The following is a 57,671-nucleotide window of genomic DNA, read 5'->3' as shown; positions in this document are numbered from 1 at the left end:
GCGGGGCGGACGCCGTCGAGGCGGCGATCCGGTAGTCCCGTGGCGCCATCTTGACCGCGATCACGTTGGGGCCGACGCGGTCTCGGGAGGAAGGCTCGACGGCGGCCATCGGAGTGACCGCCGAGTCCCGCGTCGGGGTCGCGTCGGGTGCGGAGGCGCCGACGGCGCCGACGAGGATGACCGGTACCAGCACGGCGATACCGAACGCGGGCGAGCCCAAGGCCCGCCCTGCGTGACGTCGCGCGGCCGCGACGGCCGCCCCTCCCCCTATGCGCACTCAACCGTCCTCGGTCCGCGGTGACGTGTGAACCAGGTCACCATACCCATCTCTTGTTACGCGTGTTATCGCATTGGTCCACTGAGGCGTTAACTGGACCGCTTGGCCCGTCGTTCGCTCCCATCGGGCCTCGCGTCCTTGGCCGAGGCGTCCCCGGCCGTTTCGAGCGCGGCGATCATCTCGCGGATCTCCTCCAGTTCGCGCCTCATGTAATCACGGGTGGCCACCTCGCCCACGGCCAGCCGCAGCGCTGCGAGCTCACGGGCGAGGTACTCGGTGTCCGCCTTGGTCTGGGTGGCCCTGCGACGGTCCTCTTCGAGCGACACCCGGTCCCGGTTCTCCTGCCGGTTCTGCGCCAGCAGGATCAGCGGCGCGGCGTATGCAGCCTGGGTCGAGAACGCCAGGTTGAGCAGGATGAACGGGTAAGGGTCCCACCGCAGGCCGACCGCGAAGAGATTCAGCGCGATCCAGATGATCACGATGAGCGTCTGGACGGCCAGATAGCGGCCGGTGCCGAGGAAGCGGGCCAGCTTCTCGCCGTACTGGCCCACGACTTCGCGGTCGAAGTTGAAGGTGAACCGTCGCCGCGACGACCGCGGGGTGTCCAGCCGGCCGCGCGCCGACGAGTCGCTCATGCGGTTCCCTCGGTGCCGGAGAGCTCCGGTTCGTCGGCACGCTCGCGCCAGTCGTCGGGCAGCAGGTGGTCGAGCACGTCGTCGACCGACACCGCGCCGACCAGATGGTTCTCCTCGTCGACCACCGGCCCGCAGACCAGGTTGTAGGCGGCGAAGTAGCGGGTGACCGCCGCGAGGGAGTCCTCGGGGGCCAGGCTCGGCAGGTCGGAGTCGAGGATGCCGCTGACGAGCGCGGCCGGCGGCTCCCGCAGCAGCCGCTGCAGATGCACGCAGCCCAGGTAGTGGCCGGTCGGAGTGGCGGTCGGCGGCCGGGCGACGAACGCCAGTGACGCCACAGCGGGCGTCAGGTCGGGGTCGCGGACCCGGGCGAGGGCCTCGGCGACGGTGTTGTCGGGCGCCAGCACCACCGGTTCGGAGGTCATCAGACCGCCCGCGGTGTCGGGTGAGTGGCTGAGCAGGCGCCGCACGTCCTCGGAATCCTCGGGATCCATCCGCCGCAGCAGCGCCTCCGCGTCGGCCGGCGCCATGGTGCCGAGCAGATCGGCTGCGTCGTCGGGATCCATCGCCTCGAGCACGTCGGCGGCGCGGTCGGTCTTCAGGTGGTTGAGCACGTCGGCCTGGTCGTCCTCGGGCAGCTCCTGCAACACGTCGGCCAGGCGTTCGTCGTCGAGCGCCGCGACGAGTTCGTAGCGCCGCTTGGCGGGCAGCTCGCGGATCGCGTCGGCCACCTCGATGGGCCGCTGGCCCTCGAACTGTTCGAGCAGCGACGCCACGCCCTGGTCGGGCATGGCCAACCCGGACGGCGTCAACCCGTGCACGTTCTGCCAGTCGACGATGTGGATGTTGCTGCGCCGGCCCAGCCTTCGCTGCGGGCGCACCGCGACGCGCGTCACCTTCCAGTCCCTGGTCCTGGTCTGCTCGATTCCCAGATCGACCACCACGACGTCGATCCCGGCGAGTTGCGGCAGATCGGGATCGTCGACGCGGACCCGGGTCTCGAGCACCTGTCCGAGCACCAGCACCTCGCCCGGGCGCTGTGAGAACTTCCGCAACGACACGTTCCCCGTGTTCAGCGTCGCCGCGCTCGGCTCGATCGCCGTCACCCGCAGGATCGGGACGAAAATCCTTCTGCGGGTGAGCAATTCGACGACCAGGCCCAGTACGCGGGGCTGATGCCGGACGATGCTGATGCTGATCACGACGTCGCGCACCCGGCCGATGGACTCGCCGTCGGGACCGAGCACGGCCATGCCCGCCAGCCGTGCCGCATAGACCCTGCTCACTGACGCCATGCCACAAAGGGTAAAGAGTGGACCCGTGCACAACGCATATCGACCCCGCCGAACCTGCCTGTCCGTTCCCGGCAGCAGCGCCAAGATGATCGACAAAGCCAAGGGGCTGCCCGCCGACGAGGTGTTCCTCGACCTGGAGGACGCCGTGGCCGCGGACGCCAAAGCCGACGCCCGGCGGCAGGTGGCGGCCGCCCTGGCAGAGCCGGGATGGTCCGGTCAGCTGCGCGGTGTCCGCGTCAACGACTGGACCACGCCGTGGACCCATGCCGATGTGATCGAGGTGGTGACCGCTGTCGCCGAAGCCGGCGCGACGCTCGATCTCATCGTGCTGCCGAAGGTCACCGACGTGTCGCACGTCCACGCGCTCGACCTGCTGCTGACCCAACTGGAGACCTTGCACGGACTGGACATCGGCGGTATCGGCGTCGAGCCGCAGATCGAGAACGCCCAGGGATTGACGAACATCGACGCGATCGCCGCCGGGCCGCGGGTGCAGGCGCTCGTGCTCGGGCCCGCCGACATGATGGCGAGCCTCAACATGCGCACGCTGGTGGTCGGCGAGCAGCCCGAGGGTTACGACGTGGGCGACGCGTATCACCATGTGTTGATGCGCATCCTGATCGCCGCGCGCACGCAGGGGGTCGCGGCGATCGACGGCCCGTTCCTCAAGGTGCGCGACGTCGATGCGTTCCGCCGGGTGGCCGGCCGGTCGGCGGCGCTGGGCTATGACGGCAAGTGGGTGCTGCACCCCGATCAGATCGCGGCGGGCAACGAGATCTTCAGCCCGCGGCAGGCCGACTACGACCACGCCGAGCTGATCCTCGAGGCCTACGAGTGGCACACGTCGCGCGCCGGCGGGGCCCGCGGTGCGGTGATGCTCGGCGAGGAGATGCTCGACGAGGCGAGCCGGAAGATGGCGCTGGTGGTCGCCGCGAAGGGCCGTGCCGCCGGGATGGCCCGCACCGGCGCGCGGTTCGAGCCGCCCGCTCAGGCCGGAAGCGCTACGGCGCCCACTGCGGGCTCATGATCACCAGGCCCGCGACGACGATGACGTAGATCGCGTAGAACGCCAGAACCAGGGCGCCGAGGATGACCGCCGTCAGCGCAAGGCCGTGGCCGTCCTGGCCGGTGCGGCGGGTGTCGCGCATCGCGATGACGCCGAGGACCACTCCGACGATCGCCGGTGCGCCGCACAGCACCAGGCCCGCCGCCGACGCGATCACCGCGATGATCGCGTTGGTGTTCGTGCCCCGCGGAGCGCCGTACCCGCCGGGCGGGGGATACGCGCCGTAGCCCGGATAGCCGGGATAGCCCGAATAGCCGGGATGCGGCGGCTGGTGGTTGGGCGTGCCGGCCCACTGCGCGTCCGGTGGCGGCGGGGAGTTCTCCAGCGACGGGTACTCGACGCCGCGCGGATACGGTTGCGGGTCGCCGGTCACGCCGAACTCATCATCGCGCCCCAGACGATCAGACTCAGGAACAGCGTGACTCCGCCGACCGCGATGCCCGCGATGGCGAGCCCCTGGCCGCCCTCCTGGTTCTGCTTGGTCTGGTTCAGCGCGACGATGCCGAGCACGATGCCGATGATCGACCCGACGAAGCAGAGCAACCCGACTGCCGAGGCCACCAGGGAGCCGATGGCCAACCCGTTCGTCTTGCCCGCAGGGGCGCCGTAGCCGCCGTAGTAGTCGCCGCCGGGGTAGCCGGTCGGCGCGCCGTAGCCGGCGGGCGGCGGGTAGCCGGGCTGCGCCGGATACCCGGGCTGAGCCGGATAACCGGCGGGCGGCGGGTAGCCCCCCGGCGGGGCGTAGCCAGGCGGGGGATAACCCGCGGGCGGCGGATAGTCGCCAGGCCCACTGAAACCGGCACCGGGCGCGGAGTAGCCGCCGGCCCCGTACGGCGGTGGCGGGTAGCCGCCCTGACCCTGGTACGACGGATCGGGGTAGGAGGGCGGCGGGTAGGAGGAACCCGGATAGGCCGGCGGCGGCTGGTCCGGCGGCGAGAAGCCCGGCGGCGGATAGCTCGGGGGAGCGGCGTACGCCGGCGGCAGGTCGGTGGGCTCGGTCGAGGACGGCGCCACGTCGGCCTGCGGGGACTGCTCGATCGGTGGCGCCTCGTAACCGCTGGTCCCGGGCGCCTCGTAGCCGCTCGAAGCCGGCTCGGCGGACCCGGATGGTGACGTCTCGCCTGGGTTCCCGTCCGGATTGGTCATGGCATTCAACCTAGCGCAACACGACCTCCGTTCGTGATCATGTGCGCGGCGGGCACCAAGTCGGCCACCGGGGCGTTGAACCGTTGTGAGAAGGCTGCGATGGAGGCCTTCATAGAGGAGAATGACCACCGATGACGAGCCCATTTTCAGCCGGTCAGACACCCGGCGCGACGCCTGCCAATCCTTCGCCGGTGCGCGGCGGGCCGGCCGCGCTGCCCACCCCTCCGAAGGGCTGGCCGATCGGTTCGTACCCCACATACGCCGAGGCGCAGCGGGCCGTCGACTATCTGTCCGACCAGTCGTTCCCGGTGCAGCAGGTGACCATCGTCGGGGTCGACCTGATGCAGGTGGAGCGTGTCACCGGCCGGCTCAGCTGGCCGAAGGTTCTCGGCGGCGGGGTGCTCTCCGGCGCCTGGCTGGGCCTGTTCATCGGTCTGATCCTCGGCTTCTTCAGCCCCAGCCCCTGGAGCGCGCTGCTCACAGGTCTGATCGCCGGCGTGTTCTTCGGCCTGATCACCTCGGCCATCCCGTACGCGATGGCTCGCGGCACAAGGGATTTCAGTTCGACGATGCAGCTCGTGGCCGGACGCTACGACGTGCTGTGCGATCCGCAGGGCGCCGAGCGGGGTCGGGATTTGTTGGCCCGCTTGACCATCTGACGCCGGTCCCGGAGCCGCCCGCGAGGGGGCGCCGCAGGTCACGATTACCCGTCGATATCCCGGCACGCGCCGAAAGTGTTGCACATCACGCGCGACTCGCTCTACGGTTTGCGCGCGGGAGGTTCCCGCACCGGAGCCGCCTCGGCGGCGACATCGGATGTGGACGGGAGAGCCGGTGGTGCGCGCTCGGCGGCTATGTGCTGCAGCAGTCGCCGCGCTGTCGACGGCGTCGGTGGTGTCGGCGTGCGGATCGGACGGCGGCGGCAACGTCATCAATCTCTACACGTCGGCTAACGAGCTCGCGACATTCTCGGCGCTGGCCAAGCGGTGCGAGGCGCAGCTGGACAACGGCTTCTCGATCCGGCAGATCAGTTTGCCGAAGAGCGCTGACGAGCAGCGGCTGCAACTGGCCCGGCGGTTGACGGGCAACGACAAGACGCTCGACCTGATGGCCATGGACGTGGTCTGGACGCCCGAGTTCGCCGAGGCCGGCTGGATCGTCCCACTCGCCGATGATCCCGCCGGGCTGGCGGAGACCGATGCCACCACCGACACGCTGCCCGGCCCCCTCGAGACGGCGACGTGGGAGGACAAGCTGTACGCGTCGCCGGTCACCACGAACACTCAGGTGCTCTGGTATCGCGCCGATCTCATGCCCGAGCCACCGGCAACATGGGACGCGATGGTGGCCGAGGCGGGCCGGCTGAAGGCGGCCGGTCAGCCGAGCTGGATTGCCGTGCAGGGCAAGCAGTACGAAGGCCTGGTGGTGTGGTTCAACACGCTGTTGGAAAGCGCGGGCGGACAGGTTCTTTCCGAAGACGGCAAGACGGTCACGCTCACCGACACGCCGGAGCACCGAGCCGCGACCGTCAAGGCGTTGCAGACCATCAAGTCGGTTGCCACAGCACCGGGGGCCGATCCGTCGATCACCCAGACCGACGAGAGCACCGCCCGACTGGCCCTCGAGCAAGGCAAAGCCGCACTGGAGGTGAACTGGCCCTTCGTGCTTCCGTCGATGTTGGAGAACGCGGTCAAGGGCGGCGTCGGTTTCCTGCCGCTGAACAAGCGACCGGACCTGACGAGCGCCATCAACGACGAAGGGACGTTCTCGCCCAGCGACGAACAATTCCGCACCGCCTATGACGCCAGCCGCGAGGTGTTCGGGTTCGCGCCCTTCCCGAGGGTCGACCCGAGTATCCCCGCGAAGGTGACCCTCGGCGGGCTCAACCTCGCCGTCGCCAAGACCAGCCAGCACGAGGCCGAGGCGTTCGAAGTGGTCCGCTGCCTGCGCAACCCGGAGAACCAGCGTTACACCTCGGTCGAGGGCGGACTGCCCGCGGTCCGCGCCTCGCTGTACGACGACCCGGCGTTCCAGGCCCGCTACCCGCAGTACGAGATCATCCGTCAACAGCTCATCGACGCCGCGGTGCGACCGGCGAGCCCGCAGTACCAGGCGGTGTCCACCCGGATCTCGGTAACTTTGGCGCCGATCACCGAGATCGATCCGGAACGCACGGCCGACGAACTCGCCGAACAGGTCCAGAAGGCCATCGACGGGAAGGGGCTCATCCCGTGACGGCCGGAGTGGATTCCGTGGCGACAGCCGACACCGACGACACGAGGTCGGAGCGTCGACTCGCCTTCCTGCTGATCGCTCCCGCGGTGATTCTGATGCTCGCCGTGACCGCCTACCCGATCGGCTACGCGGTGTGGCTGAGCCTGCAGCGCTACAACCTCGCCACCCCCGACGACACCGAGTTCGTCGGCATCGACAACTACGTCACCGTGCTCACTGACGGCTACTGGTGGACGGCGCTGCTGGTGACCCTGGCGATCACCGTGGTGTCGGTGGCGATCGAGTTCGTACTCGGGATGGCGCTCGCCCTGGTCATGCACCGCACCATCTTCGGCAAGGGCGTGGTGCGCACGGCGGTCCTCGTCCCGTACGGCATCGTCACCGTCGCGGCGTCCTACAGCTGGTACTACGCATGGACGCCTGGCACCGGCTATCTGGCGAACCTGTTGCCGGAGGGCAGCGCGCCGCTGACCGAACAACTGCCCTCACTGGCGATCGTGGTGCTCGCCGAGGTGTGGAAGACCACGCCGTTCATGGCCCTGCTGCTGCTGGCCGGGTTGGCGCTGGTGCCTCAGGATCTGCTCAACGCCGCGCAGATGGACGGTGCGGGCGCCTGGAAGCGGTTGCTCAAAGTGATTCTGCCGCTGATCAAACCGGCGATCCTGGTGGCCCTGCTGTTCCGCACGCTCGATGCGTTCCGGATCTTCGACAACATCTACGTGCTGACCCAGGGCGCCAACAACACCGGTTCGGTGTCGATCCTCGGCTACGACAATCTGTTCAAGGCATTCAACATCGGGCTCGGTTCGGCGATCAGTGTGCTGATCTTCCTGTGCGTCGCGCTGATCGCGTTCATCTACATCAAGCTCTTCGGGGCGTCCGCGCCCGGATCCGACGAGGAGAGGCGCTGACGTGGCCGAGCGGGTGGGTGCCGGACGGGGCGCCGGGTGGGCTGTCGCGAACGTCCTCGTGGTGATCTACGCCCTGGTGCCGGTGTTGTGGATCTTGAGCCTGTCATTGAAGCCGACATCGACCGTCAAGGACGGCAAACTGATCCCGTCTGAGGTCACCTTCGAGAACTACAAGGGCATCTTCTCCGGCGACGCGTTCTCCTCGGCACTGATCAACTCGATCGGCATCGGCCTGATCACCACGGCCATCGCGGTGCTCGTCGGAGGCATGGCGGCCTATGCCGTGGCGCGCCTGGTGTTCCCGGGCAAGAAGCTGCTCGTCGGCGTCGCGCTGCTGATCGCGATGTTCCCTCAGATCTCGCTGGTGACCCCGCTGTTCAACATCGAACGCCGCATCGGCTTGTTCGACACCTGGCCCGGACTGATCATCCCCTACATCACCTTCGCGCTGCCGCTGGCGATCTACACGCTGTCGGCGTTCTTCCGGGAGATCCCCTGGGACCTGGAGAAGGCGGCGAAGATGGACGGCGCCACCCCCGCGCAGGCGTTCCGCAAGGTGATCGCGCCCCTGGCGGCGCCGGGCATCGTCACCGCCGCGATACTGGTGTTCATCTTCGCCTGGAACGACCTGCTGCTCGCGTTGTCGCTGACCGCCACCCAGCGGGCGATCACCGCGCCGGTGGCCATCGCCAACTTCACCGGCAGCTCGCAGTTCGAGGAGCCCACCGGGTCGATCGCGGCGGGGGCGATGGTGATCACCATCCCGATCATTATCTTTGTTCTCATCTTCCAGCGGCGGATCGTCGCTGGGCTGACGTCCGGTGCGGTGAAGGGGTAGTCGATGGCCGAAATAGTGTTGGACGGGGTGACGAAGAGTTACCCGAACGGCGCGACGGCGGTCAAGGACCTGTCGATCTCCATCGCCGACGGCGAGTTCATCATCCTGGTCGGTCCCTCCGGGTGCGGGAAGTCCACCACGCTCAACATGATCGCCGGGCTGGAGGACATCTCGTCGGGTGAGCTGCGTATCGGCGGCGAGCGGGTCAACGAGAAGGCGCCCAAGGACCGCGACATCGCGATGGTGTTCCAGTCCTATGCGCTGTACCCGCACATGACGGTGCGGCAGAACATCGCCTTCCCGCTGACATTGGCGAAGGTCAAGAAGGACGAGATCGCCTCGAAGGTCGACGAGACCGCGAAGATCCTCGACCTCACCGAGCTGCTGGACCGCAAGCCGGGTCAGCTGTCGGGCGGGCAACGCCAGCGGGTGGCGATGGGCCGCGCGATCGTGCGCGACCCCAAGGCATTCCTGATGGACGAGCCGCTGAGTAACCTCGACGCCAAACTGCGGGTGCAGATGCGCTCGGAGATCTCGCGGCTGCAGCACCGGCTGGGCACCACCACGGTCTACGTCACCCACGACCAGACGGAGGCGATGACCCTCGGTGACCGGGTGGTGGTGATGCTGGCAGGGGTGGCCCAGCAGATCGGCACCCCCGAGGAGCTCTACAACAGGCCCGCCAACCTGTTCGTCGCGGGCTTCATCGGCTCGCCGGCGATGAACTTCTTCCCGGCGACGCTGACCGACGTCGGGGTGCGGTTGCCGTTCGGCGATATCACCCTGACCCAGCACGTGCACGACATGCTCGCCCGCCACCGCAAGCCTGCCAACATCATCGTGGGTATCCGCCCCGAACACATCGAGGACGCCGCCCTGATGGACGGCTACGCCCGCATCCGCGCGCTGACGTTCGACGTCGAGGCCGACATCGTCGAATCGCTGGGCGCCGACAAGTACGTGCACTTCAGGCTCGAGGGCGAAGGCGCCCGGTCGGCGCAGCTGCAGGAGCTGGCCGCCGAGTCCGGTGCGGGCGAGAACGAGTTCGTGGCAAGGGTTTCCACGGAGTCGAAGGTTGCGGCGGGCCAGACGCTGCAGCTGGCCTTCGATACCTCGAAGCTGGTCATCTTCGACGCGGACACCGGTGCCAACCTCACCATCCCGCCTGCGGGGGAGAGCGCCGAACCGGCGGCTGCCGCCGAGAAGCCTGCCACCGAGAAGCCTGCGGCCGAGAAGCCTGCCGAAGCGCCCGCCTCGGACGCGACTACCGACGAGGCGCCCACCGACGCCGCAAAGAAGTCCGACGCCGACCAGCCGACCAAACCGCCTGCCGAGTGACCGACGTCCTGGCCGAGGTGCGCGCCCGGCTGGGTGAGCACTTCGCCCGGGCCGGGATCGTCGCGGACCCCGCCGCCGCCAGCATCACCTTCCTCGGCACCGAACGCATCGACGTCCTGCGCTTCGGGCCGGATGGCCGGCCGGGTATGGAAGGCGTCAATCATTTCGTCTCTCTTGGCTGTTCGCGGCACCCGATGTTCGATCCGACCGAGCTGGTGACCGACGCCATCCACGGCCCGCGCGCCGAGGTGACCGTCGCACTGCGCGGCGCCACCCCGAAGGGCCTGGCCCGTTCGGTGGCGGTGCTGGCCGCCGCACCCGCTGTCGAGGGGCTGGTGCTCGAGCCGGGCGCACTCGTCGACCTCGGCGAACCGTTGTTCGACCGGGCCCCGTTCACCGCGTTCCTGTTGAGCGACAGCGAGATCGGTGAGATCGCGCTGCCGGGGCCGATCGCCCCGGTCACCGTGCTGACCGCGACGCCGATCACTCCCACCGAAGCGGCGTGGGTGCGTCTGAAGGGCGCCGACGCGATGCGGGAGGCCTGGACGGCCGACGGAGTGGATGTGCTCGATCCGGACAGGCCTGCGGCGCGGCCCAATTAGAGCCAGTGGTTGCGGCGGAACGTCCGGTACAGCAGGAAGCACACCGTGAACATCACCAGGAGCACCGCGGGATACCCGTAGGTCCACCGCAGTTCCGGCATGTTGTCGAAGTTCATCCCGTAGATGCCCGCCATCGCGGTCGGCACCGCGGCGATCGCGACGTACGCCGAGATCTTGCGCATGTCGGTGTTCTGCTGCATCGAGATCTTGCCGACGGCCGCCTGCACCAGCGAGCTGAGCACCTCGTCGTAGCTGGCGATCCGGTCGGCGGCCTGGGTGTTGTGGTCGAGCACGTCGCGCATGTAGCGCCGGACCTCCTTGGAGATGAGGTCGTTGTGATCGGCGCCGATGCGCTGCAACGCCAGGGTGAGCGGGGTGACCGCCCGGCGCATCTCGACCACTTCGCGCTTGAGCAGGTAGATGTGCTCGATGTCGGTGGTGCTGGCGGGGGAGAAGATGTTCTCCTCCATCGCGTCGATGTCGGTCTCCACGAGATCGGTGACGTCGAGGTAGCCGTCGACCACGTGGTCGGCGATCGCGTGCATCACCGCGTAGGGACCCAGCGCGCAGTTGGTGGGGTTGGCGTCCATCCGCTTGCGGACCCCGGCCAGCCCGCTGAAGTCGCCGTGGCGGACCGTCACCACGAAGTCCGCGCCGACGAACACCATGATCTCGCCGGTCTCGACGATCTCCCGGGCGTTGTCGATCGACGAGTGCTCGACGTAGTTGATGGTCTTCAGCACCAGGAACAGGGTGTCGTCGTAGCGCTCCAGCTTCGGTCGCTGGTGGGCGTGCACCGCGTCCTCGACGGCCAGTTCGTGCAGGCCGAAAACCTCGGCGACGGCCTGCATCTGGTGCTCGTCGGGCTCGTGCAGCCCGATCCACACGAACGCCGGACGGCCGTCGGCCTCGAGCTCGCGCACCCGGGCGAGTGCCGCGGCGTGGGTGAACTTGCCCGGCAGCCGCCTGCCCTCGCAGTACACGCCGCAGTCCACCATCGCCCGCGCGACGGGGACGTGGATGCTTGACGCGTCGGGACCCATCGACCTGTTGCGGGTGGAGGTCCGGACCATTGACGGCGGCAGGGCGCGGAACGACGGCATGGGCCCTCCTCCTGCGGCGCGATCGAAACCCCTGTTCGGGCCGTACAGATGCTACGCGCCGAATCTGGGGGCCACCTGCGCGCCGCGGGGTACTCACGCGGGGGGAATGGGGCACTGTGAGAATTCGCGGTCCGATACCCTTGCGCAGTGTCGGAAAGTACCGTGACCTCCTCGCCCGAGAGCGAGTCGCAGGCGCGCACCCCCCAGGTCGTCATCGATGACGCCGAGATCTTCGCGGCGCACGAAGGCGGGAAACTCTCGGTCGGCATGAATTCGCCGCTGGACACCCAGCGCGCGTTGTCGATCGCCTACACCCCAGGGGTGGCTCAGGTGAGCCGGGCGATCGCCGCCGACCACACCCTGGCCGCGAAGTACACCTGGGCCAGCCGGCTGGTCGCCGTCGTCAGCGACGGCAGCGCGGTGCTCGGCCTCGGCGACATCGGCCCCGCCGCGTCGCTTCCGGTGATGGAGGGCAAGAGCGCGCTGTTCAAGACGTTCGGCGGGCTGGACTCGATCCCGATCGTGCTCGACACCAAGGATCCCGACGAGATCGTCGAGACCCTGATCCGGCTGCGCCCGACATTCGGTGCGGTCAACCTCGAGGACATCTCCGCCCCGCGCTGCTTCGAGATCGAGCGCCGGGTGATCGAGGCGCTGGACTGCCCGGTGATGCACGACGACCAGCACGGCACCGCCATCGTCGTGCTGGGTGCGCTCTTCGGTGCCGTCGAGGTGCTCGGCCGCGATATGCACGCCCTCAAGGTGGTCATCTCCGGCGCCGGCGCCGCGGGGGTGGCCTGCGCGAACATCCTGATCGCCGCGGGCATCCGCGACATCGTCGTGCTGGACTCCAAGGGCATCGTGCACAGCGGGCGCGAGGACCTCAACACGTTCAAGGCCGAACTCGCCGCGAGCACCAATCCGCGGAACCTGACCGGCGGCATCGCCGAGGCCGTCAACGGGGCCGACATGTTCCTCGGCCTGTCCGCGGGCGTGGTGCCCGAGGAGATCATCGCCACGATGGCGCCCAAGGGCATCGTGTTCGCCCTGTCGAATCCGGATCCGGAGATCCACCCCGACGCCGCCCGCAAGCACGCGGCGGTGGTGGCCACCGGACGCAGCGACTTCCCGAACCAGATCAACAACGTGCTGGCATTCCCCGGGGTGTTCCGCGGTGCGCTCGACGCCGGCGCCCGCCGCATCACCGAGAAGATGAAGGTCGCCGCGGCCGAGGCCATCTTCTCCGTGGTCGGCGACGACCTTGCCGTCGACCACATCGTCCCGAGCGCGCTCGACCCCCGGGTCGGACCCGCGGTGGCCGAAGCGGTGGCCGCGGCGTCGCAGGTCTGAGCCGACGATGCGCCGGCTGGCGTTGGCGCTCGTCGCACTCGTGCTCAGCGGCTGCGGCGGTCCGCCCGCCCCGCCGCTGGTCACCATCGGCGCCCACACCGACACCGAGTCGGTGGTGATCGCACACCTGTATGCGGCAGCGCTGCGCAACTACGGCACGGCCACCGTGGTGCTGCCGTCGGACGACCCACTGACCGCGCTCGACGCCGGCGAGGTTCGGGTGGTGCCCGGACTGACCGGCCGGCTGCTGCAGCGCTTCGAGCCCGGCGCCACCGCCCGGGCGGGCGAGCAGGTGTACCGCGAGCTGCTGGCGGCGCTGCCCGAGGGAGTGGCCGCCGGCGACTACGCGATGTCGGCGCAGGACCGGCCGGCGCTCGCCGTCACCGAAGCCACCGCCGAGGCGCGCGGCGAACGGCTGTCGGCGTTGACCGGCCGCTGCGCCGAGGTCCGCCCGGGGAAGGTGGCCGGGGTCCAGACACCGTCGGTCGTCGGCACCTGCCGGCTGCCCGCGCCCCGCGAATTCCCCGACGAGTCCGCACTGTGGGCCGCGCTGCGGGGCGGCCGGGTGAACGCCGCGTGGACCACCACCGCCGCGCCCGCGATCCCGGACGACGTCGTGGTGCTGGCGGACCGCTCGGCGCTGATCCGTGCCGAGAACGTGGTGCCCCTGTACCGGCGCAACGAACTCGACGAGTCACAGGTGCTGGCGCTCAACGAGGTCGCCGGAGTGCTCGACACCGCGGCGATCGCGGAGATGCAGCAGGCGGTGGACGACGGAGCCGACCCGGCGCGGGTGGCCGACGACTGGCTGTCCGCCCACCCGCTGCGCGACTGAGATCCTGCGCGAGCCGGGCGTGCGTTACTTCGGCGGTGGCATCATCCGCGACGTGAACGCCGCGAACAGCCGCTGATAGTGCGGCCCGGTGATGCGCACGAGTGCGTCGAGCACCTTGGCGTCGTTGCCGATGAGGACGCGGGCCTTGTTCTTGCGCACGCCGTCGAGGATGACCACGGCGGCACGGCGCGGCGACATGGACGCCAGCTTCTTGTCGAACACGTTGGCCAGCTGCTCGGCGTCGAGCCCTTCGGCCGCGGTGGCGTTGCGCGCGATCGCGGTCTTGATGCCGCCGGGGTGCACGGTCGTCACCTTCACCGGATGCTGGGCCAGGATCATCTCCTGCCGCAGCGCCTCGGTGAATCCCCGCACGGCGAACTTGGCCGCGTTGTAGGCGGCCTGGCCGGGCACGGAGAACAGCCCGAACACGCTCGACACGTTGATCACGTGGCCGTCGCCGGACTCGATGAGGTGTGGAAGGAACGCCTTGGTGCCGTTGACGACGCCCCAGAAATCGACGTCCATCACCCGCTCGATGTCCTTGTACTGGCTGATCTCGACGTCGCCGGTGAACGCGATCCCGGCGTTGTTGTAGATCTGGTTGACCTTGCCGAAGTGATTCTTGACCTCGTCGGCGTAGAGGTGGAACGCCTCGCGCTCGGTGACGTTCAGGCGGTCGGCCTTCACCGGCGCCCCGATGGCCTTCAGCCGCTCCTCGGTGGCCGCCAGTCCCTCGGTGTCGACGTCGCTGATCGCCAGCTTGGCGCCAGAGCGGGCCAGTTCGATGGCCAGCGCCTGGCCGATGCCCGATCCAGCTCCGGTCACCACGGCGACCTTCCCGGCGAAGCCGTCCATGTGTGCACTCCTCTTGTCGTTGCCTCGGGACGAGGTTAGTCGGTACCCGCGGTACCACCGCCGCGGGGGCGATCCGTAACGGCGCCGCCGCCGACGGCGATGCCAAGTCATGCAGCGAATCAAGCGCAACCACCGCGTGGCGGCCGCCGCGCTCGCCGTGACCGCGGGCCTGTTCGGCGGCGCCCTGTCGGTCGGGGCGGCGCCGGCGCAGGCCGACCCGGCCACCGATGCGTTCCTCGACAGCCTCGGCGGTCCTGGGCTCTCGGGCATCGACCCGGCGACCGCGACGCAAGTCGGTCAGCAGATCTGCCCGATGCTCGTCGATCCCGGTCAGAACGCGGCCAATGTCGCCGGCGAGGTCTCCGACGCGCTCGGCCGTCCGCTGGGCCCGGCCACCATGTTCACCGGCCTGGCCATCTCGGCGTTCTGCCCCGGTGCGATGGCGTCGCTGGCCAACGGCCAGACGCCGTTCCCGATGCCGATGCTGGGCTTCTGAGGGCCGGCAGGTCCCGAACGAGAAGTCAGGGTCGTGATCCGCGGAGGATCACGACCCTGACTGCTGTCTGGTGAACGGGGTTACGGGGCGAAGGCCTCGTCGAGGATCTCCTGCTGCTCGACGGCGTGCACCTTCGACGATCCCGATGACGGCGCCGACATCGCCCTCCGCGACACCCGCTTGATGCCGGTGAAGTAGTCCGGCAGCAGCTCGGGCAGGATCAGGCCGAACGACGGCCACGCGCCCTGGTTGGCCGGCTCCTCCTGCACCCAGAACTTCTCCTCGACGTTCGGGTACATGTCGAGCGTCTCGGCCAGTCGCCGCCGCGGCAGCGGCGCCAGCTGCTCGACGCGCACGATCGCGATGTCGTCGCGCTTCTCCTTGGCCTTGCGGGCCGCCAGCTCGTAATAGATCTTGCCGCTGGTCAGCAGCACCCGCTTGACCTTCGACCGGTCGCCGTCGCCGTCGGTGTACGTCGGCTCCTCCATCACCGAGCGGAACTTGCCCTCGGTGAACTCGCGCAGATCGCTGACCGCGGCCTTGTTGCGCAGCATCGACTTCGGCGTGAAGACGATCAGCGGCCGCTGGATGCCGTCCATGCCGTGCCTGCGCAGCAGGTGGAAGTAGCTCGCCGGGGTCGACGGCACGGCGATGGTCATCGAACCCTCGGCCCACAGCTGCAGGAACCGCTCGATGCGGCCCGACGTGTGGTCAGGACCCTGCCCCTCGTGGCCGTGCGGCAGCAGCAGCACCACGTCGGAGAGCTGACCCCACTTGGCCTCGCCGGAGCTGATGAACTCGTCGATGATGGACTGCGCGCCGTTGACGAAGTCGCCGAACTGCGCCTCCCACAGCACCATCGCGTCGGGGTTGCCGACCGAGTAGCCGTACTCGAAGCCGACCGCCGCGAACTCCGACAGCGCCGAGTCGTACACCAGGAACTTGCCGCCGGTGGGCGTGCCGTCCGGGTTGGTCGCCAGCATCTGCAGCGGCGTGTACTCCTGGCCGGTCTTGCGGTCGATGATCACCGAGTGGCGCTGGGTGAACGTGCCGCGCCGGGTGTCCTGACCGGACAGCCGCACCAGCTTGCCCTCGGCGATCATCGAGCCGAGCGCGAGCAGTTCGGCGAAGGCCCAGTCGACCTTGCCCTCGTAGGCCATTTCGCGGCGCTTCTCCAACACCGGCTTGACCCGTGGGTGCACGGTGAAGCCGTCGGGGACGTTGAGGAACGCGTCGCCGATGCGGGCCAGCTCCGCCTTGTCGACCGCGGTCGACAGCTTCGCGGGCAGCACCTGGTCGGCCTCGACGGACTCACTGGGCGCGATGTCGTGCTTCTCGAGTTCACGGACCTCGTTGAACACCCGCTCGAGCTGGCCCTGGTAGTCGCGCAGGGCGTCCTCGGCCTCTTTCATCGAGATGTCGCCGCGGCCGATCAGCGCTTCGGTGTAGGTCTTGCGGACCCCGCGCTTGGTGTCGATCACGTCGTACATGCCGGGCTGCGTCATCGACGGGTCGTCGCCCTCGTTGTGCCCGCGGCGGCGGTAGCACAGCATGTCGATGACGACGTCCTTCTTGAACTTCTGCCGGAAGTCGACGGCGAGCTTGGCCACCCACGCGGCGGCCTCGGGATCGTCACCGTTGACGTGGAAGATCGGCGCGCCGATCATCTTCGCCACGTCGGTGCAGTACTCCGACGACTTCGAGTCGTGCGGCGAGGTGGTGAATCCGATCTGGTTGTTGACGATGATGTGGATTGTCCCGCCGGTGCGGTAGCCGCGCAGCAGCGCCAGGTTCAGCGTCTCGGCGACCACGCCCTGGCCGGCGAACGCCGCGTCGCCGTGCAGCATCATCGGCACGACGGTGAACGCGTCGTCGCCGTCAACCTTGTCGAGCAGGTCCTGCTTGGCGCGCACCAGACCCTCGAGCACCGGGTCGACGGCCTCCAGGTGCGACGGGTTGGCCGTCAGCGACACCGCGATGTCGTTGTCGCCGAACATTTGCAGGTAGATCCCGGTCGAGCCGAGGTGGTACTTGACGTCGCCGGAGCCGTGCGCCTGCGACGGGTTCAAATTGCCCTCGAACTCGCTGAAGATCTGCGAGTAGGGCTTGCCGACGATGTTGGCAAGCACGTTGAGCCGGCCGCGGTGCGGCATGCCGATGACGACCTCGTCGAGGCCGTGCTCGGCGCACTGGTCGATGGCGGCGTCCATCATCGGGATGACGGTCTCGGCGCCTTCCAGCGAGAACCGCTTCTGCCCGACGTACTTGGTCTGCAGGAACGTCTCGAAGGCCTCGGCCGCGTTGAGCTTGCTCAGGATGTACTTCTGCTCGGCGACGGTCGGCTTCTCGTGCTTGACCTCGACGCGCTCCTGGATCCAGGTCTGCTGCTCGGGCTCGAGGATGTGGGTGTACTCGACGCCGACGTGGCGGCAGTAGGAGTCGCGCAGCAGGCCGAGCACGTCGCGCAGCTTCTTGCGCTCGGCGCCGGCGAAGCCGCCGACCTTGAACTCGCGGTCGAGATCCCACAGCGTCAGGCCGTGGCTGTTGACGTCGAGGTCCGGATGGCTGCGGAACCGGTTCTTGTCCAGCCGCAGCGGGTCGATGTCGGCCATCAGGTGACCGCGGTTGCGGTACGCCGCGATCAGCTCGATCACCCGGGCGTTCTTGTCCTCGATCGGGTCGGGGTTGTCGATGCGCCAGCGCACCGGCTCGTACGGGATGCCGAGCTCGCGGAAGATCTCGTCGAAGAACTCGTCGGACAGCAGCAGCTGGTGCGCCGTGCGCAGGAAGTCGCCGGACTCCGCGCCCTGGATGATGCGGTGGTCGTAGGTGGACGTCAGCGTGATGAGCTTGCCGACGCCCATGTCGTTGATGCGTTCCTCGCTGGCGCCCTGGAACTCCGCCGGGTACTCCATCGCGCCGACGCCGATGATGGCGCCCTGGTTGCGCATCAGCCGCGGCACCGAGTGCACGGTGCCGATGGTGCCGGGGTTGGTCAGTGAGATCGTGACGCCGGAGAAGTCCTCGGCGGTCAGCTTGCCGTCGCGGGCGCGCCGCACGATGTCCTCGTAGGCGGCGATGAACTGGCCGAACGCCAGCGACTCGGACTTCTTGATCGCCGCGACCACGAGCTGCCGGTTGCCGTCCCTGCCGGGCAGGTCGATCGCCAGACCGAGGTTGGTGTGGGCGGGCGTGACGGCGTTGGGCTTGCCGTCGACCTCGGCGAAGTGCCGGTTCATGCTCGGGAACTTGTTGACGGCCTGCACGATCGCGTACCCGATCAGGTGGGTGAACGAGATCTTGCCGCCGCGGGTGCGCTTGAGGTGATTGTTGATGACGACGCGGTTGTCGATCATCAGCTTCGCCGGGATGGCCCGCACGCTGGTCGCGGTGGGCACCTCGAGCGAGGCGGACATGTTCTTGGCCACGGCCGCCGCGGCGCCGCGCAGCACCTGGTTCTCGTCGTCACCACCGGAGGCGGCAGCCTTCGGCTTGGCGTCCGGCGCCTTTTCGTTCTTCTCAGCGGGCTTGTCGCTCTTGTCGTTCTTCGCGGCAGGCTTCTGCGGCGCCTTCTCGTTCTTCTCGGCAGGCTTGTCGGCGGACTTCTCGGCGGGCTTGGCCGACGCGGGCTTGTCGTTCTTCGCCGGCGCCGACTCGGACTTCGCGGTGCCGTTGGCGGCCGACTTGTCGGCGGACTTGGCCTGCGGCGGCGGCGCGGGTGCGGGTTCGGGCGGCGACTTGGGCGCAGATCCGCGGGCCGGTTGGCCGTTACCGCCCTTGGCCGCCGACGCCCCGGTCGGCTCCGGGTTGTAGTCGACCAGGAATTCGTGCCAACTGGGGTCGACCGACGAGGGGTCCTCGCGGAACTTGCGGTACATCTCCTCGACCAACCACTCGTTCTGTCCGAATGGTGAAGGTGAACTGCTCACGGCAGCTACTCGCCTCGATTCCGTCGCCTCGGGCAAGCATTGGCAAGGTGCTCGCCGCTTTCGTGTCCTGGTTTAGCGTCCTCGTGTTCACGGCCTACGTCGCGATTACCCGCTCGTCCGCCGCCTAAAGGCTAGCGCTCTGGCATCGGCCGGACCACGTCGATGCACTTATGGTCTTAGTGGTCTTGCGGGGTGCATCGATCGACGCCGTTTCAGGGCTGCGCGGGCGGCAGCACGTGCAGCGTCGAGGGCCACCTCGGCGGCGGCGGACCGAACGCGTTGCGGGCGTTGTCGACGATCTTGCGGCCCATCAGGCGGTTGCCGACGCCGCCGACCACCGCGCCGATTCCGACCGGCAGCACCTTGCCGAACGCCAGGGCTCCCCGCTTGATCGTGTAGCGCTTGACGAAGTACTTGAGCAGCCGCGAGTTGAGTTGCGTCACCGCGGGCAGCGGCAGCGTCGCCGCGCCGTCGCTGATCCATCCGCCGCTGGTACGACCCCGTCCGATCAGGTCGGCGAGGGCGTGCTTGCTGTCCTCACCGACAAGCACCGACAGCACCAGCGCGCGGCGGCGCTCGCGGTGCTCGGCGGGGATGCCGTGCACCTCGGCGACGGCGAGCACGAACACCGACGTCGCCTCGAGGAACAGCACGGTCTCACCGGCCACCGCCGACATCGCGGCGAGCGTGCCGATGCCGGGGAACGCCGCGGCGGACCCGACGGCCGCGCCGCTGGCCATCACCGCGCCCACGTAGTGCTTCTCCAGCGACGTGATGATCTCGGCCGGGCCGGCGTTCGGACGCGCACGGCGCAACCGGTCGACGTAGGCGCGCACCGCTGGCGCCTGCACGCGGGTACTGCCCTCGATGATCTGGGACAGCACACGCGCGGCGGTGCCGGGACTCTCGGCCGAACCGTCCGTGGTCGCGGGCAGCTTGGTCTTGCGGGACCGAGCGCTCATTCCGGGCCTCCCCGTGTGCGAACCGTGCGTGAGCCGTGGCTGTCCAGGCTATCGGGTCGACAACGAACGGCGGCGGCCGCGGGTGCCCGGCGGTGATCGCGGTCACGGCCGGGAAGAAAATATTGATATGCGGTGCTAACCAATTGCATGGCATCATCCCCACGCGTGAGCCCGCCTGTGCCAGCAACCCGCACCCCGCAGCGCGACTCCACGCCGCCGCGACGGGTGAAGATGATCCTCGTCCTCGGCGCCCTGGTGGCGCTCGGTCCGCTCACCATCGACATGTACCTGCCCGCACTGCCCGGCATCGGCGACGAATTCGGCGTGTCGTCGTCGGTCGCCCAGCTGACCTTGACCGGCACGCTCGCCGGACTGGCGCTGGGACAGCTGATCGTCGGACCGCTGTCGGACTCGCTGGGACGCCGGCGCCCGCTGATGGCCGGCATCGTCCTGCACATGGTGGCGTCGATGCTGTGCGTGCTGGCGCCGAACATCGCGATCCTCGGCGTGGCCCGCGGACTGCAGGGCATGGGTGCCGCCGCCGCCGCGGTGGTCGCGATCGCCGTCGTGGGTGACCTGTTCTCCGGGTCCGCGGCCGCCACCGTGATGTCGCGGCTGATGCTGGTGCTCGGCGTGGCGCCGGTGCTGGCGCCATCCCTGGGCGCCGCGGTGCTCCTGCACGCCTCCTGGCACTGGGTGTTCCTCGCGCTGGTCCTGCTGGCCGGATTGCTGCTGCTGCTCGCCGTGCTGGCGCTGCCCGAGACGCTGCCGGTCGCCCACCGGCGGCCGCTGCGGGTGCGCGGCATCGCCGCCACCTACGCGGGCCTGCTGCGCGACGCGCGGTTCGTCATCCTGGTCCTCGTCGCGGCGCTGGGCATGTCCGGTCTGTTCGCCTACATCGCGGCCGCTCCCTTCGTGCTGCAGGGCCGCTACGGCGTGGATCAGCAGACCTTCGCGCTGCTGTTCGCCGCGGGCGCGGTGGCGCTGATCGGCTCGACGCAGCTCAACGTGGTGCTGCTGCGCCGGTTCACCCCACAGGCCATCGTCGTGTGGGCGCTGTCCTGGGCGTCGCTGGCCGGCGCGGTATTCGTCGGGATCACCGTCGCCGAGGTCGGCGGCCTGTACGGCTTCCTGGTGCCGGTGTGGGTGATCCTGGCCGCCATGGGGCTGGTGATCCCGAACGCGCCCGCCGTGGCGCTGTCGCGGCACTCCGAGGCTGCGGGCACCGCCGCCGCGTTGCTGGGCGCCGCACAGTTCGGGCTCGGCGCCGCAGTCGCACCGCTGGTCGGCGTGCTCGGCAACGGCGAGTTCGCGCTGGCGGTGGTGATGACGGCGGGCATGGTGATCGCTCTGTTGGCGCTGCTCGCGGTGGGTGCACCGGCGTCCGACGACGAAGCCGACGCCGAGCGTGAGGCGGTCGCCGAAGCCGTGTGACCGGCGGCGCGGCGCCGACCCGGACTTGTCGTGCCTGCAGCGGGTACGTAGCGTCGGTGGATCGTTGGTTAGCGAGTCGACGCCATATGTTCTCTTCACCTGCTGCCCGGAGGCCGGGACGTGACGGTGCGGCCAAGCCGCGACCGGGCGATGCCGTGACCGCAGGCGACCCGGCGGCCAACCCGTGGCATGCCCTGTGGGCGATGATGATCGGCTTCTTCATGATCCTCGTCGACGCCACCATCGTCGCCGTCGCGAATCCGTCGATCATGGAGAACCTCGGCGCCGACTACGACGCCGTGATCTGGGTGACGAGCGCCTACCTGCTGGCCTACGCCGTGCCCCTGCTGCTCGCGGGCCGCCTCGGCGACCGCTTCGGGCCGCGCAACATCTACCTGGCCGGGCTCGCGGTGTTCACCGTCGCCTCGCTGTGGTGCGGCCTGGCGGGCAGCATCGAGATGCTGATCGCCGCGCGGGTGGTCCAGGGTGTCGGCGCGGCGCTGCTCACCCCGCAGACGCTCTCGACCATCACCCGGATCTTCCCGCCCGAGCGGCGCGGCGTGGCGATGAGCGTGTGGGGAGCCACCGCGGGCGTCGCGACGCTGGTCGGCCCGTTGGCCGGCGGGGTGCTGGTGGACACGCTGGGCTGGCAGTGGATCTTCATCGTCAACGTGCCGGTCGGCGTCGCAGGCCTGCTGCTGGCCGCCCGGTTCGTGCCTGCGCTGCCCACCAGGAAGAACGGGTTCGACATCCCCGGTGTGCTGCTGTCGGGGCTTGGCATGTTCCTGATCGTCTTCGCCCTGCAGGAGGGTCAGTCGCACAACTGGGCGGCGTGGATCTGGGGCTGCGTCGCGCTCGGCGTCGGCGCGATGGCCGGATTCGTCTACTGGCAGTCGGTGACCCCGCACGAGCCGCTGATCCCGCTGCAGATCTTCCGCGACCGCGACTTCAGCCTGTCCAACCTCGGGATCGCGACGATCGGCTTCGTCGTCACCGGAATGATCCTGCCGCTGATGTTCTACGCGCAGGCCGTCTGCGGGCTGTCACCCACCCGGGCGGCGCTGCTCACCGCTCCGATGGCGATCGCGACCGGCGTGCTGGCCCCGCTCGTCGGCCGCATCGTCGACCGGTCGCACCCGCGGCCGATCGTCGGTTTCGGCTTCTCCGCGCTGGCCATCGCGCTGACCTGGTTGTCGATCGACATGACCCCGTCGACGCCGATCTGGCGGCTGGTGCTGCCGATCACGCTGATGGGCATCGGCATGGCCTTCATCTGGTCGCCGCTGGCCGCCACGGCCACCCGCAACCTGCCGCCGACGCTCGCCGGTGCGGGGTCGGGGGTCTACAACGCGACGCGTCAGGTCGGCTCGGTGCTGGGCAGCGCCGGGATGGCGGCGTTCATGACCTCGCGGATCGGCGCCGAGATGCCCGCGGCCGGGCCGGACCCCGTCGGCGAGGGCGCCGTCACGGCGCTGCCGGCGTTCCTGCACGAACCGTTCGCCGCGGCGATGTCCCAGTCGATCCTGCTGCCGGCGTTCGTCGCGCTGTTCGGTGTGGTGGCCGCACTGTTCCTGCTGGGCTTCGGCGGCTGGTCGGAGCGGGCGTCCGTCGCGGCCGGCGAGGTCGATCCCGAGGCACGCACCGACGTGATGCACGCGGCCGCGCACGCCGACGACATGTACGACGCGTACGTCTTCGACGACGACCACTACCTCGAGTACACGGTGGAATGGGACGACCCGCCGCCCGCGCCCGCCCGGCCGGTCGTGGACGACGACCCCGTCACCGAACCTCTGCCGTCGCGCGTCGAGCATCCGCTGCCCGCCCCCGCCGAGGTCTGGCACAGCGATCCGGTCGAGTCGTGGCACAGCCTGCTCGACGACGACGACGCGCCGGCCGATCCCGGTCCGGAGCCCGAACCCATCCCGGTGCGGGCCGAATCCGAGCCCGATCCCTGGCGCAACATCCTGGAGGCGTTGATGGCCGACGCCCCGCCGGAGCCTTCGGCCGAAATGAACGGTCTCGCGCACAACGGTTTCCATGTCGACGAGGAGCAGCGCCTGCAACTGCTGCCGCAGGTCGATCCGCCGCCGGTCGAGCCGCCGGCACCGTCGCACGACCCGTTCCAGACCAACGGCCACCCCCGTCACCGCCACGTCGAGTCGCCACACCCGAACGGTTCGTCAGGCAACGGGAGGCACTACCGCGACGACCGCGACGAGCACCAGGAAGCGCCGCGCGGCCGTCACTCCCGGCCGTCGTGAGGCGCCGGCAGCCTCAGCGGAACAGCACGGCCGCGTTCAGGTAGCCGGTCGGATCGAGCGCCGCCTTGACCGCCCGCATCGTCGAGACGTCGTCCTCGGTGCGCGACATCGTCAGGTAGTCGCGCTTGCGCGAGCCCACCCCGTGTTCGGAGCTCACGTTGCCGCCGTGCTCGGCGATCAGCGTCATCATCGCCGCGTACAGGTGCTGCTCGGCGGCGGTGTCGACGCGCAGCACGTTGAGGTGCAGGTTGCCCTCACCGATGTGGCCGAACAGCACCGGGATCGCTTCGGGGGCATGTGCTTTCACCAGGCCGGCCGAGGCGGCGGCGAACCCGGCGACCGATTCGAGCGGCAGTGACACGTCGAACTTCAGCGGCGGGCCGTACACGCCGAGGACCTCCAGCACCGCCTCGCGCACCCGCCACAGCCGCTGCTGCGCGGCCACGTCGACACCGACGGCGGGTTCGCCGCTGACGTCGATGTCGTCGAACGCCGCCGCGAGCCGCTCGCCGGGATCTTCGGCGCCTGCGAGTTCCACCAGCAGCAGCCACGGCGCGTCAACCGGCGCCGCGACACCCATCTTCTCGGCGGTCACCGCGCAGGCGCGCCCGTCGATCATCTCGAGCGCCGCGATCCCGTCGAGGTCACGGAACAACCGGCCGGCGGCGATCAACGCCGCGAGGTCGGCGAACCCGCAGACCGCGGTGATCCGGTGTGCCGGCGTCGGATACAGCCGCAGTTCCAGTTCGGTGAGCACACCCAGCGTGCCCTCCGCTCCGACGAACAGCGACGCCAGGTCGTAGCCGGTGTTGTCGCTGCGGACCCGGCTGAACCGGCGCAGCAGCGTGCCGTCGGGCAGCGCGACCTCCAGCCCGAGCACCTGCTCACCCATGTTGCCGTAGCGCACGGTGCGCAGCCCGCCGGCATTCGTCGAGGCCATCCCGCCCACCGTCGCCGAATCGCGGGCCGCCAGGTCGACCCCGAACACCAGGCCGGCGGCCACGGCGGCCTGCTGCACCGATCCCAGGGTCACACCCGCGCCGACCCGCACCCGACGGTCGGCGACGTCGACTCCGCTTGTCGCCGTGAGCCGTTCGGTGGACAGCAGCACGTCGTCGTGCTCGGGGACGGTGCCGGCGACCAGCGATGTCCGGCCGCCCTGCACGGTGACGTGGGCGCCCGCGTCGCGGCACTCCCGTAGGACCTGCGCGACCTGCGCCGCGTCGCCCGGGCGGACCAGGGCGGCGGCCCGGCCGCGGTATCTGCCGGTGTAGTCCACGCTGCGCCCGGCCAGTAGGTCGGCGTCGGTGCTGACGTAGGCCGCGCCGACGACGTCGGACAGCCTGCCGGGCAGCGAGCCGGTCACGACGATGCCACTGTCAGGAACGCGCCGAGCTCGACGAGCCGGTCCGGGGTGGCGGGCAGGTACTCGGTGAGCGTCTCCGCCCGCACGACGAATGCCGCGTACTTGGCCCGGCTGATCGCCACGTTGAGCCGATTCCTGTTGAGCAGGAACGAAATTCCACGAGGAACGTCGTCGATCGACGAGGCCACCATCGACACGAACACCACCGGCGCCTGCTGGCCCTGGAACTTGTCGACGGTGCCTACCCGTACGTCGTCGAAGCCCGCGGTGTCCAGGTGCCGGCGCAGCAGCGTCACCTGCGCGTTGTAGGGCGTGACGATCAGCACGTCGTGCTGGCCCAACGGGCGGGTGCCGTGCTCGTCGGACCACGGCGAGCCGATCAGCCGCGAGATCTCGGTGACGATCGCCGCGGCCTCCTCCGGACTCTCGGTCGCGTTGCCGTCGTGGCGAACAGGCAGCACCCGCACGCCCGGTGCCAGGCCCTCGAGCCGGCGGGCGGCGGTCACCGCCTCGAACGAACGCAGCCGCCCGTCGTAGGACAGCCGCGACACCGCCGCGCACACGTCGGGGTGCATGCGGTACGAGCGGTCGAGGAAGTAACCGAGCTCGGTGGGCAGCGTGTGCGCGTCGCCGACCAGCCAGCCCAGTGCGGAGCAGTCGACGGGCTCGGGGTGGGTTCCGGCGCTGACCTGCGGCAGTTGCTGCGGATCGCCGAGCAGCAGCAGGTTCCCGGCGGCGGGCGCCACGGCGATGGTGTTGGCCAGGCAGAACTGGCCGGCCTCCTCGATGACCAGCAGGTCGAGGCAACCGCGGGGGACCCGGGAGTCGTTGGCGAAATCCCATGCGGTGCCGCCGATCACGCATCCGGTGCGGGCGGCGGCATGCTCGGCGAGGAAGGCCGGGAACTTGGCTTCGTCGAGCACCGTCCAGCCGGGGTCGGCGCCGCCCTTCTTCTTGGCGACGTGGGCGGCGTCCACGCCCGCGGCCAGCACGTCGCGGAACAGGTTCTCCACCACTGCATGCGACTGCGCCACCACACCGACGCGCCAGCGGTGGTCGGTGACCAGCCGCGTGATGATCGCCGCGGCGGTGAACGTCTTGCCGGTCCCGGGGGGACCGTGCACGGCCAGGTACGACGAGTCCAGGTCGAGCAGCGCGGCGGTGATCGCCTCGGTGGTGCCTGCGTCGGTGCCGGGCAGTGGATCCCCGGAGCGGGTGCGTGGCGGCCTGCGCCGCAGGATGTCGACGACGGCGTTGACCGGCAGCCGCGGCAGCCCGGCGGCCAGTGCGGTCGCGGTCGTCTCGATCGACTCCTGCAGCGCCATGGTGCGGATCGGCGGGCCGGGGGTCAACGCGAACGGCAGTGCGTCGAACATGCCGCCGCCCTTGGGTTCCCGCTCGATGACCAGCACCTCGGTGGGCGCCTCGGGATCGTCACACGCCTCCACCCGGACCGAGGCGAACGCCCGCCGGTCGGGATCGTCGGACAGTCCGGCGGGTGCGGGCGGCTCATAGAGGGCGTACATCTCGCGGCCGAGCCCGCCGGCGGCGATCGACCCGGTCAGAGTGACCCAGCGCTGTGGCTTGCGCGCCCGCGGCGGGGTGTGCCAGTCGGTGTGCACCTCGGCGTGCTCGGCGAGGAAGACGTCGGTGGTGTCGGCCCACTCGTCGACCGGGTTGTTGAGCCGGTCGAAATGGGCCCACCAGTAGGGCTTGTCCTCGCGACGGTGGTAGCCGCGGGCGGCGGCCACCATCGCGACCGCGGACTGCTCGGGGGTGCGCTGGGCGGGGTCGTCACCGACGAATCGGGCCAGCCGGCGGGCCAGGTGGTCGTCGGGGTCGACCGTCCCGCCGTCGGTGACGGGCTGGGGGCCGCGCGGCGGCACCGCGCAGTCGATGGCCCGGCAGATCAACCAGTCGCGCAGCTTGCGGGTGGACATGCAGTCGTAGCGGTTGTATTCCTCGATCTCCTTGAGCACCACCGCGGCGTCGTCGTCGCGGCCTTCGGCGCGCAACTCGCAGTAGCGGGCGTACTGCGTGATGGAGTCGGTCGCGGTGGTGACGTCCCCGCTGCGCAGCTGGGCGCCCATGTACAAGGGCTCCAGCGACTTGAGGCTGTAGTTCTCGGTGCCCACCCGGATGCTCTTGCGGACCAGCGGGTAGAGGTCGACGAGCACGCCGCTGCGCAGCAGGTCGTCCACCTCGTCCTCGCCAACGCCGTAGCGGCCGGCCAGCCGCAGCAGCGCCGTCTTTTCGTAGGCGGCGTAGTGGTAGACGTGCATACGCGGGTGGCGCTTGCGGCGCTTGCGCACCATCGCGAGGAAGTCCAGTAGCGCCGCGCGCTCCTGTGCGCGGTCATGCGCCCACAGCGGTGTGAACGTGTCGGCGGTGTCGAGGACGCCGAACAGGTACTCGATACCCCATTCGCGGCCGTCAGCCGTCCAGAGCGGATCGCCCTCGAAGTCGAAGAACACGTCGCCGCGGTCGGGTTCGGGCAGCGCCATCAGCGGCTGCGGATCGGCGATCTCGTAGGGCGGCTTGCCGTCCACCCGCGCGGTGGTCTGCAACCGCGCCTGTGCACTCAGCGCCGTGACCGCCCGGGCGGGGAGTTCGGGCACCGGGTCGCGATGGCCGGCCAGCTCGGCGACGGTGGTGATCCCCGCGTCGATGAGGCGGGCGCGCTGGCTGACCCGCATGCCGGCGACCAGCAGCAGGTCGTCGTGCGCCCGCACCTGGGCGGTGCACTCGGGGCAGCGGAAGCAGGCCCGCACGTCGGTGTCCTCCCACGACACGGGGGCGTCGCGGGCCAGGTGGTGATCGAGCAGGTGCTGCAGCGCGGCGCGGCGCGGCCGGTACACCGGAAGCAGCTCGTCGAGCGCGTACTGCGCCACGGCGCCGTCGCCGAGCACCAGTTCGACCTCGGGTGCCACGTCGACGCCCGCGGCGGTCAGCGTCTCGGCGTAGGCGGCCAGCTGCAGCAGTGCCTCGACCTTGACCGAGCGGGCCAGCTTCGTGTCCCGCAGCCGGTAGCGCCCGTCGTCGTCGAGCAGCAGGAAGTCGGCGAATCCGGCGAAGCGGCCGTCGAACATCGCGGCCTGGTAGATGACCGGCGCACGCCGCTCGACTGCGCTGCGGGTGGCGTCGGCTGCGGCCGTCAGGCCCGCGATGGTGTACTGCGGGCGGCCGATGACGGTGACCGTCGCGTCGGCCGTCGCGCGAATCGCGTCGAGATGACGCTGCTCGTGTTCGTCACCGAGTTGTGCTGTGCGCGCCAGCAATTCATCCTCGACGGCGACCGCGGGCCCGCGGCCCAGCCGGGCGTCGAACGAGCGGAGCAGCGCGTACTCGCAGCGGGCGGCCGCGGCGAGGTCGGAGGCGCTGTAGACGACCAGGGGGTCGGACGTGGTGCCCGGGCCGTCGTCGATGACGAACACGAGGGCAATGCTAGGGGAGTGGGCCGACAGCAGGCCCAACGGCGAGACTGCGGTGAGATCGCGTCACACACCGGATCGGCGATCTCACCGCAGTTTCGCGGCCGGGGATACCTCGGGGTTACCTCTGCGGGCCGCGGTCGCCGTAGCCCTGCTGCGGGTAGTCGCCGTAGCCCTGAGGCGCCTGGTACTGCGGCGGGGCCGCCTGGTGTTGCGGCGGCGGGGGATAGGACGCACCGCCGGCCTGGCCCTGCGGGTACGGCTGTCCGGGGACCGTCGGGGTGGGACCGGTGGGCGTCGGGCCGGAGGGCGCAGTGTTGTGGGCCGGCAGTTGCTGGGTGGACCCTTCCGACTGGCGCCGGTCAAGGTGCTCGCGCATGTTGCGGCCCTCGCGCTCGGCCTTGTCGAGGTAGTCCTCCCAGCGCTGCTGCATCGGCTTGATCAGGCCGCCGCCGACACCGACCACGAGGATGCCGCCGACGGTGGCGAGGATCGCGACGAGGACGGGAAGGGTCACGGTGAGTGCGATGCCGACCTGGTTGAGTGCGGCGATGATGCCGAGCCCGAGGATGAAGATGCTGGCGATGTTCGCGAGCATCCGCCCGTAGGACAGGCCGCCGAGCGCGTTGGACACGATGTCGCGCACGGCCGCGGCGATCGCGGCGGCCACCACCACGATGATGAGCGCGACCAGCAGCTTCGGCAGGAAGGCGATGACGCCGGCCAGCAGGTCGCTGATCGGATTGGAGCCGAACACCCCGAAGGCCAGCTGCAGGACGAACAGCAGCAGTGCGTAGTAGACGATCTTGCTGACGATCGTCGAGGCGTCGTAGTTGCTCTGCTGCAGCGCTTTCTTGATACCGCCGCGCTCGACGGCGCGGTCGAATCCGACGCGCTCGAGCACCTTGTCGATGGCCTTGGCGATGAGCTTGGCCACCAGCCAGCCGACGACCAGGATGACGATGAACGCCAGAAGTTTCGGCGCGAATGTGGCCACCGACCGCCACATGTCTCGGAGTGCGTCCTCCATTGGACCTATCCCTTCACCGGTGTCCCCGAACTATTGACATCGGCGTCATACCCGAGGGGATGTGACGTAAACCACGTATACGTGGTTGGTCAGCCTGTGTTGCCGATCAGCTCGACCCCATTGCCGTTCCAGCGGAACCGCACCACGCTGTCGAGGCCCTCGATGCCGCCGGAATAGCGCAGCGCGACGGTGTCCCCGGTCGACGCCGAGTCCTCGATACCGTTGAACCCGTAGGTGTCGGGCACCCCGGTCGGGATGAACTTGCCCTGGTGGAACAGCACCGCGCGGGTATTCGGGCTCTCGGCATTGGTGTTGGCGCGCACGATCACCGCGGACAGCTGGGCGCACTCGTTGTAGTTCCCGGCCACCGGCTCCGGACTCCAGGCCTGGTTGCTGCGGGGGTCGCGGGGGAGTTCGGACACCGCCTTGGCGATCTCGGGCGCGGCGAGGTTGACCGCGCACGGGTCGACGGGGCCCGCCGGCGCTGCGGTCGTCGGGCCGACGGTCGGCCGGATGGTCGGCGGCGGTGCCGCGCTCGGTGCCGCGGTCGCGGCCTCGGGAGTCTTCGACACCGTCGAATCACTTGCTCCGCACCCGACGAGCGTGACCAGCGCCAGGGCTGCGGCCGAGGCGCCGACGATCCGATTCAGCACCGCTTTCACGTCCCCTTCCACAGGTCCGCACCGTACCGCCGCCGCGCGCGGGGACTGATCAGGCGCGCTGGGCGACCGACGTGCTTCGGCGCACTAGACTTGCCTCGCTATGACGCCGCCTGAACCGGAAGAAACCGGAGCCGAACCTTCATTCGCTGACCTGCATATTCACCCCGAGGTGCTGCGGGCAGTCGCTGACGTCGGCTATGAGACGCCGTCGCCCATCCAAGCCGCCACCATCCCAGCCATGCTGGCGGGGTCCGACGTCGTCGGCCTGGCGCAGACGGGCACCGGCAAGACGGCGGCGTTCGCCATTCCGATCCTGTCGAAGATCGACACCTCGAGCCGGATCACGCAGGCGCTGGTTCTGGCGCCGACGCGGGAGCTCGCCCTGCAGGTCGCCGAGGCGTTCAGCCGCTACGGCGCGCACCTGAAGGTCAACGTCCTGCCGATCTACGGCGGCTCGCCGTACGGCCCCCAGATGGCCGGGCTCAAGCGCGGAGCGCAGGTGGTCGTCGGAACGCCGGGCCGGGTGATCGACCACCTGGAAAAGCGCAGCCTCGACCTCTCACACCTCGACTACCTGGTCCTCGACGAGGCCGACGAGATGCTGCAGATGGGCTTCGCCGAGGACGTCGAACGCATCCTCTCCGACACCCCGGAGTACAAGCAGGTGGCGCTGTTCTCGGCCACCATGCCGCCCGCCATCCGCAAGATCACCAACAAGTACCTGCACGACCCGGTTCAGGTGAAGGTCGAGTCCAAGACCGCGACCGCCGATAACATCACCCAGCGCTACATCCAGGTCTCCGGACACCGGAAGATGGACGCGCTCACCCGGTTGCTCGAGGTCGAACCGTTCGAGGCGATGATCGTGTTCGTCCGGACCAAGCAGGCCACCGAGGAGGTCGCCGAGAAACTGCGCGCCCGCGGGTTCTCCGCGATGGCCATCAACGGCGACATCGCGCAGGCCCAGCGTGAGCGCACCATCGCCTCGCTCAAGGACGGCAAGCTCGACATCCTCATCGCCACCGACGTCGCCGCCCGCGGCCTCGACGTCGAGCGCATCTCGCACGTGCTGAACTACGACATCCCGCACGACCCCGAGTCCTACGTGCACCGCATCGGCCGCACGGGCCGGGCGGGCCGCTCGGGGACCGCACTGCTGTTCGTCACCCCGCGCGAGCGCCACCTGCTCAGCTCGATCGAACGCGTGACCCGGCAGAAGCTCGTCGAGTCCCCGTTGCCGTCGGTCGACGACGTCAATGCCCAGCGCGTCGAGAAGTTCCGGGATTCGATCAGCGAATCGCTCAATGCTCCCGAGATCGGCCTGTTCCGCCGGCTCATCGAGGACTACGAGCGGGACAACAACGTTCCGCTGGCCGACATCGCGGCGGCGCTCGCGGTGCAGGCCCGCGACGGCGCGGAGTTCCTGATGGTCGAGCCGCCGCCGGAGAAGAAGCGCGAACGCGACGAGCGTCCCCGCAAGGAACGCGGTGAGGGCAGGCTACGTGAGCGGCGCAGTGATCTCGCGCTGTACCGCATAGCGGTGGGCAAGCGGCACAAGGTGATGCCCGGCGCGATCGTCGGCGCCATCGCCAACGAGGGCGGGCTCAACCGCAGCGACTTCGGCCACATCACCATCAAGCCGGACCACTCGTTGGTCGAGCTGCCTGCGAACCTGTCCCAGCAGACGTTGAAGGCCCTGGAGAAGACCCGGATCCAGGGTCAACTCATCCACCTCGAACCCGACAGCGGGCCCAAGGCGCACCGCAAGGGCAAGTGACCGCACCGCGAGGCGTCCATGACACCGGGCAGCCGGACGTCGCCCAGGGCGGGCTCGAGTCCGTCAGCGCCGCCGAGCGGGTCGCCTCGCTCACCGGGGTGCGCGCCGTCGCCGCGTTGCTGGTCGTGCTGACGCACGCCGCCTACACCACCGGCAAGTACACCCACGGGTACGAGGGGCTCGTCTACGCCCGCATGGAGATCGGCGTCCCGGTCTTCTTCGTGCTGTCGGGGTTCCTGCTGTTCCGGCCGTGGGTCAAGGCCGCCGCCAACGGCGGTCCGCCGCCGTCGGTGCGCCGCTATGCCTGGCACCGGGTGCGGCGCATCATGCCGGCCTACGTGGTGACGGTCGTCGCGGCGTACCTCGTCTACCACTGGCGCACGGCCGGGCCGAATCCCGGGCACACCTGGGAGGGGCTGTTCCGCAACCTCACCCTGACGCAGATCTACACCGACCAGTACATGTATTCCTTTCTGCACCAGGGCCTCACCCAGATGTGGAGCCTGGCTGTGGAAGCCGCGTTCTACGTTGTATTGCCGCTGTTGGCGTGGCTGTTGTTAGCGGTGCTGTGCCGCCGCCAGTGGCGGCCGTGGCCGTTGCTCGGCGGCCTGGTGCTGCTGGCCGCGGTGACGCCGGGGTGGTTGATCTTCGTCCACACCGTCGACGGGTTACCGGACGGGGCGCGTCTGTGGTTACCGACCTATCTGGTCTGGTTCGTCGGGGGCATGCTGCTCGCGGTCCTCGCCGTGATGGGTGTCCGCTGCTACGCCTTCGCGGTGCTGCCCGTCGCGGTGGTGAGCTACTTCATCGCCTCGACACCGCTTGCGGGAGAACCGACGACGTCGCCCTACGCCTTGGCGCCGGCGATGTGGAAGGCGGCCTTCTACGCCGTGATCGCGACGCTCATCGTAGCGCCGGTCGCACTCGGCGACCGCGGGCTGTACTCGCGATTCCTCGCCAGCAGGCCGATGGTGTTCCTGGGCGAGATCTCCTATGAGATCTTCCTGATCCACCTCGTCACCATGGAACTGGTGATGGTCGAGATCCTGCACTTTCACATCTACACCGGGTCGATGGCGGCCCTTTTCTTCGGCACGCTGGTGGTGACCATCCCGCTCGCGTGGCTGCTGCACCGGTTCACCCGCGTGCGTCCTGTGCGATGACGGACGAGCCAACCGGCAATCTACTAAGGGTAACCTTACCTGCATGGGTGATCAGAAGGCGACGCGCGGCTGGCAGGGCACAGTGCTGAAGCTGTTCCGCGCGGGTGACTACGAGTTCACGGTTACCGGCAAGCGACAGGTCGGCCCGCACTACCTGCGTGTCAGCTTCACCACCGGCGGCATGCTGGCCGGGCGGCCGACCCATCCGACGCAGTGGGTGCGGATGTGGTTCGCCGACGGCGACAAGCTGCATCAGCGCGGCTACACGCTGGTCGACCCCGACCCGGAATCCGACACCGTGGACGTCGAATTCGCGTTGCACGAAGGCATCGCCTCGCAGTGGGCCGAGGACGCCGAGCCGGGCGACGCCATCGAGGTGACGGTGTTGGGCAGCAATTTCGCCCTGCCCGAACCACGGCCGGCCGGCTACGTCATCGTCGGCGACACCGCGTCGCTGCCGGCGATCAACTCACTGCTCGACGCCATCGGCGACGCACCGGCGCGGGTGTTCCTCGAGGCCGGCCACGCCGACGACAAGGACCTGCCCGTGGCGCGCGACGTCGACATCACGTGGGTGGACCGGGAGAACGCCGGGGCCGGGCTGGTCGACGCGGTGACCTCATCGGCGTTCGACGCCGCCGACCACTTCGGCTGGGTCGCCAGCGACAACCGGACCACCCGTGCGGTGGCCAAGGTGCTGCGCGAGGAGTACGGGATCCCACGAAAGTCGATCAAGGCGCAGGCCTACTGGGTGGCCTGACGGCGACCGGGCACCACCGTCGGCACCACGAACTGGGTCAGCATCGCCCGTTCGTCGGCCTCGTCGCGGCCGGGGAACATCAGCAGCGACGTCAACACCCGCACCAGCCAGCGCGCCCGCCGCTCGACGTCGTCATCGTCATCGACGCCCAGCGCCTTGACGAACGACTCGACGAGTGCCTTGACGACCTCCGACTGCTCGGCCATCTGGCCGCCGATCGGCCGCTCCGTCGAGGCGAACCACGATGACATCGCGGGGCTGTCGCGGACGCTGGCGACTGCGGTCAGCACTCCTTCGACCAACCGCTCCGCCGGGTCGGTCAGTCCGCCCACTCGACGCGCCAATTCCTGATAGAGCCGCTGGGCCTCGCGGTGCACATACGATGCGTGCAGCGCGTCGCGGTTCTCGAAGTACCGGTACAGCGTGGCCCTCGAACACCCTGCGGCCTTGGCGATGTCGTGCATGCCGACGGTGGCGGCGTCGCGTTCGGCGAACAGCTGCTCTGCGGCGTCGAGGATGCGGTCGGCGGCGACCTCGGTGCGCCGGTCGGCCAGCCAGTCGCCCGGCATCAGGCGGTGACGGTGAACGGCACGGACAGCGGGCGCCGCACGTAGCTGCCGCCGGCCCACACGACGCCCGACTCGTCCACCTCGAATTCGGGGATGCGGGTGAGCAACTCCTCGAGTGTCACCCGAGACTGCATGCGCGCGGCCGCGGCGCCCAGGCAGTGATGTGCGCCGTGGCTGAAGGTCAGGATGTTGCGCGGCCGGCGGGTCACGTCGAGTTCGCCTGCGTCGTCGCCGTACTGGCGTTCGTCGCGGTTGCCCGAGCCGTAGAGGAACATCGCGCGGCGGCCCTCGGGGATGGTGGTGTCACCGATGGTGACGTCCCGGGTCACGGTGCGGCCGAGCATCTGGACGGGGGAGGTGAGTCGCAGAAACTCGTCGATGGACTCCGGAATCAGTTCGGGGTTCTCCGCGAGCAGCCTGCGCTGGTCGGGCCGCTGGTGCAGGAGTTGCACTGCGCCGCCCAGCATTCCGGTGGTGGTGTCGTTGCCGCCGGTGACCATCGTGAATGTGAAGGCCAGGATCGACAGCACACCGGCGATGTCACCGTCGGCGCCGACGCCGGCCGCGACGAGGTGGGACACGGTGTCGTCCTCCGGCTCGACGCGCCTGCGTTCGATCAGCGCGGTGAAGTAGGCCATCATCGCGCCGAGGGAGTCGCCGAGGGTCTCCAACGCGCCGCCGAGCCCGCCCTCGGCGGTGTTGGCGGCGACGATGGCGTCGGTCCAGCCGTCGAACTGGTGGCGGTCGGCCTCCGGCACGCCGAGGTAGTGGGCGACGACCATCGACGGCAGCGGTTTGAAGAGTTCGGCGACGATGTCCCCGCCGCCGTTGGAGCGCAACCCCTCGATGCGCTCCACGACGAACTGGCGGACCTTCGGCTCGACGGCCTCTACTTGCCGCGGGGTGAAACCTCGTGACACGAGTCTGCGGAATTCGGTGTGCACGGGCGGGTCCTGCATGACCATCGGTGGATTGTCCTGCAGGCCGATCAATTCGAGTTCGCCGTAGTTCACGGTCAGGCCCTGGGCCGACGAGAAGGTCTCGTGATCGCGTGCCGCGGTGAAGATGTCGGCATGCCGGGAGAGCACGTAGTAGTCGTGCTCGGGCTGGTTGCGGGGAATCACGTGGTGCACCGGGTCGTGATCCCGCAGCGCGCGGTACATCGGCCACGGGTCCGCCCAGGTCTCGGCGTCGGCGAGCTCGAAGCGCGCCGCCGACTCGTGAGACAAAGTCACTGTCATGTCTCATGCCTACGACAGTTGGCGAGCGATGTCAAGGGTGGTGTAGCTGGCAGGCAGTTCGCCCGGCGATCGTGCGGGGTCCCAATCTCGGTTCCATAATCTCAGCCGAGATGTCATGCCGATGTCATTCATGACATTTGGCCCGGGATTCCGTATGCCTTTTCAACTGTGGTCGGCTGGGCGTTGCGCCATCACCGACGTCGCCTTCGGACAATGAGGCGCGTCCGCACGGCGTACTCGCGTCCGTTCGGGAGACATTTACGGGCGACAACGAGAACCGCAAAAGGCCAAGGGACGGTAGGCGCTCGCCCCTTCGTACCCAGGCGCGTCGAATCTTCTCGGCTCAACGCCACTTCGAGGCGGGATCGATCAGCGCCAGCCGCCACGCCCTTTGCGACTGCTTCGGCGTGTATCCGCGGCCGTAGCCGGTGACCGGGAATGGCGGTCGGTTCGTGCGCAGGGCGAGCCGTGCGCCTCAACGATTCCACTTGTTTCTGTTGAGCGCGTAGAGCCACGGCAACAGGATGAACGGAGTGATGAACCAGATGTTGTAGGCCCACCAACCCACCACGCCGAATTCGTTGTGCGTGAAGCGAAGATCATAATCTTGGGTGATGTTGACCAGGTAACCGAACCAGGCGAAGGCATACATCCACGACGTCATGATCATGAAGTCGAAGCCCCAACGCTTCATCTTCAGAAATGCCCACGCGGCCACGAGCCGTATCGGGAAGAGGGCCGCAACACAGAGAAGACCCCATGACTTCTCACCAGCGCCGCCGGATCCCCCCAGCATCAAGGTGTTGAAACCGATGTAGTAGCCACCATCGAACATGCGGCCGAACCCGGTGGAGAACAGTTGCATGAGGAACGTGGAGTTTGCCCCGGTCTCCAATCCCCATCCCATGAAGAAGAAGCTCGCGTCGACGAGGGAGAAGACGCCGAGGATCGTCACGGAGAAAGGTCTGTGCGGCTCACCAGCGGCGTACGCGCGCCGCAGCATCAGGCACGCGATCGCGACGATGACCAGCCCGGGCAGGCTCAGAACGCATGTACCGAGAACGATTGCGCCGAACAGGAGCACTCTGTCTGCGCGGCGGGTGAGGGGTCCTTCGGCTACAGCGACAGACTGCGCCGGCGACGACTGGATGCCAACCATGAGATCACCAACCGTATTTCGTGATGATGAGGGGCAGCACTGCTGAGCCGAGCAGGGCAGAACAGACCAGGCAGACGATCGCTGAACCGACGATCGCCTTGTTGAGCGCCGGGATCTCGATAATGTAGAGGGGCTGCGCGGCAAGGTCTTCGGCCGATAGCGTCGGATCAGGTTCGTCGCCGAGCCGGGAGCACAGCCACTGCCACCCCGCCAGAATCAGCGCCAGGACTGCGAAGGTGGCCAGGAAAGCGGCCGTATCGACGACCCAACCGTTGCCGACGATGGGCTCGGTGGGCAGCACGGCGCCGGAGACGAGGCTGTGTCCCCGCACCACGCCCATGACCAGGTGCAGTCCCAGCCATCCACCGAAGACGAGCACCGACGACCAACCCAGGGCGATGATGGCTTGGCGGCGTCGCCGCAATGCGGTGCTCGACATCAGGTGCGCGGACATTTAGGCACTTCTCGCGGGCTGGGACGCACCGAGGTCAGCCCCCGCCAGTGTCGCGCCCTCGTCGAGAACCTGAGTGCGGTACAGGTATGCCAGCTGCTTGATGATGAAGGGAATGCTCACCAGCGGAGCCACCAGCCACGGAATGTTCATGAACACGAACTTCAACGCGAAACCCCAGAACCCCTGTTCTATGTTGGCGAAGCCGTCGCGGGCTTCAGCGACGTAGTAGATACCGAAGACGGTGAGCATGTTGACCAGCGAAACCATGCTCCACCACAACGCGTTGATGCGTTTGGGCACGTCGTCACCGGCAGTAAGAAGGCGCCACCACTGATTGATCATGACGATGCCGCCGATCACGGCGAAGGTCTCCATGCCGAAGAGCCCAGCGTCGCTGATCAGATACCGGGTGTCCGCGGCGCCGTAGAACCACCACAACCAACCCCATCGATCCTGCTCGGTCAGGTTCATCAAACCCGCAGCGTCACCGACCAGCCAGGTCAGTTCCCAAAAGATCTGGCTGGCAGCGGTAATGGGAAACCAAATGATCATGAACTCATTGGCCTTCTCCAGCGATGTGCGATTCTCGCCGGTAGCATCCCACCACGCGGCCGCCATCGGAATGATGATCGGAACGCAAATCGCCGCCGCCGCAATGAAACCGGTGGGCTCCATCGGCCACACCCCGATACCGACCAAGACCACAGGGACCACCGAAATCAGCGTTCCCAACACCGAAGTCCAGATGTAGATCTGCTTGCGGTGGTGCGCCCACGGGCGGCTGAAGTCATGCCGTCGACTCATCGGACATTCCTTTCTAACCCCACAAAGCATGCGCTAACGCATAACGCGGAGGTGATTTAACAGAACGACGATTCTGCATGGAAGCTAGCACCTCGGCGGTGCCCGCCGCAATGGATTCGGGACCTGCCGCTGCCGTAAGATGCGGGCAACAGCGGCAGCCACGCCGCCATGCACAGAGAAGCCTGTTCTGCGGGCGGGTTCGTGCCGGACACGCGAAACCGGCCCCCTATGTCCGCCCATCAGCGAATATCGGCTCCCTGAATCGGTCCTCGACCTGATGGGGACACACCTACCCACCACGAGCGGACGGCAGTGACGTGCTACAGCTTGAGGCGCCGTCGGCTACTGTGACGATCAGCGGTTCTGCTGAAGATATGGAAGGTTCTGCATATGGGAGCAGCGAAACCACGCGGGGTGCCCAGCATGCGAGATGCCCGACGCCAGATGTATCGCCAGCAGATCTTGATCGCCGCAGAGTATGAGTTCGCCCGCACAGGGTTCACCGAGGCGAAAGTCACCGCGATCGCCGCTGCGGCCGGGGTCTCGCTGGCCACGGTCTACAAGAACTTCGACGGCAAAGACGAGATCTGGGACGTCCTGCACGCGCAGCGGATGAACGAATTAGTTGATTCGGTCCGGGTTGTTTCCGCGACAGTCACCTCACCCCTGAAGCGGCTCCACCTGGGCGCGCGCGCCCAGGTGGAGTTCTTCGCGGCCAACCCGAACTACCTGGCGTTGCATGTCAAGGAGGGCCTCAGTTGGGCCACCGCCATGGGCGGTGGGGACGCCGGCCGAGGCGGGCAACGCTCGACCTGGCGGGCGGGCCTGGACATGCTGACCCACGGGGTGCAGGCGGCCATCGACGCCGGTGAACTGCCGGAAGGCAGACCAGCGATCGTCGCCGCGCTGATGGTCTCAGCACTGCAGGTATGGCTGACCGACTGGTTCGTCAGCGGTCGCGACCGTCCCGCAGCTGAGGTGGCTGATGAGTTCCTCGACTACCTCAACGCCCAGTTGCTTCACTCCGCATGGCACCTCGAACGCACCTAGCGACAACGCTCCCATCGCGACGTGCGAATCACCCCTTACGGGTGAGCCTTCAACGACAGGGACACCATGGTCGACACCGCCCGCGCCGCCGACAGCATCACCCTGCCACCAACCCAAACCAACGGCGCCGACTTCCCGGCCTACCAACCCGTAATGGCGAGTGCACGCTGTCTCTCTCGGTTCGCATCCAGGTTCACAGGCGAGACATGCTGCACGTGAACTGTGCTCGACAGCGTGGCGCGGCGGTGCTATGACGGGTGATCGGTTATCCACCGAAATGTGTCAATGTTGGCCTCTCTTGAGGCGCGAGTGAGTCAGTCGCGCAGTACGGCCCAACAACTCGACGTATCCGGCGCCCATCAGTCGTGGCAACGCAGCAGCTGCCCGACCGTCAGCACCAATGAGGATCCGACCACGGTTCTTTTCGGTGCCTCGAAGTATCAAACGGGCAGCCCTCTCTGCAGTTGTGAGGGCGGCCCGCTCGAAGACTCGTGCGGCGAAGTCGGCGTCGGGCTCGGTCTCCGCAGTGCGCATGTTGGCGCCGAAATTGGTCTTCACCACTCCCGGGTGCACGCAATGGACGGTGAGTGGTTGACGCTCGATGATCATCTCCTGGCGTAGTGCTTCGGTGAATCCCTGAACCGCAAATTTTGAGGTGCTGTAGGCACCTTGATATGGCACGGCGATCAGACCGAAGATGCTGGAGACGTTGACCAGCACGGAGGGTTTGGTTGCGCGCCCGGACTCGATGAGCTGTGGGAGAAATGCTTTGGTTCCGTTGACCACACCACCGATGTTGATGCCGGTGAGCCAATCGAAGTCTGTCCAGGACATCTCTGCAACGCTGGCATAGAGGTCGACGCCGGCATTGTTGAACAGCATTGAAGCAGGCTGCAGCTCTTTGCGAACTTGCTCGGCGCAAGCGAGCACCCATTCGCGGTCCGCCACGTCGACCTGATAGGCCGTCACACGCTCTGCTCCGCAAGCTACCTGCGTTTCTGCCAAGCCCTGCGCACTGATATCCCAGGCCGCGACGTGTGCGCCTCGTTGCGTAAGTGCGATGGCAAGTGCTCGGCCGATCCCCGAGCCTGCTCCCGTGACGACCGCCACGCGGCCGCCATGATCCAACGCGGCAGGTTTGCCGGCTTTTCTCATGCGCGGACTCCGCATGCGTCCGCGGGCGGCTGTGTCGGGGTTTGCAGGCCTCCGACGCGGTTGGGGATGGGGCAATGCCGGATGACGGCGGTTGCGTCGATGATCATGTTCTCGGGGGACTCCTCAGGTTGGCTGAACAGCGCACGTGAGCGCCCCTCACCGCACTCTCGATTAGTGCTTCATCGCAACGGTATTGCTGACTGCGAGCGGTTCAGGGGCGCTTGAGGTACCGGTTGGTGACAGGTGCTCATGAATTACAAGGTTGAGGCCCGTCGGATGGGACGGCCGCTTGGGCCTTCGCCCACACGTAGTCAGCCTTGCCGGCCGGGCTGCGTTTGATAGCGGCCCGGTAGACGATTGCTTTGGGCAGTTTGTAGCGCGCCAGACTCTGGGCTGCGTGGGCCATCAGATCGGCACTCTCTGTCGCCGCGTCCGCGGCGAGCGCAACGACGGCCACTACTTCTTGTCCCCACCGGTCGCTCTCGCGGCTGGTGACCACCACGTCGGCGACGAGCGGGTGAGAAGCCAGTGCCATCTCCACTTCTTCGGCGAAGATCTTTTCGCCGCCGGAGTTGATGGTCGCCGAATCCCGCCCTAACAACTCCACCTCGTCGGAGGTCACGTGACGAGCCCGATCACCGGGCACGGCGTAACGTTCGTAGCCGAGGACCGGAAACGTTGCCTCGGTCTTTTGTTCATCTCCGAGGTAACCCAGCGGAACCCAGCCTCGTTGAGCAAGCCAACCGATTCCTTCGTGGCCCGGTGGCAGCACCGCGTCCAGGTCCTCCGAGAGCACGCAGGTGTCCCGCCCGGGTATGAACCTGCCTGTCGACACGGACCCTGCCATCGACATGTGTGTCAGTTGGGCACCGGTCTCTGAGGAACCGACACCGTCAAGGACGATCAACCCCGGGCGTGCGTCGATCAGGCTTTGTTTGATGGAGGGAGTCAGTCGCGCCCCACCGTTGCCGATGACGACCAGCGACGACAAATCGGCGTCGGTGCTGTGCATCGCCTCGGCAAGTGGTCGGGCCATCGCGTCACCGACGATGGTAGCGACGAAGACTTTTTCCCTCTCGATGGTGGAAAGCACCGTCATGGGCTCGAATCGCTCTGCCAAAGGGGGGAATACGACCGTCTGTCCCGTGGTGAGAGCGCACATCACGGCCCACTGTGCTGCACCGTGCATCAGGGGCGGGAGCACCAATAATCTGGTGGGTGTCGAAGCAGCTGCCCGGGCGACTAGGTCGGGCAGCGTGCCGGCGGGCTCACCGCTGGTCAGATCGCGTCCGCCGAAAGCGGACATGAAGATGTCGTGCTGTCGCCACAGCACCCCTTTGGGCATGCCCGTCGTGCCCCCGGTGTACAGAATGTACAGATCGTCGGGCGACGGCTGCACCGGCGGCGGCTCTGCTGGTCCCTGTTCCACCAGGGATTCGTAATCGACGGCACCCTCCAGCAGCGGGTTACCCGAGGAGTCAGCTATCTGGATGAGCACACGCAGGCGCGGCAAGGCCGACAGAACTTCGGCCAGCGCGGGAGCCAATGCGGAGTGGTAAACCAAGGCTGTCGCCCCGGAATCTTCGAGCAAATAGAGCAATTCGGCTTTGGTGTAACGGTAGTTGACGTTGAACGGCGCCACCCGGGCGCGAAATGATCCCAGGATGGACTCGACGAACTCGACACCGTTGTAGGCGTAGATGCCCAATAAGTCCTGCCCGACCTGATGGCGGTGTAGGCCAGATCGTTCGGTATGGCATCCTAGACCGCGCGAATGCAGGTACGCGGCGAGCCGGTTCGAGCGTTCGAGGGTTTGCGTGTAAGTGTGCCGGCGGGCACCGTGCACGATGTATTCGCGATCAGGGATGGCATGAGCGACGGCCTCGGCTACTGCCGGTACGGTGAATCTTGTTTCGAGTGTTTGGTGAGAATCGCGCGACACTGATCGTCCTTTCGGGTTGACTTGGAAGCGGCACCTCGCGGGCACCGACGTATCGGCCGTAGTCCGAATCGCATTGATCAACCTTCATACGGCGTTTGGCTCAGGCCCTCAGGGGTGAGAAATTGGCATTGGCGGCGCCGGATTTGCCAGCCGTTGCTTGCGTTTCGTACCAGCTCGTCGTCGTAGATCGCCGATCTGCTTTGCCCGGTTGACACGTCGACGAAGAGGATCTGTGAGCGGGCGTGGGCGGTATCGTCTTGGACTTCAACGACTGCGGCGCCGGTGAGGTGTAGGCCCTTGGGGGCGCGGATGAACATTCGGCGGATGCGTTCACCGGTCAGGGTTTTGCCGTAGACGATGTACTCAGCGTCGGAGGTGAACAAACGTAGACATCCGTCGAGGTCCTCGACGTCGAGCGTCAATGCATATCGAGCCAGCACGTCTCGGACGGCGTCTGCATCGGTGTGTGTGGTCATTGCTTCCTCACCAGGATCGGGGGAGTCCGAGCAGTTGGGCGGCCAAGACGTTGCGGATGATCTCGGAGGAACCCCCCGAGATGGTCAGGGCGCGGGACCACAGGAATGCACGCCTCCATCGGTCGTACACGTCGAATCCCTCCGGCGTGAGGCGGCCTGATGCTGCCAGAGTGATTGCATAAGTGCATAGTTCGACGTTGAGTTCGGTGTATGCGAGTTTGGCGCTCATTCCGTCGGCGGGGATGTCGAGCCCGCGGGAGAGGCGGTCGACGGCGCGTCGGGCCAAGCCTTGTGCGGCGGCTACGCGCGCAGTGAAGTCGGCAAGCGCATCGCGGACGGCGGGGTCTTCAATGGCCCTCGTGGCGCCGTCGAGTTGAAGGTGCCCGGCTAGTTCGACGAGGTCATCGAGGAGCAACTCGAGCATCACGGCATTGGCCCCGACGTATGCGCGTTCGGATGCTAGACCGGAATTGACCACAGCCCAGCCGCCGTTGAGTTCGCCGAGCACGTCGTCGGCCGACAGCCCGACGCCGTCGAGATAGACTTCGCAGAACTCTTCTGAGCCGGTCATCTCACGAATCGGTCGGACGTCGATGCCCGGACTGGCCATGTCGACGAGGAAGACCGTCAGTCCCGCGTGGGGGCGGGCGTGCGGGTCGGTACGGGCTATCAGCACACCCATTTGGGACCACTGTGCGTCGGTGGTCCATACCTTCTGCCCGTCGACGCGGAATCCGCCCCCGGGGAGCGCGGTGGCCTTTGTAGATAACCGGGCAAGGTCGCTGCCGACGCCCGGTTCGCTGAACAGCTGACACCAGATGTCTTGGCCCGTCCGGATCCGGGGCAGGTAGCGGTCCCGTTGGGCGTCAGTGCCAAACGTGATGATCAAATGTGCAGCGAGAAGCACCTGGTCTATTGGCCGCGGGGCGCGGGCCCGGACGATCTCCTCCATGACGATGGCGTCCTGCCACGGGGTATGGGCCTCATGGCCACCGTGGTCCACGGGCCATGACCTGCCCATCAGGCCGGCGTCGAACAGATCGCGATACCACCGGCGAAGCGCAGCTTCGGTGTCGCTGTCACGGGGGACCCGCGCGCCGTCATACCAACGCCCGGCAGGGGCGTGCGTGGCGACGAAATCCTGTACCTGGCTTCGGAATACGTCCGGGTCGGGCGACGGTGTCACCATGGGCACAGCTCGGCGAGCTGCCGCGCGGGGCGCCGGGACCCTCGACCGAGGGCGGCGTTGTCCACGACGCGGCGCAGGTAGAAGTGGTGACCGAATTCCCAGGTGAAGCCGATGGCGCCGGTGAGCTGCACACAGTCGCTGATGACGTCTGCGCTGCGACCGGCGAAGAACGTCTCGGCGGCGGCGCGGCGGCGGTCGAGGTCTCCGGCTCGGGTGTCGAAAGCCGTGATCGCCGCGTCCAGCAGGATCCGCATCTGAGTGGCGACGATGGCATGGTCGACCAGGCGGTGTGCCACAGCCTGGTACTTTCCGATTGGAACACCGAAAGCGCTGCGCTGTTTTGCGTAGTCGACGGTGCGCTCGAGCACATAGTCCACGCAGCCCAGCGTGTCGGCGCAGTAGAGCAGCGTCCGGGCGGCCAAGGCCAACTCTGCAACCTGCGATGGGGAGGACTGCACCACGGTCAGCGGGGTCTCGTCCAATCGTGGTGTGCCGGTGCACCGACTGACGTCCAATGAGGGGGCTTGATCAAAGGATGCTGCGTTAGACGGGACACGGAAAATCTGGTGGGATCTCGTCACGACGAACAGCGTTGTGTTCCGCCCGACCGCGACGCTCGGGTCGAGACGGCCATTGCCGGTGCCTGTCGGGGTGATGGAGATGTCCCCGCCGATCGCGACAGCAGCTGGCCCGGTGAACGTATCGGCCAGATCGACTTCATCGACGAGGTTACTGAGCAGGAAGGCGGCGGCCATCGCATCCGGGCCTGGGCCGGCGAACAAGGCTCGGCCGAGTTCCTCGGCGACCACCGCGGCCGAACACAATGACCCCTCTGGCGGTTCGATCGCCGACCACAGATCCTGTGCAGTCAGGCGATCCCATTCGGTCTCCCAACCCGACGGTCCAACGTCGTTGGGCAATGTTGCGCGGCGTGCGCTGAGGTTTTCGCGCGTCGATTGTCGCAGCAGCAGGAGTTCTTCGGCTGTCGCGAGGTCGCCGCTGGTCACCGGCGACGGATCGGGACGTTGGAGTAGCCGGCAACGCTGGTCATCGATACGCGATGCAGACCGGCTCGGTCCACCGCGTAGTCCGGGATGAAGTCGAGAAGCCGATCAAGGGCTTCGGCGCTTTCCAGCCTGGCCAGCGCCGCGCCAAGACAACTGTGGATGCCATATCCGAAGCCCAGGTTCTGGGCCTGGGTTCGATCACGGTTGATGTCGAAGTCATCGGCGTGCGGAAATGCTCGCTCGTCACGGTTCGCAGACGCAGCCAGCAGCATGACGGCGCTTCCCTGTGGAATCGTGATGCCGTGCAGCACAACCTCTTTGCGGGTTGTGCGCATGTCGTACTGAACGGGGCCCTCGAACCGGAGAACTTCATCGATAGCGGCGGGAATCTTGGTGCGGTCGGCACGCAGGTGTTCCCACTGGTCGCGGTGACGGTCGAACAGCACCATGGCGGTGCCCACCAGTTTCGTGACGGTTTCGGCACCCGCTCCACCCAAAAGCGTACAGAATCCGGCGATCTCGATGTCGTCGAGCCTGGTGCGGGTACCGTCGTCGCGGTCGACCTCGGCGTGGATCAACGCGCTGATCATGTCGCCCTCAGGATCGGCGCGGCGCTGCTGGATCAGGTTGTAGTAGAGCAGCCCGGTCTGGGTCATCGCCTCACGGCCCGCCTTGCTCAGGGTCGACCGTCCGGGCCCGCGCTCCAAGGCGGTGTTCAGCCACAGCCGGATGTTCTGACGGTCCGCTACAGGAACGCCGAGCATGGTGGCGATCACTTCGACCGGGAACAGTGCCGAGAAGTCGGCCACGGCGTCGAAGCTGGACGGATCGACCTGTGACAGGTAGTGGTCGATGCGTTCTCGCACGACGCTTCGCTGCGCTTCGATGGCTCTCGGTGTGAACACCTTGTTGACCAGGCTGCGCATTCGGCGGTGGTCGGGGGGGTCCATCCAGATGATCGACTGCGCCATGGCGTGGGTGCCAGACTTGATCTCCTCGAGGGTGACGCCGTTGGCAGAGGAATAGGTGCTGAAGTCCTTGAAGGCGGCAGCCACGTCTTCGTGGCGACTCAGTGCGTAGAAGTCGTACTGCTCGTTGTAGTACACAGGTGCTTCGTCACGCAGGCGTTGGTAGATCCCGAACGGATTGATGAAGTACTCATCGGAGAACGGGTCGAACACCAGGGCTGACTTCGTCACGGAGATGTCCTTGCTGTACGTGGCCGGGAACTCGTCACTGGAGTAGAATTGCACAGTACAGTGTATTTTGCACTATGGCATGGGGATTGTGCACGTGTGGTGCTGGTATGCCAGCATCTACCTGCAGAGACCGCAGAAAGTCGACTCGACCTGGTGATGGGACTTCCGATGACTGGCCGCTCACTGCAACGCCGGACGGAAGTCGCCGGGAATCCCGGTTCGGCCCTGCCCGCCGAGACTGACGAGGCGGTTGCGGGGCGTGGACCTACCCGTGCCAAATCCATCGCGAAGCGTCAGCGAATACTGGACGCCGCGGCGAAACTCTTGGTTGCCCGTGGGTCGGCGGACTTCCCGTTGCAGGAGGTCGCCAACGAGGTCGGGATCTATGCAGCGAGCATCTACTATTACTTTCCCTCCCGCGAAGATCTCATCAACGAGGTCATCATCACCTCGCTTGACCGGTATTACGGCCGGATCACCACGGCGATCGCAGCTCTGCCGGCGGACAGCACGCCTCTGGCCAAAGTTCGTGAAGCCATCCGCGTTTCGGTGGAATTGAGCACCAGCGCAGATGACTATTCGGTGGCCTACGCCCGGGTCATTGACCAAGATCCCGCACGCATTCGCGATGAGATCCGTCGACATCGCCGTGACATTCGGGACATGTGGTCCCGGTTGCTCAGCGAGGCGCAGGCCGCTGGGGAAATTCGGCCCGAGATCGACCTGGACCTGCTGCGCCACTTCATCGCCGGCGCAACCCACTGGGTCACCAACTGGTACAAGCCGGGTGGCCCCAACGCGCCTGGCGAGATCGCCGACGAGTTGTTGGACGTCCTGCTCAACGGTGTCACTCCGGCGTCCTAGCGCCTCAGGTCTGGTCGCCCTCAGAGTGCCGACTCAACGAGCGAACGGTGAGCTGAACCGGGAGTCGGCCAGTGCCGTCGCCATCGCGTGGCCGATCGGACCGATGGCGTCGAACAGGGTCGCGACACCGGTGGCCACGCCGTCGTGGCCAAGGTGTGATTGTGCCGCAATGCCCACCAATTCGCTTTCGGGTAGCCGGCTCAGCGTCACTGTGCAATCGATGTTGATGAACCGCATCCCTGCGGTACCCCAGTGCATGACGGTGCTCGTGACATCACCAGCCATCGCCGCCCTGGTGAAGCGGCTCAGTACCTCGCCGTCGATCAAGGGCCGGGTTTCGCGCAGCCAGGCGAACTTTGGCGCTGATCCGTCGGATCGGCGCTTGTCGGCGCCCCATCCACTCGCGTGCACTGCGAACGGCGACTGCTCACTGTGTGGCATCGGCACCGGCGGGGCAGGGATGGTGACCTCGCGTGACCACACCTGTTGGTCCGGGTGTTCGCCACGGCGCAGGAACACCGCACTGGCGCGGGCGATGAGGTTTCCGCGCTGCGTCAACGTGGCGTCGGCCAGCCGAATGCGACCACCCGCGCGGACCAGCTCGGCATCCACGTCGACGGGCTCCATCAGGGCCGGCCGCAGCAGGTCGACGGTCAGCCTCGCTGGCTGGAAGGCGGCGTCGCCGGCAGTACGCTCCAACGTCGCGCCCAGGAGCCCGCTAAGGACGTGCCCCGAGACAGCGCCCCCCCACGGGCCCTGAGCCACCGAGGTGGGCACGATCACGCCGCCGTCGCGAACGAGGTATGCCCCCATCGCTCGGCTGTCTGGCGCCACTGTCGGGTCCGCGGCATTGGCGTGACTCACTTGCGCATTCCTCCGCTCACGGTCAGGTCGTCACCGGTGACGAATGAGGATGCGTCGCTGGCCAGATACAATGCTGGACCGACGATCTCGGTCGCGTCGGCCACCCGCTGCTGTGGGTTCAGTGCGGCCAGCATCTCGAAGAACCCAGGCTTGGCGCGATCGGCGCCACGGGTCATGTCAGTCGCGAACGGGCCCGGGCTCAAGATGTTGACCCGGATCTTCCACGGCGCCCATTCGCGCGCCATCGTCACCGTGAGGTTGCGCAGCGCCGCCTTGGATGCGCCGTAAGCCACTGACGTCGAGGTCGTCGCGTACGCGGCCATCGTGCCGATGTGGATGATGCTGCCGCCGCTGCCGTCACGCATCACCGGCGCCACGCATTGGCTCATCCGCAGCGGTCCCTCCAGGTTGACGGCGAACACCTTGCGCCACAGTTCCAGGGGTACCGCGGCAGCGGTCTGGCCGGCAGGGTTGATCCCCGCGTTGTTGACCAGTACGTCGATGCGCCCGAACCTCTCGGCCACCCGGTCGACGAAGGTGGCTGCGCCATCCCAGTCCCCGGCGTGCCACGCCATCCCCAGCACGTCCACTCCGGTGGCACCTGCGATGTCGGCGGCGACGGCGTCACACCGTCCCTGATCACGGCTGCTGACCACTACTGATGCTCCGGCACGGGCGAAGCCCTCAGCCATCGCCCGGCCCAGCCCCTTAGTCGAGCCGGTCACCACCGCCACTCGGCCAGTGAGGTCGAACAGATCCACCAGTGAACTCCTTCGTGCTGCGACGCCTCTTCGACAAGTTATCAAGAAAATAGATTTTGCACTGCAGGTTGCATTTTGTCCGAGAACGACCATATTCTCAGCAGGTACGCGTCAAGGGAGTGAGGAAACAGGTGAAGGTTGACGGTGGCCTGCAGTTGGACTTCGATCGACATGGATCGGTGGCCGACAGCGCCCGAGCCGCCGCGGCAGTCGGTTACGACCGCCTGTTTGCCGCGGAAACCTCCCACGACCCATTCCTCGCACTCGCCTTGGCCGCCGGCGCTGCTGACATCGAGCTTGGGACCAACATCGCCGTTGCGTTCGCCCGAAATCCGATGACCGTCGCGATGACCGCCAACGACCTACAACAGCTGACCGGCGGCCGGTTCATTCTGGGCCTGGGCTCGCAGATCAAGGCCCACATCACTCGCAGATTCTCGATGCCGTGGTCGCATCCAGCAGCACGGATGCGCGAGTTCATTCTTGCGCTGCAGGCCATCTGGGAGAGCTGGAACCAGCGCACGCGACTCGAGTTCGAAGGCGAATTCTATCGCCACACGTTGTCGGCGCCACTATTCGATCCAGGCCCCAACCGCTTCGGCCCACCACGCGTCTTCCTGGCCGCAGTCGGGCCAATGATGACCGAGACGGCCGGTGAAGTCGCCGACGGGGTGATCTGCCACAGCTTCACCAGTGCGTCCTACCTATCTGAGGTGACACTGCCCGCACTGCACAAGGGCAAGGCCACCGCCGGCCGCACCGACGACATCGAGGTATGCCTGCCGGTCTTCCTCGCCACGGGGCCCGCCGGTGCGGATCTGACCCCCGAGATCGACAAACTCAAGAAGCAATTGGCGTTCTACGCCTCGACGCCGGCATACCGGGGCGTGCTCGAGCACCATGGTTGGGAAGAAGTCCACACCGAAGCCCACCGAATGTCCCGCGCACATCGCTGGGATGACATGGCCGCACTGATCGACGACGGAATGGCCAACACCCTCGGCGTCGTCGCGGATGCCGCAACCCTGGCCGAGGAGCTGCTAACTCGATTCGGCGGACTGGTCACCGGTCTGCGACTGAACGTGCCGTACCAGGACGCACCTGAGGTCTGGGCGCCAGTGATCGCACAGCTACAAGAACCGACGCGATGACGTTGACGTGCTTCGACGTCCGCTTCGAGGGGGAAGTCGCCCATCTGCGGCTCAACCGGCCCGAACAGCGCAACTCGTTGATCCCATCGTTCTGGGCCGAGCTGCGCACCCTGGTCCAGGACATCGACCGCAACGCCCGGGCCCGAGTCATTGTCATCTCGTCCACCGGCAAGCATTTCTGCGCAGGGCTGGACCTCGGGGTGTTCGACACCGGGATGTTCCGCGCCGGCGGCGAAGGTGATGAGCCCGGTCGCAAACGCGCTCTGCTCTACGAGGGCATCCGTTCGCTTCCGGAGACGTTTCTGGCGTTACAGCGGGCGCGGGTTCCGGTGATCACCGCCATTCAGGGCGGCTGTATCGGTGCCGCGGTGTCACTCGCGGCGGCCTCCGACCTGCGTTACGCCACGCGCGATGCGTTCTTCCTTCTCCAGGAAATCAACATCGCGATCACCCCTGATGTCGGGCAACTGCACTGGCTGTCGAAGGTGATGCCCGACGGGCTGGTCCGCGAAATGGCATTCCGCGGTGCGCGGTTGGCGGCCGAGCGAGCCGAGCAGGTGGGTTTCGTCAATGAGGTCTTCGATGACCACGAGACGATGATCGCCGCGGTATCCGAGATCGCGTCGGAGGTCGCCGCGAAGAGCCCACTGCCCATGTGGGGGAGCAAGCACGTCATCAACCACGCTCGGGAGCATTCGGTCGAGGATGGCATCGACCTGGTCGCCCTATGGCAATCCGGGATGTATCACCCCGACGACACCAAGGAATCTCTGCGTGCCCGGCAAGAGGGCCGCACCGCAATTTACGAGAACCTCAGACCCGCACCCTGATTCGAGGAGACATTCATGACTGACACCCGGCCGATCGACATCGACAACCACTACTACGAGCCGTTGGACGCCTGTACCCGACATCTGGATCCGGCCTTCGCCACGCGTGGCGTGCAGATCATGCAGAAGGGAAGACGTCTGGCGGTGGTGATCGGGGAGAAGGTCAGCCACTTCGTTCCCAACCCGACGTTCGACCCCGTCACCAAACCAGGTTGCCTTGATCTGTACTTCCGGGGCCAGATCCCCGAAGGGCAGAGCCGGAAGACCCTGCTTCAAGTGGAGCCGCTGCAACCCGAGTACCGTGACCGCGACGCTCGCATCGCCCGTCTGGACGAGCAGGGGCTCGCCGCCGCCGTGATGCTGCCGACTCTCGGTGTCGGACTGGAACAAGCACTCTGCGAAGATATTCCGGCCACGGTCGCACAACTGCATGCATTCAATCGCTGGCTCGAGGATGACTGGGGCTACGCCTATCAGAACCGCATCTACGCCGTCCCGATGATCAGCTTGGCCGACCCCGAGGCCGCCATCGCCGAAGTGGAGCGCGTCCTTGCCCTGGGTGCACGCATGGTGCACGTGCGCCCCGCCCCAGTACCCGTCCCGCCGGGTGAGGGACGCTCGCTGGGGCATCCCGCCCACGATCCGGTGTGGGCACGGCTGGCCGAGGCCAGAGTCCCCGTGGCCTTCCACCTCGGCGACAGCGGCTATCACCAGATGGCGGCAATGTGGGGTGGGTCGGCCACCCTCGAGGCGTTCGGTCGCACAAACGTACTCGCCAAAGTCGTGGTGGGCGACCGGGCTATTCACGATGCCATGGCCAGCATGGTGATCGACGGTGTCTTCACCCGCCATCCTGCGCTGCGCGTTGCCAGCATCGAAAACGGTGCCGGCTGGGTCAAGCCGCTGTTGAAGATCATGAAGAAGTATGCCAATCAGAGCCCAGAGGGCTTCAGCGGAGACCCGATCGAGGCGTTCACCGAGCACGTGTTCGTTGCGCCCTACTACGAAGACGACATCGAGGAACTCGTCAATCTGATCGGCGCCGAGCGGGTGCTCTTCGGATCGGACTGGCCGCATGCCGAGGGTCTCGCCGACCCACTGCAGTTCGAGAAGGAAATCTCGTATCTCGATGCCACTACGCGGCAGAAGATCATGCGCACCAACGCCGCTGAACTGCTCGGCTTGTGACCAAGACGGACGCCCAACTCTGGGCGGTTGACGGTGGCATCGACTGTGTGGTCGCCGATGGTGTCGCGACGGTGACGCTCAATCGCCCCCCGGGCAACGGCTGGACACCCGCGCTGGGCGAAGAGTTCTTCGCGGCCCTCGACCGGCTCGCGGTCGACCCACAGGTGCGGGTGCTGGTCGTCACCGGCGCCGGGCCGGACTTCTGTGTGGGCGCCGACGGCGGCAGCCTGGACAACGTGGCCGACAACGGGTCCTACACCATCAAGAAGACCCGGCCGGTCTACTGGAAGGCGATGACAATCGGCAAGCCGGTCATCGCCGCGGTGAACGGAGCCTGCTTCGGCGTCGGCATGCAGCTGGCGTTGCTGTGTGACATCCGCTTCGCTGCGACCTCTACCAAGTTCGCCACGGCGTTCGTGCGGCGCGGCCTGGTCGCCGAACTCGGTATGACCTGGGTGCTGCCGAGGCTCGTGGGTGTCGGAATCGCCAACGACCTACTGCTGTCGGGGCGGCTGGTGCGCTCGGCCGAAGCAGCCGAGCTGGGACTGGTCAATCGTGTCGTCGCCGATGCCGACCTACTTTCTGCTGCCACGGCATACGCCACGGATCTGGCGGCCAAATGCTCGCCTGCGGCGATGGCAATGGTCAAGCAGCAGACCTACACAGATCTGAGCTCGACACTGCCGGGGTCGGTGGCCCGCAGCGATGCCTACATGCAAGCCGCACTTGCCTCCGCGGACTTCGCCGAAGGGGTGCGCAGCTGGCGTGAGAAACGTCCACCCGAGTTTCCTGGCCTCGATCCGGCGCTCAGCGTGTTCGACCTGCCCGGCGACTCATGACCCGCCCTGGCGACGTCCGACCGATCGATACCCTGATCGGATTCAGGTCCGTGTCGAACATCCCCAAGATCGCGGCGCTACGGCCAGACAGCCACCGTGACAACACCATCGGTTACATGTTCAAAGACATGCCGAACAACGCTGGCATGGAGCTGACCCCTGAGCGCTCGGTGGAGGAGACCGTGGCCCAGATGGACCAGTTCGGCATCGACATCGGCCTGGTCAACCTGGACAATCCCGCAACCAAAATCGCACTCAAGACCCACCCGGACCGGTTCGCGGCATCGCTGGGAGTGGACCCCAACGACGTAATGGGCTCCGTGCGCGCCATTCGATCCGCGGTCGAGGAATTCGGGATACGGGCGGTCACGATGTTTCCCTCCGGAGTGTCCCCGCAGGTCCCCATCGACGACCGCCGGGCGTATCCGATCTACGCGGCGTGCGTTGAACTGCAGCTGCCGGTCTTCGTCGCCGTCGGCGTGCCCGGACCGCGGATCCCACTGGCCGCACAGAAGGTCGAACTCATCGACCAGGTCTGCTACGACTTCCCGGACCTGGTCTTCGTCATGCGCCACGGTGGCGAGCCGTGGGTGGAGCTGGCCGTCAAGCTCATGCTGAAGTGGCCCAATCTCTACTACTCGACCACGGCCTTCGCCCCTAGACACTATCCAGCCGCGATCGTCGACTACGCCAACACGAGAGGGGCAGACAAGATCGTCTACGGCGGGTATTTCCCGTTCGGTATCGAGCTGAGCCGTACATTCGCCGAACTGAACAATGTCCCTTTCAAGGACGAGGTGTGGCCGAAGTTCCTGCGACACAATGCCGCGGCCATTCTGGGGTACAGGACGTCGTGAGGTGACCGAACCGTCCTCGTTGCCGGGTGGGATCGGTGTGTGGGCCGGGTTTCTCGACCGGATGCCCGCGGCCGACGCCGTGGCAGCCGTTCGTGACATCGAATACGCCGGCCTGCGGACAATATGGGTGCAGGACTACAGCGGTGTGGATCCCTTTGTGCGCGCCACCCTCTACCTACAGGCCACCACCAATCTTGTCGTCGCGCTGGGAGTCGCCAACGTACACGCACGGTCCGCGCGGACGATGGCCGCGGCGGCGGCAACGCTGCATGAGGCATTCCCCGGCCGCTTCCTGCTCGGCCTGGGTGTCAGCCATACACATCTGATCGACGACCCCACGGCCGCTACGGCACCGCCACTGCAGACGATGCACAACTACCTCGAAGCAATGGCCTCCGCTGGCCGCCAACAATCACCGCCCTACTTCCTGGGGGCGCTGGGTCCCCGAATGTCCGCCCTGGCGGCGGAGCGCACCCACGGGCTGCACAGCTATCTCTGTCCGGTGCGGCACACCGCGGTAACCCGCGCACTCGTTGGCGCGACGACGTGGATCGCCTCGACGCAACTGGTCTCGATGGAGGCCGACGCGCTGGAGGCCGACAGCAGGGTGCGCGAATACCTGGCGGTATGTACATCGATGCCCAACTACGGGCGCAATCTACGCAGGTGCGGCTTCACCGACCACGACATCGATACCGTCAGCGCCGACCTGGTCAACGCACTGGTGGTGGCCGACGAACCCGCGGCGTTGCATGCCCGTCTCGATGAACACCGCAAAGCCGGCGCCGACCATGTGGTGATCCAATTCGTGCCACCGCCGCGACCGGCGACCGTACTCGCCCGCCTCTGCGCGGGTCTCGCCCCGGTGCCGACCCGATGACCAAGCAATCAGCCGAAGCCATAGTGGCAGCAGGGGGAGCGCCGCTTCTGGAGATCAGCGTCGGAGATCAGTTGCGCAGGCAGGCATCAGCGCACGCTGAGCGACCAGCACTGACCTGGGCGCGCGACGGAGATCCCGGCCTAATAGTGACACTGACCTACCACCGGCTGCTGCTGGCAGCCGAGGCGACCGCCGCCCGCATCCTGCAAATGGCCAGTCACGGCGACCGAGTTGCGGTCTGGACCGCGAACAGTCCCCAGGCGGTGATCGTCGAGTATGCGTCGGCCCTGGCCGGCACGGTGCTGGCGCCATTCAACCCGGCCTGGACCGATGAGGAGACCGAACACGCGCTGTCATTGGTGGCACCGCGAATACTATTTGTCGCCAGTGATGTTCGAGGTACTGACCTCCGCGGGCGGGCGCGCAATCTGGCGGATGCCCACGCCTGTGCGGTGATCGACATGGCCGACGTGCCGACGGAGCCGAGCGGACCAGCAGAGTTCGATGCGCCCGAGGTAGCAGCCGCTGACGCGTTCTTAATCCAGTTCACTTCTGGGACCACCGGCCGGGCCAAGGGCGCCACACTGAGCCACCGTGCCGCACTCAACGCCGGACACATCCGGGCCTGCACGGTCGGCGCCGATGCCAGCGACGTTTGGCTCAACCCGATTCCCCTCTGCCACGTGGGTGGCTCGGTGGTGATCTTGCTTGCCGCCATGGCCACCGGCGGCAATTACGTCGTCATGCCGCGCTTCGATCCGGTCGGCCAGTACGCGATGATGCGCGCCACCGGAGCGACCCGCACCGGCGGTGTGCCGACGATGTTCCATGCACTATTGAACACCCCCGGTGGCGAGGAACTGCTCGGGCGGGTCCGGTCGATCGGACTGGGGGGCACCAACGTCCCCCCGTCACTAGTAGCGCGATTACAGGAACTCGGGGCGACCGTATCGGCTGCATTCGCCCAGTCAGAGTGCCCGATGATCACCCAGTCCGATCCGGCCGGCGACGCCGCCCATGTGTGCACCACAGCCGGAGTCGTCGTGCCGCACACCGAACTTCGCATACTGGACCGTTACGGAACCGTGCTCGGGAGTGGCGAAGTCGGCGAAGTCTGTGTGCGCTCACCGCTGGTCATGGACGGCTATTGGCAGATGCCCGAGGCCACCGCCGAGGTCATCGACGCGGAGGGCTTACTGCATACCGGAGACCTCGGCAGTCTCGACGCCGCCGGGGTGCTGCGCATCCATGGCCGGGTCAGGGAGGTCATCATCCGCGGCGGTGAGAACGTCTACCCCAGCGAAGTGGAGAACGTCTTGCACAAGCATCCGGGCGTAGACGCTGTAGCGGTACTCGGCGTACCAGATCAACGATGGGGTCAAGAGGTTGCCGCGGTAGTCAAAACGGCGACAACACCACCACCGAGCGTGACGGACCTCATCGAACACGCACGGCGCAGCGTCTCGCACTTCAAGGTGCCCCGGCACTGGAGGTTCGTCGACGACATGCCTTTGACCTCCTCGGGCAAGATCCGCAAGAACGACCTGTCAGCACTGTTCGCGGGGCACGATTCATGACCCGGATAGTCACCACCAGGCCACCAGACGGGCCAACCGCGTCACGGTTCTACCGCGAGGGATACTGGCGGCCAGCACTTCCCGCCGGTGATCGACTGTCCCACATATCGGCGGGGGGGACCCGAACCGCGTTGGTGGACAACAATCTGCACTGGACGTACCAGGATCTGAGCGGCGCGGTGCGTACCTCGGCACGCTCGATGAAAGCCGCTGGAGTCACCTCCGACGACGCGGTGCTCATCGTGGCGCCGCTGACCAACGCGGCAGCGGCCAGCTACCTGGCGACCCAACTCATCGGCAATGTTGCAGTCCTGCTGGACCGGCGCTGCGGAATGGCCGACGTCGATACGGCGTTCGCCGCGGCACCGAAAATCGCCTGGGCCACTCGCGCCGACGCTACGCGATTGCACTTGGATGCGCGCTGCCCGGTGCTCTACCTCGACAATGACGCCGAGTGCACCGACTCCGCTCCTGAGGACCTGGCTCACATCATCGATCCCGATGTCGCTTCGCTCGTGGTGTTCACCTCCGGCACGACGAGCTCGCCCAAGGGCGTCGTCCATACCCGCAACAGCCTGCGCTGTGGAGTTGCCAACATGACAGCGGCGATGAACGTCACCGGTGAGGACGGCTTCTTCTTGTCGAGTCCGTTGGCAAGTATCACTGGTGTGCTGCAACTTGAGACAGCGCTGGCCATTCACGCGGCGGTGATCCTCGAGGACCGGTTCGAGTCGTCTGCTTCCCTGGAGCGCCTTCGCCGAAACCGCGCCACCTTGCTGGGCGGGGCGCCGATCATTTGCGATGAACTGTTCGCGGAATGTCAACGCCAAAACATCGACCAACTCTCTCTGCGCTGTATAGCTCTGGGCGGCAGTATGATCACACAACCCGTACTCGCTAACGCACGCCGGTTCGGCATCGAGCCGGTGCGGGTTTACGGCTCCTCGGAGGCGCCTTTCTCCACTGCGACGCAGCTGGGGTCCGGTGCTGCGCTGGAGGACGAAGGGACCGCGCTGCCCGGCGTGGAGGTCGCTGTCGGTGACTCCGACGAGCTGTTGATTCGCGGACCCCATCAATTCCATGGCTACCTCGACACCGGCGACAACGATTCTGGGTTCTCCGGGCAGTGGGTACGCACGGGTGACCAGGCGGTCATCGACGATGCTCACCGGGTACGGATCAGTGGGCGACTCAAAGACGTCGCGATCCGCAAGGGCATGAAAGTCTCTCTGACTGAAATCGACGCGGCGGCCGCGGCACTCGGCGACTGCGCGGCATATGCCATCGCGGACCCGGCAACAGGGGAGCGGGCTGCGCTGGCCATATATCCACGGTCTCAGAGCACGTTGTCCTATTCGGCGGTCACACAACAGCTGTTGGAGTTCGGGCTGGCCAAATGGAAGCTGCCCGAACAGATCGTCATCTGGAACCGACCGCTGCCTCGCACTCCCAGCGGCAAGGTAGTGCGCCGCCAGCTCAGCTCAGCAGAACAGGACTGTCAAACGTTTTACGCACCGCGACTGACGCGGACCGCCCCCAGCGAGGAGGAATAGGCAAGCATGGATCGCTTCGAGATACGACGACAGGATTACAGCCTCTCAGACGATCACCGGGCATTGCAGGACTCCTACCGCCAGTTCCTGGCGGTAGCCTGTCCGATCGAGACGGTCCGCGCTGCAGAACCGACTGGGTTTGACAAGCATCTGTGGGAACGGTTGTGTGACAACGGTGCCACCACGATGGCACTGCCGGAGTCAGTCGGCGGCGACGGTGCGACCCTGGTCGACCTCACCCTGATCGCCGAAGAATTGGGCCGAGTTCTGGCGCCCGTACCGTGGATCGACCACGTGTGCACCGT

The 57,671-nt window shown here is 67.3% G+C and carries 52 protein-coding genes (2 of these 52 cut by a window edge); 26 read left to right on the top strand and 26 right to left on the bottom strand.

Annotated features, from left to right (window positions below; translation table 11 throughout):
• The 3 genes from O6P37_RS00800 to O6P37_RS00790 all read right to left on the bottom strand — a co-directional run.
• Nucleotides 1-277, bottom strand: partial view of a lytic transglycosylase domain-containing protein gene (locus tag O6P37_RS00800; RefSeq protein WP_269892296.1) — the 5' portion only. It extends 1,109 nt beyond the left edge of the window; only the first 277 of its 1,386 coding nucleotides appear in the window; it begins with the start codon at nucleotides 275-277; its stop codon lies beyond the left edge, outside the window.
• A gap of 89 nt (nucleotides 278-366) precedes the next feature.
• Nucleotides 367-912: a DUF1003 domain-containing protein gene (locus tag O6P37_RS00795; protein ID WP_269892295.1), complete on the bottom strand. Its 546-nt coding sequence runs from the start codon at nucleotides 910-912 to the stop codon at nucleotides 367-369.
• The gene (locus O6P37_RS00790) at nucleotides 909-2,204 is read right to left on the bottom strand and encodes a magnesium transporter MgtE N-terminal domain-containing protein (RefSeq protein ID WP_269892294.1); all 1,296 of its coding nucleotides are present in this window, start codon (nucleotides 2,202-2,204) and stop codon (nucleotides 909-911) included. Before O6P37_RS00790 ends, O6P37_RS00795 begins: the two co-directional genes overlap by 4 nt.
• A 25-nt stretch (nucleotides 2,205-2,229) precedes the next feature.
• Between O6P37_RS00790 and O6P37_RS00785 the strand changes: the two genes are divergently transcribed.
• A complete protein-coding gene (locus tag O6P37_RS00785; protein ID WP_269892293.1) occupies nucleotides 2,230-3,231 on the top strand; it encodes an HpcH/HpaI aldolase/citrate lyase family protein in 1,002 nt (333 codons plus the stop codon).
• On the opposite strand, the gene O6P37_RS00780 is transcribed toward O6P37_RS00785, so the two are convergent.
• Nucleotides 3,206-3,643, bottom strand: coding sequence for a DUF4190 domain-containing protein (locus O6P37_RS00780; RefSeq protein ID WP_269892292.1), 438 nt, complete (start codon nucleotides 3,641-3,643; stop codon nucleotides 3,206-3,208). The genes O6P37_RS00785 and O6P37_RS00780 overlap by 26 nt on opposite strands.
• Nucleotides 3,640-4,416, bottom strand: coding sequence for a DUF4190 domain-containing protein (locus tag O6P37_RS00775; protein ID WP_269892291.1), 777 nt, complete (start codon nucleotides 4,414-4,416; stop codon nucleotides 3,640-3,642). Before O6P37_RS00775 ends, O6P37_RS00780 begins: the two co-directional genes overlap by 4 nt.
• Before the next feature lie 131 nt (nucleotides 4,417-4,547).
• On the opposite strand from O6P37_RS00775, the gene O6P37_RS00770 reads away from it, so the two are divergent.
• From O6P37_RS00770 to O6P37_RS00745, 6 genes are all read left to right on the top strand, one after another.
• Nucleotides 4,548-5,075 carry a general stress protein gene (locus O6P37_RS00770; protein ID WP_269892290.1) on the top strand — a complete coding sequence of 176 codons (528 nt, stop codon included), beginning with the start codon at nucleotides 4,548-4,550 and terminating at the stop codon, nucleotides 5,073-5,075.
• Nucleotides 5,076-5,232: 157 nt separating this feature from the next.
• Nucleotides 5,233-6,651 (top strand): ABC transporter substrate-binding protein, encoded by a 1,419-nt coding sequence (locus tag O6P37_RS00765; RefSeq protein WP_408633085.1) that lies wholly within the window; start codon nucleotides 5,233-5,235, stop codon nucleotides 6,649-6,651.
• On the top strand, nucleotides 6,648-7,562 hold the full coding sequence (locus tag O6P37_RS00760) for a carbohydrate ABC transporter permease (RefSeq protein ID WP_269892289.1): 915 nt from the start codon (nucleotides 6,648-6,650) through the stop codon (nucleotides 7,560-7,562). The genes O6P37_RS00765 and O6P37_RS00760 overlap by 4 nt, the downstream gene beginning before the upstream one ends.
• Before the next feature lie 13 nt (nucleotides 7,563-7,575).
• Entirely contained in the window at nucleotides 7,576-8,400 is an 825-nt protein-coding gene (locus O6P37_RS00755; RefSeq protein ID WP_269893126.1) for a carbohydrate ABC transporter permease, read from the top strand.
• A gap of 3 nt (nucleotides 8,401-8,403) precedes the next feature.
• On the top strand, nucleotides 8,404-9,738 hold the full coding sequence (locus tag O6P37_RS00750) for an ABC transporter ATP-binding protein (protein ID WP_269892288.1): 1,335 nt from the start codon (nucleotides 8,404-8,406) through the stop codon (nucleotides 9,736-9,738).
• On the top strand, nucleotides 9,735-10,340 hold the full coding sequence (locus tag O6P37_RS00745) for a suppressor of fused domain protein (RefSeq protein WP_269892287.1): 606 nt from the start codon (nucleotides 9,735-9,737) through the stop codon (nucleotides 10,338-10,340). The genes O6P37_RS00750 and O6P37_RS00745 overlap by 4 nt, the downstream gene beginning before the upstream one ends.
• Here the strand turns inward: O6P37_RS00745 and corA are convergent.
• A complete protein-coding gene (gene corA, locus O6P37_RS00740) occupies nucleotides 10,337-11,443 on the bottom strand; it encodes a magnesium/cobalt transporter CorA (RefSeq protein ID WP_269892286.1) in 1,107 nt (368 codons plus the stop codon). The two genes, O6P37_RS00745 and corA, sit on opposite strands and share 4 nt — an antisense overlap.
• 147 nt (nucleotides 11,444-11,590) lie before the next feature.
• Here corA and O6P37_RS00735 point away from each other — a divergent pair, with 147 nt between their 5' ends.
• Nucleotides 11,591-12,793, top strand: coding sequence for an NAD(P)-dependent malic enzyme (locus tag O6P37_RS00735; RefSeq protein WP_269892285.1), 1,203 nt, complete (start codon nucleotides 11,591-11,593; stop codon nucleotides 12,791-12,793).
• Nucleotides 12,794-12,800: 7 nt separating this feature from the next.
• A complete protein-coding gene (locus O6P37_RS00730) occupies nucleotides 12,801-13,628 on the top strand; it encodes a glycine betaine ABC transporter substrate-binding protein (RefSeq protein ID WP_269892284.1) in 828 nt (275 codons plus the stop codon).
• Between the two features lie 24 nt (nucleotides 13,629-13,652).
• Here the strand turns inward: O6P37_RS00730 and O6P37_RS00725 are convergent, their stop codons facing one another.
• Entirely contained in the window at nucleotides 13,653-14,483 is an 831-nt protein-coding gene (locus O6P37_RS00725) for an SDR family NAD(P)-dependent oxidoreductase (protein WP_264016258.1), read from the bottom strand.
• Nucleotides 14,484-14,601: 118 nt separating this feature from the next.
• On the opposite strand from O6P37_RS00725, the gene O6P37_RS00720 reads away from it, so the two are divergent.
• A complete protein-coding gene (locus tag O6P37_RS00720; RefSeq protein ID WP_408633107.1) occupies nucleotides 14,602-14,979 on the top strand; it encodes a DUF732 domain-containing protein in 378 nt (125 codons plus the stop codon).
• A gap of 80 nt (nucleotides 14,980-15,059) precedes the next feature.
• Here O6P37_RS00720 and O6P37_RS00715 read toward each other — a convergent pair whose 3' ends face one another.
• Nucleotides 15,060-18,908 carry a multifunctional oxoglutarate decarboxylase/oxoglutarate dehydrogenase thiamine pyrophosphate-binding subunit/dihydrolipoyllysine-residue succinyltransferase subunit gene (locus tag O6P37_RS00715; protein ID WP_269892282.1) on the bottom strand — a complete coding sequence of 1,283 codons (3,849 nt, stop codon included), beginning with the start codon at nucleotides 18,906-18,908 and terminating at the stop codon, nucleotides 15,060-15,062.
• 212 nt (nucleotides 18,909-19,120) lie between these two features.
• Nucleotides 19,121-19,870 (bottom strand): hypothetical protein, encoded by a 750-nt coding sequence (locus tag O6P37_RS00710; protein ID WP_269892281.1) that lies wholly within the window; start codon nucleotides 19,868-19,870, stop codon nucleotides 19,121-19,123.
• 147 nt (nucleotides 19,871-20,017) lie between these two features.
• On the opposite strand from O6P37_RS00710, the gene O6P37_RS00705 reads away from it, so the two are divergent.
• Both O6P37_RS00705 and O6P37_RS00700 read left to right on the top strand, forming a co-directional pair.
• Complete coding sequence (locus tag O6P37_RS00705; RefSeq protein WP_269892280.1) at nucleotides 20,018-21,304, top strand: multidrug effflux MFS transporter; 1,287 nt, start codon at nucleotides 20,018-20,020, stop codon at nucleotides 21,302-21,304.
• Nucleotides 21,305-21,507: 203 nt separating this feature from the next.
• Nucleotides 21,508-23,568, top strand: a complete 2,061-nt coding sequence (locus O6P37_RS00700) for an MFS transporter (protein WP_269893125.1) — start codon at nucleotides 21,508-21,510, stop codon at nucleotides 23,566-23,568.
• Nucleotides 23,569-23,581: 13 nt separating this feature from the next.
• Here O6P37_RS00700 and O6P37_RS00695 read toward each other — a convergent pair whose 3' ends face one another.
• From O6P37_RS00695 to O6P37_RS00680, 4 genes are all read right to left on the bottom strand, one after another.
• A complete protein-coding gene (locus tag O6P37_RS00695; protein WP_408633084.1) occupies nucleotides 23,582-24,934 on the bottom strand; it encodes an FAD-binding oxidoreductase in 1,353 nt (450 codons plus the stop codon).
• Nucleotides 24,931-28,368 (bottom strand): TM0106 family RecB-like putative nuclease, encoded by a 3,438-nt coding sequence (locus O6P37_RS00690; RefSeq protein ID WP_269892279.1) that lies wholly within the window; start codon nucleotides 28,366-28,368, stop codon nucleotides 24,931-24,933. Before O6P37_RS00690 ends, O6P37_RS00695 begins: the two co-directional genes overlap by 4 nt.
• Nucleotides 28,369-28,486: 118 nt before the next feature.
• Nucleotides 28,487-29,395: a mechanosensitive ion channel family protein gene (locus O6P37_RS00685; protein WP_269892278.1), complete on the bottom strand. Its 909-nt coding sequence runs from the start codon at nucleotides 29,393-29,395 to the stop codon at nucleotides 28,487-28,489.
• An 89-nt stretch (nucleotides 29,396-29,484) separates the two neighbouring features.
• On the bottom strand, nucleotides 29,485-30,045 hold the full coding sequence (locus tag O6P37_RS00680; protein ID WP_408633106.1) for an LppP/LprE family lipoprotein: 561 nt from the start codon (nucleotides 30,043-30,045) through the stop codon (nucleotides 29,485-29,487).
• 112 nt (nucleotides 30,046-30,157) lie between these two features.
• Between O6P37_RS00680 and O6P37_RS00675 the strand changes: the two genes are divergently transcribed.
• Genes O6P37_RS00675 through O6P37_RS00665 form a run of 3 tightly spaced genes read left to right on the top strand, consistent with a single transcriptional unit; the run spans nucleotide 30,158 to nucleotide 33,757 of the window.
• Nucleotides 30,158-31,834, top strand: a complete 1,677-nt coding sequence (locus O6P37_RS00675) for a DEAD/DEAH box helicase (RefSeq protein ID WP_269892277.1) — start codon at nucleotides 30,158-30,160, stop codon at nucleotides 31,832-31,834.
• A complete protein-coding gene (locus tag O6P37_RS00670; protein ID WP_269892276.1) occupies nucleotides 31,831-32,997 on the top strand; it encodes an acyltransferase family protein in 1,167 nt (388 codons plus the stop codon). Before O6P37_RS00675 ends, O6P37_RS00670 begins: the two co-directional genes overlap by 4 nt.
• Nucleotides 32,998-33,040: 43 nt before the next feature.
• Nucleotides 33,041-33,757 (top strand): siderophore-interacting protein, encoded by a 717-nt coding sequence (locus tag O6P37_RS00665; RefSeq protein WP_269892275.1) that lies wholly within the window; start codon nucleotides 33,041-33,043, stop codon nucleotides 33,755-33,757.
• On the opposite strand, the gene O6P37_RS00660 is transcribed toward O6P37_RS00665, so the two are convergent.
• The 5 genes from O6P37_RS00660 to O6P37_RS00640 form a co-directional block, all read right to left on the bottom strand.
• Nucleotides 33,742-34,326: a TetR/AcrR family transcriptional regulator gene (locus O6P37_RS00660; RefSeq protein WP_269892274.1), complete on the bottom strand. Its 585-nt coding sequence runs from the start codon at nucleotides 34,324-34,326 to the stop codon at nucleotides 33,742-33,744. The two genes, O6P37_RS00665 and O6P37_RS00660, sit on opposite strands and share 16 nt — an antisense overlap.
• Nucleotides 34,326-35,567: a cytochrome P450 gene (locus O6P37_RS00655; RefSeq protein WP_269892273.1), complete on the bottom strand. Its 1,242-nt coding sequence runs from the start codon at nucleotides 35,565-35,567 to the stop codon at nucleotides 34,326-34,328. The genes O6P37_RS00660 and O6P37_RS00655 overlap by 1 nt, the downstream gene beginning before the upstream one ends.
• A gap of 475 nt (nucleotides 35,568-36,042) precedes the next feature.
• Complete coding sequence (locus tag O6P37_RS00650; RefSeq protein WP_269892272.1) at nucleotides 36,043-36,726, bottom strand: hypothetical protein; 684 nt, start codon at nucleotides 36,724-36,726, stop codon at nucleotides 36,043-36,045.
• A gap of 4 nt (nucleotides 36,727-36,730) precedes the next feature.
• Complete coding sequence (locus tag O6P37_RS00645; RefSeq protein ID WP_269892271.1) at nucleotides 36,731-37,180, bottom strand: hypothetical protein; 450 nt, start codon at nucleotides 37,178-37,180, stop codon at nucleotides 36,731-36,733.
• Nucleotides 37,181-37,984 (bottom strand): Emopamil-binding protein, encoded by an 804-nt coding sequence (locus O6P37_RS00640; RefSeq protein ID WP_269892270.1) that lies wholly within the window; start codon nucleotides 37,982-37,984, stop codon nucleotides 37,181-37,183. It abuts the gene before it with no gap.
• A gap of 444 nt (nucleotides 37,985-38,428) precedes the next feature.
• Between O6P37_RS00640 and O6P37_RS00635 the strand changes: the two genes are divergently transcribed.
• Nucleotides 38,429-39,034, top strand: a complete 606-nt coding sequence (locus O6P37_RS00635; protein ID WP_269892269.1) for a TetR/AcrR family transcriptional regulator — start codon at nucleotides 38,429-38,431, stop codon at nucleotides 39,032-39,034.
• Nucleotides 39,035-39,316: 282 nt separating this feature from the next.
• Here the strand turns inward: O6P37_RS00635 and O6P37_RS00630 are convergent, their stop codons facing one another.
• The 6 genes from O6P37_RS00630 to O6P37_RS00605 form a co-directional block, all read right to left on the bottom strand.
• Nucleotides 39,317-40,162 (bottom strand): SDR family NAD(P)-dependent oxidoreductase, encoded by an 846-nt coding sequence (locus O6P37_RS00630; protein WP_269893122.1) that lies wholly within the window; start codon nucleotides 40,160-40,162, stop codon nucleotides 39,317-39,319.
• A 274-nt stretch (nucleotides 40,163-40,436) separates the two neighbouring features.
• Nucleotides 40,437-42,131: an acyl-CoA synthetase gene (locus O6P37_RS00625; protein ID WP_269892268.1), complete on the bottom strand. Its 1,695-nt coding sequence runs from the start codon at nucleotides 42,129-42,131 to the stop codon at nucleotides 40,437-40,439.
• Nucleotides 42,132-42,208: 77 nt separating this feature from the next.
• A complete protein-coding gene (locus tag O6P37_RS00620; protein WP_269892267.1) occupies nucleotides 42,209-42,607 on the bottom strand; it encodes a nuclear transport factor 2 family protein in 399 nt (132 codons plus the stop codon).
• 7 nt (nucleotides 42,608-42,614) lie between these two features.
• Nucleotides 42,615-43,796 carry an acyl-CoA dehydrogenase family protein gene (locus tag O6P37_RS00615; protein ID WP_269892266.1) on the bottom strand — a complete coding sequence of 394 codons (1,182 nt, stop codon included), beginning with the start codon at nucleotides 43,794-43,796 and terminating at the stop codon, nucleotides 42,615-42,617.
• Nucleotides 43,790-44,803 carry an acyl-CoA dehydrogenase family protein gene (locus tag O6P37_RS00610; protein ID WP_269892265.1) on the bottom strand — a complete coding sequence of 338 codons (1,014 nt, stop codon included), beginning with the start codon at nucleotides 44,801-44,803 and terminating at the stop codon, nucleotides 43,790-43,792. Before O6P37_RS00610 ends, O6P37_RS00615 begins: the two co-directional genes overlap by 7 nt.
• On the bottom strand, nucleotides 44,800-46,002 hold the full coding sequence (locus O6P37_RS00605) for a cytochrome P450 (protein ID WP_269892264.1): 1,203 nt from the start codon (nucleotides 46,000-46,002) through the stop codon (nucleotides 44,800-44,802). The genes O6P37_RS00610 and O6P37_RS00605 overlap by 4 nt, the downstream gene beginning before the upstream one ends.
• Before the next feature lie 96 nt (nucleotides 46,003-46,098).
• On the opposite strand from O6P37_RS00605, the gene O6P37_RS00600 reads away from it, so the two are divergent.
• A complete protein-coding gene (locus O6P37_RS00600) occupies nucleotides 46,099-46,866 on the top strand; it encodes a TetR/AcrR family transcriptional regulator (RefSeq protein WP_269892263.1) in 768 nt (255 codons plus the stop codon).
• Between the two features lie 33 nt (nucleotides 46,867-46,899).
• Here O6P37_RS00600 and O6P37_RS00595 read toward each other — a convergent pair whose 3' ends face one another.
• Nucleotides 46,900-47,679 (bottom strand): thioesterase family protein, encoded by a 780-nt coding sequence (locus O6P37_RS00595; protein WP_269892262.1) that lies wholly within the window; start codon nucleotides 47,677-47,679, stop codon nucleotides 46,900-46,902.
• Between the two features lie 47 nt (nucleotides 47,680-47,726).
• Nucleotides 47,727-48,491 carry an SDR family NAD(P)-dependent oxidoreductase gene (locus O6P37_RS00590; RefSeq protein ID WP_269892261.1) on the bottom strand — a complete coding sequence of 255 codons (765 nt, stop codon included), beginning with the start codon at nucleotides 48,489-48,491 and terminating at the stop codon, nucleotides 47,727-47,729.
• Between the two features lie 131 nt (nucleotides 48,492-48,622).
• Between O6P37_RS00590 and O6P37_RS00585 the strand changes: the two genes are divergently transcribed.
• The 9 genes from O6P37_RS00585 to O6P37_RS00545 all read left to right on the top strand — a co-directional run.
• Complete coding sequence (locus O6P37_RS00585) at nucleotides 48,623-49,642, top strand: TIGR03617 family F420-dependent LLM class oxidoreductase (RefSeq protein WP_269892260.1); 1,020 nt, start codon at nucleotides 48,623-48,625, stop codon at nucleotides 49,640-49,642.
• 2 nt (nucleotides 49,643-49,644) lie between these two features.
• Nucleotides 49,645-50,472, top strand: a complete 828-nt coding sequence (locus O6P37_RS00580; protein WP_269892259.1) for an enoyl-CoA hydratase-related protein — start codon at nucleotides 49,645-49,647, stop codon at nucleotides 50,470-50,472.
• Nucleotides 50,473-50,487: 15 nt separating this feature from the next.
• Nucleotides 50,488-51,660 carry an amidohydrolase family protein gene (locus O6P37_RS00575; RefSeq protein ID WP_269892258.1) on the top strand — a complete coding sequence of 391 codons (1,173 nt, stop codon included), beginning with the start codon at nucleotides 50,488-50,490 and terminating at the stop codon, nucleotides 51,658-51,660.
• A gap of 38 nt (nucleotides 51,661-51,698) precedes the next feature.
• Nucleotides 51,699-52,499 carry an enoyl-CoA hydratase-related protein gene (locus O6P37_RS00570; RefSeq protein WP_408633105.1) on the top strand — a complete coding sequence of 267 codons (801 nt, stop codon included), beginning with the start codon at nucleotides 51,699-51,701 and terminating at the stop codon, nucleotides 52,497-52,499.
• 128 nt (nucleotides 52,500-52,627) lie between these two features.
• Entirely contained in the window at nucleotides 52,628-53,356 is a 729-nt protein-coding gene (locus tag O6P37_RS00565) for an amidohydrolase family protein (protein WP_269892256.1), read from the top strand.
• A gap of 61 nt (nucleotides 53,357-53,417) precedes the next feature.
• Nucleotides 53,418-54,236 carry an LLM class flavin-dependent oxidoreductase gene (locus O6P37_RS00560; RefSeq protein WP_269892255.1) on the top strand — a complete coding sequence of 273 codons (819 nt, stop codon included), beginning with the start codon at nucleotides 53,418-53,420 and terminating at the stop codon, nucleotides 54,234-54,236.
• On the top strand, nucleotides 54,233-55,813 hold the full coding sequence (locus O6P37_RS00555; RefSeq protein WP_269892254.1) for a class I adenylate-forming enzyme family protein: 1,581 nt from the start codon (nucleotides 54,233-54,235) through the stop codon (nucleotides 55,811-55,813). The genes O6P37_RS00560 and O6P37_RS00555 overlap by 4 nt, the downstream gene beginning before the upstream one ends.
• Nucleotides 55,810-57,366: a class I adenylate-forming enzyme family protein gene (locus tag O6P37_RS00550; RefSeq protein ID WP_269892253.1), complete on the top strand. Its 1,557-nt coding sequence runs from the start codon at nucleotides 55,810-55,812 to the stop codon at nucleotides 57,364-57,366. The genes O6P37_RS00555 and O6P37_RS00550 overlap by 4 nt, the downstream gene beginning before the upstream one ends.
• Before the next feature lie 6 nt (nucleotides 57,367-57,372).
• On the top strand, nucleotides 57,373-57,671 hold the 5' portion of the coding sequence (locus tag O6P37_RS00545; protein ID WP_269892252.1) for an acyl-CoA dehydrogenase family protein. The gene runs 757 nt beyond the window's last position; only the first 299 of its 1,056 coding nucleotides appear in the window; it begins with the start codon at nucleotides 57,373-57,375; its stop codon lies off the right edge, out of view.

Source organism: Mycobacterium hippophais (genome assembly GCF_027529605.1).
GTDB lineage: Bacteria > Actinomycetota > Actinomycetes > Mycobacteriales > Mycobacteriaceae > Mycobacterium > Mycobacterium arseniciresistens.
The sequence above is the reverse complement of the archived record's forward strand: the minus strand, read 5'-3'. Positions and strand labels throughout refer to the sequence as shown.

Bases quoted from the DNA above. Each gene is read 5' to 3' on its own strand.
- corA (WP_269892286.1), bottom strand. From the start codon at position 11,443: ATGCCGTCGTTCCGCGCCCTGCCGCCGTCAATGGTCCGGACCTCCACC.
- O6P37_RS00685 (WP_269892278.1), bottom strand. From the start codon at position 29,395: ATGGAGGACGCACTCCGAGACATGTGGCGGTCGGTGGCCACATTCGCG.
- O6P37_RS00550 (WP_269892253.1), top strand. From the start codon at position 55,810: ATGACCCGGATAGTCACCACCAGGCCACCAGACGGGCCAACCGCGTCA.
- O6P37_RS00615 (WP_269892266.1), bottom strand. From the start codon at position 43,796: ATGGTGACACCGTCGCCCGACCCGGACGTATTCCGAAGCCAGGTACAG.
- O6P37_RS00555 (WP_269892254.1), top strand. From the start codon at position 54,233: ATGACCAAGCAATCAGCCGAAGCCATAGTGGCAGCAGGGGGAGCGCCG.
- O6P37_RS00765 (WP_408633085.1), top strand. From the start codon at position 5,233: ATGTGGACGGGAGAGCCGGTGGTGCGCGCTCGGCGGCTATGTGCTGCA.
- O6P37_RS00675 (WP_269892277.1), top strand. From the start codon at position 30,158: ATGACGCCGCCTGAACCGGAAGAAACCGGAGCCGAACCTTCATTCGCT.
- O6P37_RS00660 (WP_269892274.1), bottom strand. From the start codon at position 34,326: ATGCCGGGCGACTGGCTGGCCGACCGGCGCACCGAGGTCGCCGCCGAC.
- O6P37_RS00565 (WP_269892256.1), top strand. From the start codon at position 52,628: ATGCCGAACAACGCTGGCATGGAGCTGACCCCTGAGCGCTCGGTGGAG.
- O6P37_RS00645 (WP_269892271.1), bottom strand. From the start codon at position 37,180: ATGTCCGCGCACCTGATGTCGAGCACCGCATTGCGGCGACGCCGCCAA.
- O6P37_RS00560 (WP_269892255.1), top strand. From the start codon at position 53,418: ATGCCCGCGGCCGACGCCGTGGCAGCCGTTCGTGACATCGAATACGCC.
- O6P37_RS00710 (WP_269892281.1), bottom strand. From the start codon at position 19,870: ATGAGCGCTCGGTCCCGCAAGACCAAGCTGCCCGCGACCACGGACGGT.
- O6P37_RS00770 (WP_269892290.1), top strand. From the start codon at position 4,548: ATGACGAGCCCATTTTCAGCCGGTCAGACACCCGGCGCGACGCCTGCC.
- O6P37_RS00790 (WP_269892294.1), bottom strand. From the start codon at position 2,204: ATGGCGTCAGTGAGCAGGGTCTATGCGGCACGGCTGGCGGGCATGGCC.
- O6P37_RS00620 (WP_269892267.1), bottom strand. From the start codon at position 42,607: ATGACCACACACACCGATGCAGACGCCGTCCGAGACGTGCTGGCTCGA.
- O6P37_RS00595 (WP_269892262.1), bottom strand. From the start codon at position 47,679: ATGGGGGCATACCTCGTTCGCGACGGCGGCGTGATCGTGCCCACCTCG.
- O6P37_RS00700 (WP_269893125.1), top strand. From the start codon at position 21,508: ATGATGATCGGCTTCTTCATGATCCTCGTCGACGCCACCATCGTCGCC.
- O6P37_RS00730 (WP_269892284.1), top strand. From the start codon at position 12,801: ATGCGCCGGCTGGCGTTGGCGCTCGTCGCACTCGTGCTCAGCGGCTGC.
- O6P37_RS00725 (WP_264016258.1), bottom strand. From the start codon at position 14,483: ATGGACGGCTTCGCCGGGAAGGTCGCCGTGGTGACCGGAGCTGGATCG.
- O6P37_RS00795 (WP_269892295.1), bottom strand. From the start codon at position 912: ATGAGCGACTCGTCGGCGCGCGGCCGGCTGGACACCCCGCGGTCGTCG.
- O6P37_RS00750 (WP_269892288.1), top strand. From the start codon at position 8,404: ATGGCCGAAATAGTGTTGGACGGGGTGACGAAGAGTTACCCGAACGGC.
- O6P37_RS00775 (WP_269892291.1), bottom strand. From the start codon at position 4,416: ATGACCAATCCGGACGGGAACCCAGGCGAGACGTCACCATCCGGGTCC.
- O6P37_RS00575 (WP_269892258.1), top strand. From the start codon at position 50,488: ATGACTGACACCCGGCCGATCGACATCGACAACCACTACTACGAGCCG.
- O6P37_RS00635 (WP_269892269.1), top strand. From the start codon at position 38,429: ATGTATCGCCAGCAGATCTTGATCGCCGCAGAGTATGAGTTCGCCCGC.
- O6P37_RS00655 (WP_269892273.1), bottom strand. From the start codon at position 35,567: ATGACAGTGACTTTGTCTCACGAGTCGGCGGCGCGCTTCGAGCTCGCC.
- O6P37_RS00665 (WP_269892275.1), top strand. From the start codon at position 33,041: ATGGGTGATCAGAAGGCGACGCGCGGCTGGCAGGGCACAGTGCTGAAG.
- O6P37_RS00650 (WP_269892272.1), bottom strand. From the start codon at position 36,726: ATGGTTGGCATCCAGTCGTCGCCGGCGCAGTCTGTCGCTGTAGCCGAA.
- O6P37_RS00640 (WP_269892270.1), bottom strand. From the start codon at position 37,984: ATGAGTCGACGGCATGACTTCAGCCGCCCGTGGGCGCACCACCGCAAG.
- O6P37_RS00705 (WP_269892280.1), top strand. From the start codon at position 20,018: ATGGCATCATCCCCACGCGTGAGCCCGCCTGTGCCAGCAACCCGCACC.